Genomic DNA, 57,671 nt, shown 5'->3' with positions numbered 1-57,671 from the left:
TAATTTAACTATAACTAACCTTAAAAATGGTAAATATCCTGTAAATGCTGTATTTAACGGAGACAATATTTATTCAAGTGCTTATGTTAATATTACATTTACTATAAATGTCCCTGATGATGGTAATAAATCTGATAATAATAAATCTAATATAGTACCATTTAATAATAATTCTAATATAGATAATAATTCTATTATTATGAATGATAATATGCCAAAAACAGGAAATCCTATTACATTATTATTTGCAGTTTTATGTATATTAGGACTTATTTGTAAAAGAAAACATTAAATTTAAAATTTTATAAAATATAGGATATTTATCCTATATTATTCTTTTTTTTAAACTAATTTTCATTATTTTTAAAATTAGAAAATTTATTATTTTTATATTAATTATAAAAATTCGTTTTTTTATTAATTAATAGATTTTTTTAAAATATACTATTATAATTTAGATATTTAATGTTTTAAATTCTTCAGTATTACTTTATTTTATTTTAGTAATATTAATACTTTTATTATAAATTTTATTAATTAATATTTTATCCGTTTTTTGTAATAATAATACTTTTTTATTGTTTATTATTAATTATTACAAATATCTTAAATTTTATTAATTATTACTATTATATCAAATTTTATTATTTTTTAGATTTTTTAAAAAATATTTTTTATTTACCTAAATTTTTTCTTTTTTATAGATTTTATTTGTTAATTTTTAATTTTTATTTTAAAATAATGAATTTTTTAATTGATTTTTCCTATTTTTTATAATATTTTTTTATTTTTTTATAAAATCATATTTTTCCAGTGGTACATATATATCTACTTATTGATTTTTTATGATTTATTCAATTTTTAGATTTTTCTATATTTTTTTAATTTTATTTTTCATTTTCTCATTTAGTTCGTTAAACTATACTATAACGAACTAAAATTTTAGGCCAAATCTAAAACTTTCAAAACTATGATAAATAGGTAGTTTGATGTATATGTAATAGTACTATTTTACCTATTTTAGTTGATTTTTAAATTTCATTAAATTTTCTAAAATTTTACACTTGAAATTGTACTTTATTACTTTTTTTGAATTTTTAGCTAAATAGTAATACTTTTTTTTATTATCAAAAATTTTTAAGATCAAATATTATAATTTTTTTCAAAGTGATATTGGAAATTTTAAAAATGATTTTTAGAGCTTTATTTAATTAACTACTAAAATTTTTATTATTTTTTTCTTATTTTAATATAATTTATTCTTTATTTTTATAATTTCTAATTTTATTATATTATTTATCTAAAATATATAATAATTTTAATTATTTATAAATTTTAAGGATTTTCACTAATTTTCTTAAATTTAATAAAAATCAGAAAAAGTAATAATTTTTATAAAAAAAGTATTATTAATTTTAAGTATTACTTACTATTAAAAAATTATTACTAAAAATTAAATTATTACTAATTATAAAAAAAGTAATAAAAATTATAAGTATTACTTATGATATAAAAATGTAATAATAATTTTAAGTATTACTTAATATAAAAAAAGTATTAAAAAATATAGTATTACTAATAAAAAAATAAGTATTAATTTATTAAAATTTATAATAACAAAATTTTATATTGTAAATTTTATTAATAAATTTCTTTAATGATTTTTTAAGTATTTATTATAAAAAAATAAAAATATATAAAATATTAATTTAGCTTTTAAAATCAATCTATTTAATAAAAAATATATTAGGGGTTATATTAAAAATTATTCATCAATATCTAATTTCTTTTTAAATAATTCTTTAATATCTTTTTTTTCATCATCAGTATAATAAGTATTATATTCGTCAGTATTAACAGTAAACATAGCTAAATCATATATAATATTGTTTAATGATTTACCTTTTTGGGTTAAATGATATTTTACATCATTAGCATTATTGGGGTTTTCTGTTCTTGTAATAATACCTGCATCTTCCATTTCTTTTAATCTTTTACTTAAAATTTTATTAGTAATATCTTTATTCTTTTTAAATTCTTTAAATCTTGTTTTACCAAAGAACATATCTCTTATTAATAAAATTGTCCATTTCTTATTAATTAAATTTAAGGATAATTCTACAGGACAATTCTTAATTGCAGATTCGATTTTTGTCATATAAAACAACACCCTTTTGTCATCATTTTTTATTTATTGTAGTTAATTTAATTATGTTTAACTTATAATATTTATATTTTGGTTTCCATTTGGATATCAAAAGCTTTATATATTCTATAATTTTAATATTTTGTTTTATATTGTTTTATTTTGTTTTTAGGTTATTTAGTTTCTGTTTAGATACATTAGCTTTATATTATTTTAGATACAATCTATTAATAACAAGAGTTGAAAGTTATTCTTGTATTTGTAAAAATTTATAAAAGGTGAAATGAAATGAAAGTTAAAGCATATTTACAAGTTATTATGACAGTTGATGAAGAAAATAGGGCTGCAGCAGCTAAAGTTTATAATGATTATCGCCAACCTTTCTTAGATAATATTGAAGGTGCATTAACTAAAGAATTATTAGTTAGGATGGAGGATGTTCAAGTAATTCATGGTTTTGATAGTATGGAGCATGCTAAAGCATATCTTGAATCTGATTTATTTACAACTAAAGTTGCGCCTGGTCTTAAACCTACTTGGTCTGCAGATCCTGATATAAGATTCTACAATGTAGCATAATCTTAAATTGTCATCCTTTTTGTTGGAAATTAATAAACAAGTATTTAAAAAAATTTACTGATAAAATATTTAAATGGTCATTTATTAAAATACACGATTAAAAATCTACATATACTTATCTTAAAAAATTATACTTAAATTATATTCTTCTGTTAAATTAGATAAGTCTATATCTTGTGATATTAATTTCCTAACAAATATAAAATCTTTTCTTTTTTTAATAAATAAAACAAAATTTAATGTTCTATTTACTTTTAATAATATTATTAGTTAATTTATTTAAATATTATTAGTACTATTTGCTCCAAACACTTAATAAGGTATTCATAGTTTTATCTACACTTGAAATATTTGTAACTTCTTTTTGTGCTATTTTTCTAATATTTAACAATTCTTTATATGATAATGAGGATATCTCTTCAATTTTTTCTGCTAAAAGTTTTGGATTATCTGGAGAGATTATAAAACCATTATGATGATCTTTAATAACTTCTGGAATTGCAGAAACATTTGTAGTTAAAACTGGTAGGCCATATGCCATTGCTTCAAATATGATAGTTGGTATACCATCTCTATCTCCATTTTTAGCTATCCTACATGGTGATACTAATAAATCAGATTTTTTAAATACTTCATGAACTTCTTCAGGAGAATTTAAATATCCTTTTATAGATATATTATCAAGTCCTAAATCATTGATTTGTTTTTCTAGGTCTTCTTTTAATGATCCATATCCATAAATAGTAAATACATAATCTTTATCTTTAAGTAAATTAGCTGCCTCTATTAAAGTATCAATACCTTTTTTCTCAACAAATCTAGAAATTGAAACAATATTTTTAATATTATTTCTTTTATTATCATCATGAATTTCAGAAATTTCATAATCTGTAGCTTGTTTAGTAATTACTATTTTATCTTCTGGAACTTTTCTTTCTATTAAATAGTTTTTATGATAATTACTTAAGGTAAATACTGCTTTACAAAATTCTGACTGTGAAATTTCAGATATATGATTATTTTTATCGTTTTTATATTCAAAAATATCTACAGCATGTGCAAATACTGTATATGGTATATGTAATTTTTCACATACTGGAACAATGATATTAGTAAATGTATATGAAACAAAGTGTGAATGAACTAAATCAATATTATACTCTAATAATAAATTTAAAAGATTTCCTTTTAAATCATTAGTTTTATCAAAATGTATAACTTCTAGATCAAAGTCTAAATCAACAGGTTTTTGAGGTTTTTTACAAGTAAATACTCTAACATTATATCCTTTATCTTTTAACCATCTTAATTCGTTACGAACAAATGTTTCTGAAAGTGTTGGGAAACCTTGTAAAACATAGGCAATTCTTACATCTTTTATATTTTTATTAATATGAATTAAATTATTAGATTTACTATCTAATATTTTTTTAAGAATATTATACTCTTTTTCTTTTTTGGATAATTCTGTATTTAAATTGTCTATTTCCTTATTTTTATTATTTAAGAGAGTATCTTTATTTTTTATAATATTTTTATTATTGTTTAATTCTTTATTAAGCTTTTGATTACTATTTTTTAATTTTTTAATCTCAATATTCTGTTTTTCAAAAGATTGTTTATAATAATTGTAACTATCACTCTTATTTAGAATCATGTTTTTTAATGAAAAGCTTTTAATATTATTATTAAAATCTCTTAATGGTCTTGTTATTTTCCAACTATTAGAGGATAATATCTCATTATTTAATTTTTTATAATTATCAATTTCTCTTTTTAGCTTTTCATTATTTTTAGAAAGTTGTTCATGTTTTACTTTTTTATCATATAACCTTATTGCTAGGATACAGTATTCATATGAATCAGAGTTTATAACAGTATCAAATATGATTTTATTTCTTTTATTTAAATCAGAATAATTATAATATTTGTTATTTTTTATTTTTAAGAATTCATTTTTCATTTTATTGAAAAAAACTACTTTAGAGTCATCATCAATTTCAATAAATCTTTGGTAGATATCTTTAATTTTAATGTTAAAAAATTCTTTATTTAAAATGTTTATAGAACCATATTTAATAAGAATTTCTTCTTCTGAATCATAAAATTTGAATATATTCTCTTGTTTAAAAGAATTAGGTATTCTTTGAATATATAAATATTCATTATAAAAGTATATTTTATTAGCATTATGAATAGTTTCTAAAAAGAAAAGTTTATCTTCCATATAATTAATTTCTAAATTATTAATAAAACCTTTATTATAAAATTTATTTATAGATGAATTATTAATTGAAAAGATTAAATCTTTAATATCTTCAAAAGAAAATACATTACCTTTAACTCTATTTAATAATTTAGACATTTCATAAGAATTATTGGTAATATATTCTTTAGTATTCTCATTGTAGTTACTGACTTTAAATAATAGTAAATCTAATGATTTTTCTATGGATATATTATAAGATATTTTTAAAGCATTTGGTTTTAAAATATCATTAGAATCCATAAAATAGATGTATTCTCCATTAGCAAAATCAAGACAAAAACTTCTATTAAAATAATCTTCCATATTTTCCTGAGAATATATGTGAATACGATTATCTTTTATAGCATAATCTTCTAAAATTTTTGGAGATTTAATAGTTTTGTCCTTAATATATATAATTTCAATTTCTTTTAGTGTTTGGTTAATAATACTATCTAAACATTCTTTAAGATATTTATCTGTATTATGAACTGGTATGATAACAGAAACTTTAATCATAAAACCACTTTTCTTAAAATATTAAATGTTAAATATATTATTATAAGTTTTATTTAGTATTTAAATAATTATTATATTATCTTATTTTGGCTTTTAATTGGATTATTTTTAGAAATTTGATATTTGTGTTTATTTTGAATTTTTTTATTTAGATATAATTTAAAATAAGTATTTTTAGAGCTTTTTCTAGATAATTTGTTTATTTTTAAATTTAATTGGATATTTTTATTATTAAATATAATCTTAAATTTTTGTAATTAATTTAAAATTTTATAAATATTTTAAATAAGTGTAAAAAAAGTATTTTAATAGGTTTTTCTTGTTTTTAATATGTATTTTAATATAAAAAGTTTTAGTTAAAGATTTTAATAGGTTTTTCTTGTTTTTAATATGTATTTTAATATAAAAAGTTGTAGTTAAAGATTTTAATAATCTTTAACTTTTGCTGGAATTTTATATAGTATAATTGGTACAATAAATAGTACTGCAAGCAATATGAATTGTATTAATACTTGTATATGGTCTGGACTTGTAAATGAAGTATAGTTACCTTGTAACCACATGATTCCAACAATTATTGGTATAAAATATCTAATCATAAATTTCCATGTTCTACCTAATTTATGTTTGGATCCTTTGTTTATGGATTCTAAAAGTCCATCAAGACCATAAATCCAACCAAATATTATACATTCTATGATTACAGTTAAAAGTAAACCAAATTGGTTTAAGAATCCGTCAAAGTATGTAAGAAGCGCTGAACCATAGGTTGTTGTATATAGTATTGATATTAAAAATCCAATAGAACATATTATTGTAACTGATTTTTTACGTGATAAATTGAATTTTTCACTGATTGATGAATTCAATGGTTCTACAAGTGCAATAGCTGATGTAAAACCTGCAAAGAATAAACATAAGAAGAATATTGGTCCGATTACATATCCAACAAGTCCCATTGTATTGAATACACGTGGTAATACAACAAATGCAAGACCTGCTCCTTGTGTTACTACTTGATCTATTGGGATATTACTTACAAGACTCATGAATCCAAGGATACTAAACATTCCAATTGCAGTAAACACTTCAAAACCACTGTTTGTAAATGCTACTGTAAGACCATTCTTTACAAGATCAATATCCTCTGGCAAGTAACTAGCATATGTAAACATAATACACAATCCAAGACTTAAGGAAAATACAATCTGACCAAATGCAGCTAGCCATATGTTAATATTGCTTATTTGAGACCAATTTGGAGTAAATAATACACTAACTCCTTTAAATGCTCCAGGTAATGTAAGTGAGTATATTACAATTCCGGCCATTAATATGAAAAGTAGTGGAATTACAATTTTACACACCGCTTCGATGCCATCATTTAAGTTCCTATGTGAAACAAACCATATTATAAACCATGCTATTGCCACAGCAATAAATATTGGTAAAACAATATGTAAAAGTCCTATAGGGTTTGTTGAACTTTGAAGTAATGTTGTTGTAAAGTAAGTATTTGTATCAGTACCCCATCCTTTAAAGAAACTTAAAAATAAGTATATAATGTTCCATCCAATGATACATGTATAATAAGTTAATATTAAAAATGGAACCATTTGTATTGCCCATGCAATATATTCATATTTTTTATTAATAGTTCTTAGAGTTTTACTTAGTCCTGCTTTAAATTTATATCCTGCACCATATTCAATAAATACAAATGGAGCACCAACACATAAAATAGCAATAATATATGGTATTAAAAAGGTACCTCCACCATTAGTATATGCAATATATGGGAAACGCCAGATATTACCTAAGCCAACAGCAGAACCAATCATTGCAAGTAGAAACCCTAATGTACTATTCCATTGATTAGAATTTTCTGTCATTATTTAACCTTTAATGTTATTTTTTACTTAAAATATCTAAATTGTTTTTAATTTAAGAAAATAGATAATTAAACTTTTTACTTAGAATATCTAAATTATTTTTTAACTTATTTAAGAAAATAAAATTAAATAATTTTTAATTTAATTGGTTTTTAAAAAAATATTTTTAGTCATTTTTTAATTATATTTTAAAATAAGTAGTAATTATAATTTTTAGAAGTCAGATTCAATGGCTTTTATCATATTGTATAATACTTTATTTACTGTAACATCTATTCCATATTCTTCACCAAGACGAATGACTTTACCATTTAATGAGTCAATTTCTGTTTTTATTTTCTTTTGTATATCTTGTGATGTAGATGAAACATGTTCATATGTGTCAGGAACTAATTTTGAATAGAATAAATCTTTATATTCTGAAGATGTATCCCAATCTATATTATAACCTGATGCTTTAATTACATTAAAAATTTCATCAATTATTTGATTCATAATATTAATTGTATACTTATTTTCAGTTAATTTACCATAATTAACTCCTAAAATAGCTCCAAGAGGATTTAAAGCACAATTATAAAGCATTTTAGCCCATAAAAATTTAGCAACATTATCAGTTACATTACATGGTATACCTGATTTTGTAATAAGTTCTGCAATTGGTTTTAAAAGATTTATATCACCATTTTGTAAAGTACCTAATTCAATAGGTTCAGTATAAACTGTGATTTCACTTATATTTCTTTTTGGTCTTTTAAAACCAGTAATTACACGTGCACAAAATACTTTATCACTTGGAAAATATCTTAAATATGGTTCATCATTTCCAAACCCATTTTGGAAAATAAGTATAATGCCATTATCTTTAAATATCTCTCTATTCTCATTAAGTTTAGAACTAATATCGTCATTAGAGGTTGTTTTACTTGTTATAAAAACATAATCTATAGAATTTCTTGGAATATCTTTATAGTCAGTGTATACATTAAATTCATCTGGTGAAAAGCTTAAATGATTAAAAAGTCCAATTCTTTTAATTCCATTTTCCATAGCCTTTTTGGTTTTTTTACTTGCATAGAATGATACATTTGCGCCTTGTGATATCATTGATGCACCTAATGCAATTCCGATTGATCCAGAACCATCTATTAATATATTCATTTTTTCCCTCTATTTTTTATAGTTCTAATTTAATTTTTAATTACCATTATACTATTTGTTTTATGACTTAATAATACTTTTTTAATTTTATTTATTTTATTTAGTTTATTTGATTATTTTTTGAACCTTTATTATTTAATTATTTTTTTAATTGAATATTTTCTTTTAGTTAATAGCTTATTATCTTAGTATCTTAAATTAAGTATATGATTAAAGTAATATTTTTTTTTAAAAATTAAATAAAGTACTTTATTTTATTAAAGTACTTTATATATTTAAAAATTATATTTTTTTAAAATTAAGTAAAGTACTTTATTTTAATAAAATAAGAATTAGTTATTATAGTAATTTGAGTATTTGTTAATGTTTAATTAGAATTAATTATTATGGGGATTAGTGTATTGGTTTTTATTTATTTTAAAATTAGTTTTGTAGTAATTAAAGTATGTGTTAATGTTTAATGATTTAAAATTAGTTTTGTAGTAATTAAAGTATGTGTTAATGTTTAATGATTTAAAATTAGTTAATATAAATTTAAAATTATAATTAAAGGAATATAAATCTTTAAAGATTATATTCTTTTAGATTATTAATTAAGAACTGTAATTTACATTCTGTTTAAGGAATAGTGTTAATATAAATATTATAGCCATCATTATTGCACCAATTAAAAATGAGAAATTAACACCTTTAATTAATGCTATACTATGTTGTAATGCTGTTGGATTAGCTATTGTACTTAAATAATTATTTTGACCAATAGTCATGAAACTTGTAAATAATGATGATCCAATAGCTCCACCCATTTGTTGGGTTGATGTCATAATTGCTGAACCTGAAGCATATTCTTCAGATTTTAAGTTACCTAATGTATTTGTTTGGTTTGGTGATAATGATAAACCTGAACCTATATAGAAACCACATATAATTAATCCAATTATAAGGAAGCTAGTATTTAAGTTAATCATTGTTAAACTATATGCTGATAATGCCATTATTCCAATACCTGTACATATAACTATTCTAGGACCATGTTCATCATAGATATGTCCAGATATTATAGGTAATATACTTCCAAGTATTGTTCCAGGTAGCATTATGAGACTTGCTGTAAGTGAACTTGTGTGGAGTGAAGTTTCAAGATACATTGGTATAAGTATAACAATACCAAAAATAAGCATTACATTTGCAAGATTTGCAAGAATACCAATTGTAAATAATTTATCTTTAAATACACCTATACCAAGAAGTGGATGTTCTACATGTAATTGGCGGTATGCAAATAATCCAATTATGATAACACATATAATTAATGTGATAATTACATTAGTTAAACTTGTTTCACCAAGATTACTGAATCCATATATGATTAAACAGCATCCAATAGCTGCAAGTATTAATGATATTATATCTAATTTTGCAGGACTTGTTTTTGTAATATTTTCTAATTTTTTATATGCAATAATTGCAGATATTATAAATAAAACTAACATTATTGTAAAGTATAAATGCCAATCTGTAAACTCCATTATCAATCCCATAATCACTGGGGCAAATATCGGTGCTGACAAAACAACAAGTGATACAATACCCATCATCAATCCTCTTTTTTGAGGAATTGTAATATACATTACACTATTAAATACAAGTGGTACTATAATACCTGTACCAAGAGCCTGTATAATCCTTCCAGCTAATAAAACTGGGAAGTTTGTTGAAAAGATAGAAACAATTGATCCAACTATTAATAGACTCATTGCTGTTAAAAATAGTTTTCTTGTTGAATACTTTTTCATTAGAAATGCTGTTGTTAAAAATACAATTCCAGATACAAGAACATATGCTGTAGTTAACCATTGTACTGTTGTTGCAGTAATTGCATATTCCACCATGATATGTGGAAATGCAACATTTAATGCTGTTTCATTAAGCATTGAAAAGAATCCGCCAAGGATTAATATAGTAATTATTTGTTTTCCTTTTTCTAGTTTAAACATATTCTCCATTAGGGTCACCGTAAATTTTGAAAAAAGTAGTTAATTAAGGTTCTAATAAGAAGATTTTTTTTAATTTATAAGATTTATTTACTTTAAAATTTATTTTTAATTGTAAAATAGATAGTTATAGAAAATTAATTGTTTTTAACTGTGTTGATATTTTAGGTGTACTATTTTTTAAAAGGGCTAATTTTGTTAAAAGTCAACTGTCTTTAAGCATTTAATAAATTTATTAGGTCTATAATTTACTATTTATTTATAGATTTCTTATTTTAAATTAATTAATAAATTGTTGGGGGCTTTTGTAAATCTAATATTTACTTAAATTGGAGTATTCAATTATCTAATTTAAACCTAAATCTAGAGTATTTATTTAAAAAATACTTATTTAAATTGTTTATAGTTTATAAAAAGGTGTCAACGATTAAACAATTAATTATCAATTAATTTAGGTATTAATTCCGCTACTTCTAATATGTATTTATCATCCTTATTGGTGGTAGACATAAGTATTGCTCCCTCAATTAATGTTTCGATAGTTTTTGATAGCTTTTTTGCTTTCGTTTTTTCTATGTCACTTTCCACTAGTTTATCATAGTATACTTTCTCCCAGCTGTGGTATGCATCCTCACATGCACACCTTATGTTCTCATTAGTCTTGGATGTTTCTAGTGCAATCAAGTTTATTGAGATTTTTTTATTACTTTGAAAGGAGTCTATTTCATTTTTATCCTTATAGATATTTTCCGCCATTTCCTTAACAAAAGTTTTTATAGATTCTCTAGGATCATCTATCTGTCTAAGACTATCTCTGATTTTTCTTTCTACAAAATTTTTTGTTATTTCAATACTTTCAAGGGCCAATTGTTCCTTACCATCTGGGAAATAGTAATATAATGAGCCTTTAGGACAATCACTTTTTCTTAAAATTTCATTAAGACCAGTTCCATAATATCCTTTTTCTTGAAATAGTATTGTCGCTGCATTTAATATCTTTTCTTTTTTCCTATTCATATTAAAACCTTAAAATTATAATGACTGGTCTATATAATAATCTATTTTTTTAATTATATAAAACTTTTTAATATATTTTGGAAATTCTTTTAATAATGTTTGGATATAATGGAATTTGTTCTATACTATAATGTGGACTACAATTCTATATTTAAATGACATAGAACATTATAATTATTAAAATAGCTTTAAAGTGTTATTTTCTATTATATTCAAAGATTTAATATGTTTCATGAAAAAATAGAGACCCACAAAGAAGGAATAAAAAATTTATAGACATTTTCTACAAAAATGGTTAAGAGGATGGTGATTGTTAGGGATAAAGAAGAATTCATTTAAACAATTTTAGGATACAAAAAAGGGGAGATGTAATAAAGTAAGAAGGCATTAATTTATGGTTTATATAAAATTTTATCAGTCCTTTACCTATTTAATCTTTAGGAATATTATATTTCTCCCTTACCTTATCATCCTTAGTGACATCCTGACCTTCAATCAAATCTAAAAAATCATTAAAAGGAACTTTAGTAATAAATTTAATATTATCACTATCAGAATCATCTTTATAATACACATATGTTATTAGACATTTATATTGAGGATATTGTAATACAAAATCAACTGCATCCTGTAATAATGCGTCTTGTCCTATTTTATCAAATAGTTTATCGTATTTTGCACGGCGCATATAAATCCTTGAAAGTAAGGTCCAACTACCATTCTCTTTATCTGATCTTAATTTTCTAAACTCTGGATTAAATTTACTTAAACCCATTTTAAGTTCATCAGATATTGCACCATTATAATTTAGTAATTCATTGAATAAATCCTCTGGTAAATTTTTAATTAATTCAATATTTTTTATAGCAAATTTAAATACCATAAAAATATGCTCCCCTCTTTTTTTAAAGTTTAATTGTGTTATGTTATGTTGTTTATAATAATGTAAACTATCTTCATAATATTCTTAATATAGTAATTCTAGAACATGGACAGGACAAGACCTTAAAAGGTAATCCCAAAAAACCCTCTCAGGAGGATCTAATTTAGTATGATCATAATCATAACAATCCTGTAAATATCCTGCATAAATAAAATCAGGTTCTTCTTTTAATAAATCATCAAGAAATTTAAGTCTACCTTTTTTATCGGAAGGATCATTTTTTAGAAATAATTCTATAACTTTATCTTCATATTCCTGATAGGTCATAGGATACTTACTCTCATCAACATTCCTGTAATTATCAGTCATTTTTATTCCCAACTCCATATCTCTTTTATCCATAGCAGTTTACTATTACAGCTATTATGGAAATCTTATTTTTTTCTATAACCAATATTATAATGGATATTATGTAGTTTATATAAAGCTACAGAACTACTTGATGGGAAAGCATATATCATATAATCAAGCTCTTCTAAACTTATCTTCTTATTTATAATAAATGCGAATATATTTACAAGGTTTTCAGCTTCAGAACTGTATATTTCAGCACCAAGAATATTTTTGTCTTTGTCAGTGATAACAGTACATTCTGCAGTATTCTCATTTTTAAGTTCAATGGAATAAGCTTTACCATATTCTATTCTATGTGCCTCATATTCATCGGGATGTTCCAATGCATAGTCAGCAGAGACTCCAACAGTAGCTATTCTTGGTAGTGTGAACACAACTGCAGGAACAACAGGGTATGTAATATCCTCATTTGTTTTACCTAATAAGTATTTTGCTAGGTATTTGGATTGGTGGATAGCTACAGTAACTAGTTTTGCTTGATTTGTATCTGCGACATCACCTGTTGCATAAATATTTTCAACATTTGTCTGCATATGGCCATTAACTGGAATGCCTTTTTCGGATGCTTTTACTCCTGCCCTTTCAAGTCCAATACCTTCCACATTGGCTATTCTTCCAAGAGCACCAAGCACATAGTCTCCAGTTAAACTTAGATTGTTGTTGGTTTTTACTTCATATCTGTCATCTTTTTTATTAACTTCAACAGCCTCTGTATAGTAATGGAATTTAACCCCTTTACCTTCAAGTACCTTGATGGTTTCTTTAACATATGGTTGATAGAAATTCCTTAATGCCTTGTTAGACCTAATTAGGACATCAACAATTTTACCAGCCTCTGCAAGTATTGAGGCAAATTCCAGGGATACGAATCCAGCACCTAATATTATTGTTTCCTCTGGAAGTTCTTCTATGTCCAAAAAGTCAGTACTGTCATGTATATATTCTTTACCTGGAATATCAGGTATAAATGGATGGAGACCTGTAGCTATTACTATTTTGTCACCATAGTAGATTTTATCTTCCACTTGGACTCTATGTTTATCAAGAAGGACACCTTTGCCGTTAGCAGTATCAAGATTATATTCTTTGAACTTTCCTTCTAGAAATTTGGATAATCCAGCTATTCTTTTTTTCTTATACTCCATTAAACTTGGCCAGTCAACACTAAAGTCTCCTTTTTTACCAATTCCTTCATACCTTTTAATTGCTGCAGATAGTTCATATGGTGCATCAAGTAATATTTTGGAGTTACAACCATAATTAGCACAGGCCCCACCATATAGTCCTTCTTCAACAATTAAAACTTTCCATCCTGCATCGGCAAGGAATCTTCCCCCTTGCCATGCAGCATTCCCACTACCAATATAAATTATATCATATTCTTCCATTAGATTACCTTTTAAATTTTTATATGAAAACTTTTAATTAATATTATATTAAGTTCTATTTCAAATATAAAGATAATGTATCTAAATAGAAACTAAATAACTTAGAATATTATATAGAATAAAACTAATTGTTGTTAATCTATTTATTAAAAATGATATAAATATGATATCATTTGTTTTAATAAAAAAAGGGTAAATTTAGTTTTAAATTATATAATTTAGGTTAAAATTAGTTGTTTATATTAATAAAATCAGATGTTAACATTAGGTTTTTTTATGGTTATGGGTTTGGTAAAAGTAGATGTTTTTTATTTGTTTACGGGTTTTGTAAATTTGGTTTGTATCTTATTTAAATTATAAAAAATAGTAAAATAATTAGAATAAAGAATTAAATCTTTATTCTTCATCTTTAAAGTAGTTTTTAGCAATTTTTTCAGTAATTGAATTAAACTCTTTAGAGATTGGACTTTTTGGATCTTGTTCTGTATTTATAGTATCTTCATTTACAGCATCTGCAACTTTCTCAGTAAGTGGAAGTTGTCCTAGGAAGTCAATATCCATTAAGTCAGCAAAGTTTGAACCTTCACTTTTACCAAATACATTTAGTTTTTCACCACAATGTGGGCATGTCAAGTATGCCATGTTCTCAACAAGACCAATTTGTTTAATATTCATTTTTTTAGCCATTTTTACACATTTGAGAACATCTTCTTGTGATAGGGAGTTAGGGGTGGTTACCATAACAACAGCGTCTGCTTCAGGTATGGTTTGAAGTACAGTTAAAGGCTCATCTCCAGTTCCTGGTGGGTTATCAATAATTAATACATCAAGGTTACCCCATTTAACATCAGATATGAATTGTCTAATTACACCTGTTTTTTGTGGTCCTCTCCATATAACTGGTGTATCTTGGGTACCAAGTAAAAAGCCCATAGAGATGATTTCTACACCATCTTTTGATTTTACAGGTAAAATCTTATTGTCTTCAGAAATACCTAATTGGGAACCTTCTCTACCAAATAATTTTGGTATGTTTGGTCCATGAATATCTACATCAAGGATTCCAGTTTTATATCCTTTTTTAGCAAAAGATTCTGCAATATTTGCAGCAACAGTGGATTTACCTACTCCACCTTTTCCACTCATAACAACAATTTTATGTTTAATTTGAGTCATATTTTTAGCTATATTCATTTCTTGCTGAATTCTAGCTTTTTGCTCTTCAGGATCCATATTTGGATTACCATGATGTTGGTTATTATGTGGCATATTATCCTCCTTTATACTAATTTTAAATTAGCTATTTGATTAATTTTATTGTATTACTATTTATTTAAATTAAAATTTAAATGAATAAGTAAGTTTTTATATTAAATACTTTGTTTTTCTTTTATATAAAGCTAATTATTTTTAAGTTACATTTTGTAATTTTAATATTTAAAATTATTTTTTAGTAAAAATATTTTTTCTTTTAAAATAAGTGTTGATTTATTTGTATTTTAAAGCTAATTATAAAAAAAGTGATAATAATTAATTTTTAATAATTGTATCAATATTATCAAATAAAAATCCAATAGTACAGATTATAATAGGATACAATAAATAGATAAATCCAACATTTAACATATACTCAATAATACCCATTGGTAAACCAACTATATTATAGTAAATCTGATCAAGACATATATTAATTAAAAATATTATTACACTTAAAACTGTTCCTTCATTAAAGTAATTAGTACTAAATCCTTTAAGATAATTAATACCAATAATAAGGGCAAGGACAGTTAAAACTAAATCAAGTAGTATATTAAAGATATATGGGTTTGAATTATGTGACATCAATATTAATGTAATTGTAACAATCCAAGATATAAATCCATATATTATAGCTATTTTCTTCATATTATCATTTATTAAATTTTTATAATTTCTTATGTAAGCTAGTGTTTTTTATAATTGTGTTTTAAGATTTTTATGTAAGTTATTTTTATATTGTGTTTTTATGTAATTGTGGTTTGAAGTTTCTTTTATAATTGTGTTTAAAGCTCATGTAGATTATATTATAATTGTACTTCAAAACTTGCCATATAACCTAATGCAGTAGTTATTAATGGATAGAATATATAGATATAAGCTATTTTATTAATATAATCTGTAAAAGGAACATGGCTTATTAATGCAGTTGTAAAGACATCAAGTATAATAGAGATTATTATAAAATAAACACCAAGAACTAAACCTTCTGCAAGTTCATTATCTGGTAATTGTCTAATGTATATGATTCCAAATATAATGGTCCAAAATATTATCCACACTGGCATATATGTTCTAAACACTGGCAAGTCTGTATCAAGAGCACCATTGGTTATATTTGAACAGACATATACTAGAAAATATAAGATTACACCCATAATAGTCGCTGTTTTCCACTTCATTATATCACATTTTTATTATTAAACTTTAAAATATATTATCTTTTAGAAACTTAATTGTTTTCTAGATAAACTTTAAGACATATTGTATTAAATAGGTTTTTTTAATTGTTTTTGTGTTTTGTTTTTGTATTTAAATAGGTTTTTTTTAATTATTTTTGTGTTTATGTAAGTTTTTGCTTATTTCTTCTATTTAATAGGTTTTAAAACATATTTCATATCAAACTTTGTTTGTTTATCATCTTTAGAAATTATTGGACTTTCACTTAGAACTTTACGTTTATCTACATAGACTCCATCAATCTTAAGTAAAATAGCTTTAGATTCAATTCCTGCTTGAAAACCATTAAATCCACCAATAATATTATCTGATTTTACAGTTCTATGACATGGGATAATAATTGGAAAAGGATTTTTAGCAAGTACATTACCTACAGCTCTGTATGCTCTAGGGCTTCCTGCAGCTTTAGCAAGTTCTTTATATGTATTGACCTCATTTTTATGGGTATGATACTCTGCCATTAATACTTTATATTGAAAAGGAGTTAAATTATTTAAATCTAGATTATCTAGTTTAAATTTAATATCTTCACCATTAAGATATGCTTTAATATTTGAAACTAAAGTTTTAAGGTAATCTGTTAAATCATCAATAGATGCAATTTTAAGTTCATCATAGGCATTAAGTGCTAAGACTTCTGAATTATTATTTGGATTAGATAAGAATATTCTTTTAATATAATCCTTTTCTTCATTAGTAAATACAATACTTATATCATCAATAATTGTGTCTTTAATTGTATAAACCTTGTATTCAATGTCCATTTTAATACCCTCTAATTTTATTAAATACATGATTATTTATATATTTAATAAGTTAAATAATTTAATTATTAATAATTTATTGTTTTGTTGAAATTCATAATTTTCAACAGTTATTTATTTAATATAATATTTAAGTTGATAAGATGTCAGATTATAAAAGTAGAGTATTAGAGGAATTCTTTCAAAATTCATTAAGTAGCCAGTCACCATCAAAAGAAACATATAATAGAAATTATCTAAACTCAAGTACATATTATAAGAATCTTGAAAAAGAATTATTAGAAAGATATGAAGGATACGATTTTTCTGACTTTAAAGGAGTTAAGGAAATAAACACTGATTATGGAAATAGTTTAGAAATTACAAATAAATATGATATTAATTTTAAATTAAAAAGAAATAATATAGATAATCAATTAATTAATAATCTAAAATTAGTATCTGGTATAGGTCCTGTAAAAGAAGAAAAACTTAAAAACAAAGGTATAAATAACTTAAAAGATCTAAGAAAAATAGATAAATATGAAAAAGAAGCAGATAAAATTCTTAAAACAATAAATGATGGTGAATTTAAAGAATTATATAACTATTTAGAAAATAATGGTAAATTTAAAGATTCAAATCCTATGATGTGTGCAGCATATACAGATATTGAAAACTATAAATTTATGGATATAGAAACATTAGGTCTTTCAAATGTTCCAATTATATTAATTGGTATAGCAAGTATTAAAAACAATAAAATCACAGTAAAACAATATCTTCAAAGAGATGGACTTGAAGAAGCTGCAATAATATCTGGATACTTATCAAATCTTGATGATGATTCAATACATGTAAGTTATAATGGTAAAAGTTTTGATATACCATATATTAAAAATAGAGCAAATTACTTTGGTATAAAATATAATAAACATATAAACTATGATTTATTATATTATACACGACAGATGTATAAAGATATACTTGAAAATTGTAAACTTCCAACTGTTGAATCATATATATGTGGATTTGAAAGATTTAATGATGTTCCAGGACAATATATACCAGGATACTATAAAGATTATGTTTCAACAAAGAATATTGGTCCATTAATACCTATTGTAAGACATAATCGTTTAGATGTAAAATCTCTTGCTGACTTCTTTATGAGAATTTATAATGATATTAACTTTTAGAATATTTAATTAGAGATATTAATTTCTATAAGGATATTTATTAGTAAAAATAGTTGGTGATTTTAACTTTTAAATATGATATTTATTAGTAAAGATGGTTAATGATTTTAATTTTAGTAAGTAAGATATTTATTAATAAAGATAATTAGAATATATAATATAAAATAATTTAAGTGAAAATATGAAATCTGCAATACTTTTTTCAGGTGGTAAAGACAGTACAATGGCATTATATAGTGCAATAAAAAATGGTGATAATGTAGAATATCTTCTTTCAATGAAAAGTAAAAACTCATCATCATATATGTTTCATGTACCTAATATTGACTTAACAAGTTTAATTGCTGAAGCTGTAGATATACCATTAATAACAGCTGAAACTGAAGGAGTCAAAGAAGAAGAACTTAAAGATTTAAAAATTCAATTTGAAAAACTTAAAAATAGAGGAATTGAAGCTATTTATACAGGTGCATTATACTCTACCTATCAGAAATCTAGAATTGAAAAATTAGGTAATGAAGTAGGACTTAAAATTATATCACCATATTGGCATGTAAATGAAGAAGAATATATGAACCATATTATAGATTGTGGATTTGATGTTATAATATGTGGTGTATTTGCATATGGTCTTACTAAAGATTATCTTGGAAGACATATTAGTAAAGATCTTATTTCTGATTTAAAAAAAATAAATGAAAAAGTACCAATAAACCTTGCATTTGAAGGTGGAGAAGCTGAAACATTTGTACTTGATGGTCCAATTTTTAATAAAAAAATTGAAATTTTAGATGCAGATATAGATTGGCATGTAGACAATGGTACATATATTATTAAAGATGCAAAATTAGTAGATAAGGATTAAATTAAATTAATTTATTTTCTATATTTTTAATTATTTTATGCTTATTTTAAAATATTTCCTAGCTATTTTTTTATTTAATAATTCCAATTAAGAATTTAAAATAAGTATTAATATAGCTAATAAGAGTATTTACGGTGTATATTTTAGCTATTTAAAAAAAGATTGTTTAAGATAATAAAAATAGTTCAATTTTTATAAACAAGTTTTATACTTATTCAAATTATTTATAAAAAGTTTAAAATAAGAAATTTAATAATTGAATAAAAAATTAGGTCCAATATTTAAGAAATATAAGTAATTGGGTGGTGGTTAGGTGGTAATTACTTATAATCTTTAATATAAGACCTATTTTAATATATAATATAATATAATATTTAAATATATCTATTTTAACTCATAAAGTTTATTTTAAATAAAAGATTATTTTTTTAATAAAGAGCTAATTTTAATTTAAAAATATTATTATGTTTAAATATTAAAATTACGTTATTATATCAAATTAGAAATATTTATCTAAAAGTTCATCAATTTGTGATTCATAAGATTCTAGACTACCTTCATTAATAATCATTTTATCAGATTCTGCAATAACATCTCCAATCCCAAAACCTAATTCATCTTGATCTCTTTTTTTAAAAGATTCAAATTCTTGTGAATCATCAGCACGATTCCTTTTTTTTAATCTTTCAAATCTAAGTGAAGGCGGAGCAAATATTGCAATTATCTTAAAATCATTAAAATTTTCCTTAAATAAATTAACTTCATATGGACTTCTAATTCCTTCAATTACAATAAGTTTATTATTAAGACTATCTTCTGCTTCAATTAAAGATCTAACCTTATTAATAGTTAAATTAGCAACAGCATATTTTCCATGTTCTTTTCTAAGAGCTATTGCTGTAATCCTTGTATCTTCATTTCTTTTTTTAGCTTCTTCTCTAACCATATCCCCCATTTTAACTACAATAGCTCCTCTTTCTTTTGCTTTTGTAGATATTAATGTTTTTCCAGATCCTGGAAGACCAGATACTCCAATAACATTCGCCATTATAACACCATTTAAACAATTTTTTAGAATTAAAAATCAAATTTAAGAAATTTTATTTAAAAAATTAAGATAATTTTTATAAAAATTAAGTTATTTTATTAATTTAAAAAATATTTATTTTTAAGTTAAATAATTAAAAATAATTTGAAAGCTTAGTTTTTAAATAAATCTTTTAATAATTTCTTAAAAATAATTAAGATTTATTAATATTATTAATACTTTTTTATGCTTTGATTTTCATTGAATTTAAAGAATCTTCTAAATTTTTCTCATTGTCGTACTCATCAATGATTTTTTGAAGGAATTCTTTATCTTTATTTTTATATTCTTTAGCAATCTTACTCATTAAAGGAATTGCACGTACAACATTATCAACAATAGAAATATCAGACATTTTAGACGTTCTTGATAATGGATTTAAATCAATACAAATTATTTTTTTGCCTGCTTCTTTTAATAATTCTGCTCTATCTCCATCTTCAAGAGGAACAAGAATTACATCAGCAATATATATTCCTTTTTTACTAGCAGTTGCTCTTGGATTTTTTATTTTATCAAAGTAGTATAAATCATCATAATTTGTACCTAAAATATCTTCATATCCATGTTCTTTAAATAATTTTGTGATTTTATCTACACGTTCTTCTGTTCTGTAAAACAAGTTAATTTCAATATTACTATCTGTAATATTTGCAAGTTCAATTACTTCATCAATAGCTAAAGCTGTTGTATTACCATTTACAGATAAGACTGGATGATCTGCAAGAAGGATACTTGCTACTGCAGCTTTAATAGCATTTTCTGCTGCAGGTACTGTTTTTTCCCCAATTAAATAATCAAATGTTTCTCCTCTACCATGTGCAATCATTCCAGAATCAGCTAAATAGCCGTCTAAGAATGCATCTTTTACTTTCTGTCTTAATAATAAAGACTCATATCTTGGATGATTTTTAGGTATCATAATAATATTTTTAATTATAGAGCATATATAATTTTTTATTATTAATCATTATAAATTATTAATTTTAATATAATTACTAAATTAAGTTTCATTAATATTTTATAAGAAATTAGTATTAATAATAAATTAGATTTCATTTATGTTTAATTAAGAAATTAATAGCAGTAATAAATTAAATTTCATTAATACTTTATTAAGGATTAATAGAAGTACTAAATTAAAATTTACTAATATTATTTAAAAAAAGAAGAATAATTATGTATTATTAATACATAATTATTAAAAAAATTTAATGTTTTTTAAATGGAATAATTCCTAAACATAAAATACTAATTAATAAAATTATTAATGGATTACCTGTTTTAGGAGTGTTATCTAAGACTTTAATTGTACTATTGTTATGATTAGATGTTTTATTAATAGGATTAAATGTTTTATTTGTGTGATTTTTTGGGTTTTCAGTTTTGTTTGTGTTATTTTGAGGAGTGGTATTATTAACAACTTTAGTTGAATTATTAGCTGTAATATTTGGTGTTTCTTCAGAATTTGCAGTTACATAATTTGTAAAGTTTCCTACTTTAGTAGTATTAAAGTATACTGTAAAGTTTGCAGATTCACCAGGAGCTAAATCATAATTATATGTCCATGTAGGTTTATTATTAATAAAGGAATAGTTCCAATTATTATTAATATCCCATGAATCATAGATTAAACCGTCGTCCCATTTATCTTCACTAACAAAAACTTTATGTAAGGTATAATTACAATCATTTTTTACAGAAATAGTGAAAATAGTTTTATTTCCTATTTTAACTACTGGAGTAATTGTGATTTTTTCAACTTTCATATGAGTATCTAATTTATCTAAATAACTTACATTAAACATTATACAATTTTGATAAGAATTGGAAGTTAAGAAAGTTTTAAAGTTAAATACCATATATGAACCATTATCTAGTTTTTTAACAGCATTATGTGTAGGTACTCTAAATCCACTATCATATAGTTCAATTACCTTTATTATAGGTGGATATTTGCTTGAGTAAAAGTTTCTTTGTGTGAATTCGGATAAATATTGTTGAGGTAAATATCCATCTAATCCTGGTGTAGCATTAGTATTATTATAATAATACCAGATAAATATTTTAAGATATTCAGAAACATCATCACCAGAATTTATGTTTGTAAGAAAACTTAAATCATCTATCGCAAAACCACTACCACCTGTATTAGCATATGGTTCAATACAATATCCATAATAACCATTACTGAATTTTATTAAGTCACTATATTTTGCATAAGTAATTTCAGTTAAATTTAATGATAAGATATTATCATTATTATTTGAATTTTTAATAGTATAATTACTTAATGTAGCTATTGAGACATAATCTTGTCCATAGTTATCAGTAAAATTAGAATTATTAATACTAGCATTTACAACGAAAACTGCACCACCATATTTCCATGATGTGTTGTTAATAAATTTACTATTATTAATATTCACATTATTACCACTTATTGCACCACCAGCTTTTGAGCACTGTTTTCTATGAAAGTACAATTATCAATATTTGCAAGACCATTAGCTAGTATTGCACCACCACGATAATTTACAGTATTTCCATAAAATAGGGAGTTAGATACATTTAATTCGTTATCTGAAAAAATTCCAGATCCTAAATTATTTGTTGTAGAATGACCTGTATTATTAATGAATCTAGAATTATTTACTGTAACATAATCTCCATAAATACCTGCTCCACGATTAGCCTCATTATTTATGAAATCACAATTATTTACTTTTATATTAGTACCAACAAGAGTTCCAGATTTTTCATTTAAATTATTTATAAATACACAATTTTTTGCACTAATATTTTCTCCAAGAACAGCACCTACAAGATTTGTATCAAAAGTACAATTATCTAAAGTTAAATCACGTTTTACATTAATTACTCCAATACAATCCATATTTGCACCATTAACTTCAAAATTAGTGTTATTTACAATAAGTAAACCATCTGCATATATTGCTCCACCATCATGTGGATAATTATTAGTATCTATATCATTATAATTAAAGTTTGAATTATTAATAATTGTTAATTTAGATTTTGTAAATATTGCTCCACCAGTTGTATATGCAACATTACTAGTAAAATTACAATTATTTATAATTAATTCATCTCCTGTTGATGTAATACCTCCACTAATTACAAAATCAGTGGATTTTCCATTTTCAAGAGTTAAATCATTTATTGTAACAGTTGAATTTGTAATATTAAATAAGGTAGCTTCATTATTTCCATCTATAAAGTGGTTGTTACCATTAATAGTGAGATTTTTGGTAATTTTAATTCCATTTTTATCATCAATTGAAGAATCGAATTTATAATCATCATTAATATTAATTATACCATTTGTATTTGTATCAATAAGATTCTGTAAATCCTTAAATGATTTTGGATTTCCAGTATCTCCAAGAGTATTATCTGGAGCATTAACATTATTGGTTGCTAATTCAATATTTGTTGTATTGTGACTATTTAAAACTTCAGAATCTACATTTGTTGAATTATCAGTTGCATATATTGTACCAATACTTATAAATAAAACAATGAAGATTAATAAACTCATTCTCACTTTTTTCACTATTTTCACCTCCTTTTTGTTTGATTATTTATATTAAAAAATTAAAGGGAAATCAAATAATCTATTTAATATAGTAATCTAATTTCCTATCTTCAACTAATTAACAGTAAACTGTTAATTATATATTATTATTCATTTTGTATTATATAAATATATATATATATATATAAATATAAAATTAGTTTTTATATATAAAAAATGTATTTATAAATTAAATTAAGTATTATTAAGCTTATTTAAATTTAAAATAGAAATTTTAAAAGGGGATAAATGAATTTTAAAGGTTTATATTTTTAAAAACAGTTAAATTTTCTATAAAATAAAAATTATTAAAAAATCTAGATTTCTTATAAAATTTAATTAAAAGTTATTAAAAAAAGAATTAAAAGTTTAGGGGCCTGAATTTTTTTTACATTTGTGAGAGCTTTTGTAGGTCTGTTTTTGATGTATCTGAGTTCTGTACAAGTAGTGTTCCTAATAATACATATAAATATAAGGTTTTTTTCACTAATTTTGGTGTAAATTTGTGTATTTTTCTCATTTCTAATGAATTTTTAAGTACTTTGAAATAATCTTCGATTTTACCTCTTATTGGTTTGTAATGTTTCCAATTCATGAGTTTACTGATTAATTCTTTTTTTAATCGTTTAAATAATCTTTTATTTTTGTTTAAATCTTTTTTTATTTTTAAATATGTTTAATGAGTAGCTTAAAATATCATCTAGGTGTTTTATGTTTAGAAATTTTTTAGGGAAAATGAGAGGAACGATTTGGTATTTGCTGATTCCAATTTGGTAATTTGTGAGACTGTAATATCCTTTATCAAAGATTAATGTGTCTTGTTTTCTTATTATTCGTCTTCTGTGCAATTCTTTCATTATTTCTTCAAAAAGTTTTGCATCGTTGGGTGCACCAGAATGGAATAAAATTGCAACAGGAGTCATAGAATCGTAATCAAGTACAAATGTTGCTTTAAATCCAATATAAAATCCTTTGGAAGAAGAATAGCTCTATTTAAGATCCATTTTTGCGAGTTTTTCTTTGGATTGTTTTTTACGGTTAAAATTGAAATCTAAGTCTATTGGTGTTGCATCAACAATAAAAGTCCTTTTTCCTCTTCTTTTATAGTTACTAAAAGCTTTTAATGCACTGTTTACTGAATCTGTATAATTTTCTACTGAATTTTTTTGGAAGTAGTCATATATTTCTTGAGCTTCTAAAACTTGATTGATTTTAAAATATTTTCTTAATTCTTCTTTGTTTTTAAGATTTTTTACAACAAAATCAAATGGTAAATCGAAAAATATGCTTATAAATTCTGTTTTGATTATTGTATCTAATTTTTTATGGTTTTTAAAATCATTGGAAGAAAATATTTGTTTTGATTTTCTAGAACCAATAATTTTAAATATTTTGTCTAATATAATATAATTTGGGTCGTTTTTATCAAGATTTAAGTTATGCAACATTTTTATTACCAAATATATATTTGTTGCACTTATTATTTAAATTTATTGGTTTAAACGACCTTTTTTTATTAAATTACTAATTTTTCAATTGTATTATTACAAAACAAGAATATACAATAATTAAAACTATGAAAATAAGAAAAATGAGGGCTTAAAAATAAGTCAAAAATTCAGGCCCCTAAAAAGTTATCAATTTAATTAAATAGTTTTAATGAGATAATATTTTCTATTTAAAGTTGTAAATAATAATTTTTTATTAAAAAAATAAGATAGAAATGATTTTTACATTTAAAGATAGTTAATAAAATTTATTTTGGATTTAAAGTATTATTCATTGTAAATATCAATACTTCTTAATTTTATTATATACTATTAAATAAAATTTTTATTTCTTGTAGAAATAATTAGTAATATTTTTAGTAGTTTTTAGTATTATTAAATTATTAGCTTAGTTGTGAAGTTGTTATTAAGTGTTTTTAATAATTTTTAGTATAGTTAATTTATTCGTTTAGTTGTTAAATTAATTATAATTTTTTTGGTAATTTTTAGTATTATTAAATTATTAAGTTAGTTGTGAAAATAATTATAAACATTTTCAGCAGCTTTTTTATTCATTCCTTCAATATCACTAAGTTCATCAACACTTGCTTTAGATATACCCTCAATATCTCCAAAATCACGCAGAAGAGATAATTTACGTTTTTTACCAATTCCTTGTATATGATCAAGTTCAGATTCAGTAAGTTTTCTTGAACGTAATTTTCTATGATAAGTAACACCAAATCTATGTGCTTCGTCTCTTACTCTTTGAAGAATATGTAATGATTCTTTATTATGTGGGATAATAATAGGTTTATTAGATTGTGGAACAAAGACTTCTTCGAATTCTTTAGCAAGGCCAATTACTGGTATATCATCTAAACCTAATTCATTTAATACTTCAACTGCAATATGTAATTGTCCTTTACCACCATCAATAAGTACTAAATCAGGTTTTTTATAATCTTCTTCACCAACTAATGACTCAAATCTTCTTGTAAGTAATTCTCTCATCATACCATAATCATTAGGTCCAGGAGTTTCTAATTTAAACCTTCTATATTGTTTTTTATTTGGTTTTCCATCAAAGAAACTAACTTTAGAACCTACTTGTAATGTACCAGAAATATTACTTACATCATATCCTTCAATAACATGTGGAACATTTTTAAGTTTAAGGTAATTTTGAAGTTCTATAAGTGAATTATTAACTTTTTCTTTTTGTTTTTTAATAATTTCAGCATTTCCTCTAGCCATACGAATAAGACGTAATTTTCTACCTTTTTGAGGATTTGTAATTTTAACCTTATTTCCTCTTAAATCACTTAACCATTCAATAATTAATTCTTTGTCTTTAATATTATCTTCAATTATTAACTCTTTAGGTATATGGCGATTAATACCATAGTATTGTTGTATAAAACTATATAATACTTCAGAAATATCTTGATTTTTAGTATTATCCATTAAATAATCATCTTTAGATATAATTTTTCCTTTTCTAATTGATAAAACAACAATTATTGTTGTGTCTTTATTTTCTGATGAAGCAATTACATCTTGATCAAGATCATCATCTAATTCATCAACAAATTGTTTAACCATAACCTCTTCAATTGATTTGATTTGATCTCTTAGTACGGCTGCTTTTTCAAATTCCATATTTTGGCTTGCTTCTTTCATCTCATTTTTAAGATTCTTTAATATATCATTATATCTTCCTTGAAAAAATAAATCAATTTTTTCAATAATTTCATGATATTCTTCTTTACTTATTCTACCATCACAGGGTGCATAACATAAATCAATTTGGTAATTTAAGCAAGGTCCATCCATATGTTTACAAGTTCTAATTTTAAATAATTGTTTTAAGAATTTTACAGTAGAACGTACAGATTTAACATCTGTAAAAGGTCCATAATATGTTCCATTTTTAGATATATTACGTGTTAATATTAATCTTGGAAAATCTTCATTTGTTATTTTAACATATGGATATTTTTTATCATCTTTAAGGCGAATATTATATTTTGGCATATATTTTTTAATTAAATTTGCCTCTAAGATTAAAGCTTCTTTTTCAGAATTAGTTACAATATATTCTAAGGAATTAAAGTGTTGCATTAAAACATAAGTTTTTGGTCTATCTTTTTTATCTTTAAAATAAGATTTTACTCTTTTTCTTAAAGATTTAGATTTACCTACATATATTACATTATCGTTTACATCTTTCATAATGTAAACACCTGGTTTAAGAGGTAAATTATCTGGAGATTTTACTTTTGTTGCCATTGTAATATTTTCCTTAATTTTATTATAATAAATATATAAAATATTTTTTTTTATTTATTAATATTGTTTTTTCTAATTTATATTAAGTTTTTAAATGTTTTATTTATTAGTTTTTTAAATTTTTTTTTTAAAAATATCTTTAGTAAATTAAATTTCATTTAATAAATCTTATTTTTATTTATTAATTATTAGTTTATTGTTAAAAATTTTATTAATTTAATTAAAAATCTTATTCTTTCTTTTGTTTTTGTATAATTTATATAAAAAATTTTATACATTTTCATTGATTTTAATTAAACTTTTATGTATTTATGAAAAATTATCAAAAGCTTTATATGTTATAAAATATTTATAAATTATTAGGTATGAGATTTATTCTTATACCTAATAGGATGATTATAGAAAATCATACATATTCACCCCCTTAAACGTATGTTTTTTTTTAAAAAGTATATTAAACCTTTTTTTTATTTCTATAATCATTCTTATTTATTTTATTAAACCTTTTTTTATAAATATTAACTTAATTTTAAATAAATTCCTATTTTTGTATTAATTTTCTTATATTTTTTATTATTAAGAAAATTTTAATATAATTTTAAATTATTTAATTAATTAAAAGTATTAATTTTAAATATAACTAAATATATTAAGCTCTAAATTGATTTATTAACATTATAAACTATTAGAAAATACTTCTTATAAAAATCTAGACTTCATTTTATAATTGAAAATTAAATTTAAGACTTTTTTAAAAAAGGTTTATTAAAACAAATTCTATATACTTATTAATTAATTTAGTTTTTAATATTCCTTAAACTAATTAAATTTTATTATATATTAAAAATTAAAAAAAAGTTAAATATTAAAACTTTGGAGATTATTTAAGTTGTATTTCTCCTTGTACAAGTTCTAATATTTCTTTTGCTAACATTAAGTCAATTACTGAATTAATTTTCTTAGCAGTTTTTTTAGATGTTGATTTAAAACCAAAATTACGAGCAACTGCTCTTGTTAATTTTTCATCAGTTAAATGTTCTTTAAATATAAGAACTAATTTAATATTAGCTCCTATTTCATCATCAGAAATTAAATCAATATTTGGTTTAGAACGTTTTCTAACTTGTATTTCTTGATTTTTATTAGAATATAAAAAATCATCAACAATATATATTAAACCTTCATTTTCTGCTGATTTTATACCATCATTAACTGTAGATTTAAGTTTAGATCCTGCTCTTTTAATTCCAGAACTTTCTTTAATTCTTTTAATAATTATATCCTTATGAACTGGACCTTCAACATCAACTATTTGTGATATTACTTCAGCAATAAATGATATTGGTTTATCATATACATCATCTTGTGTTTTTAATGGTAAATCTTTAAATTCATTATATTTTTTAATATAATCTTTCATTGATTTATCTTTATTTGGTAATGTTCTATTATCATATGCTTTAAGACTATTTGATTCTTTTTTTCTTTCATTTTCAATCTTTTTATAATCTTTATCTGCATCTTCAATGATTTCTTCTAATTTTTCTGATTCTAATTTATTATTATGGTTGTTTACTTTGTTTATTGAATTTTCTTGAAGTTTGTGGTTGTTTGTATTATTTATTGAATTTTCTTGAAGTTTTTCATTATTGTGATTATTTACATTATTTATTAGATTTTCTGGAATATCATTAGTAATAACAGTATCATCAGTTATATATTCATTAGAATATGTTGTATAATCATCATAGTCATTATGATTATCTACATATTCTTCATTATCTTCTAATGGAATAAATTCATCATTTGAATTATCATAGTCATCATAGTTAAATTCAGTAGTTCTATCAATTACATGTGTTTTTTTAGGTTGTGTATTATTTTCAATTTCTTTTAATGAATCATTAATATATTCAAGTTCTTTTTTAAATTTAGATATTTTGTCTATTATTGATTCATCATCTTTATCTTCAATATCATATTGAACATTGTTTTTTCTTAAAGGATTATTAAAATCAGTATCTGTATAATAATCATCATAAGTATTTGATTCATAATCTTCAGTAATTACATTAGGGTTATTTTTAGAATCATCATAAGTATTTGATTCATAATCTTTAGTAACTACATTAGTAGAATCATTTGAATTCATTATTTCATTAATGATTTCTTGATCTTCATCTATTTCTTTATCATCAAATAAGTTATCAATTTCATCTTCTGATTTATATTCTAAGTTTATGTTATCTTTTTTATCGTTAGTTTTAAGATTTATATCATTATCATTTATAATGTTTAAATCTGAATCTTTACTAATTGCTGGTTTATTTTCTGATATTTCACTGTAAGTATTTAAAGGACTGTCATCTTTATTATTAACAATAATGTTAATCATTTCCTCTAATTTTTGATCATCACTATCCACTTTATCATTGATTTTATTGAATCTTTTTCTAAAGTGGACTTTAGGTATTTTTCCGTTTTCAATAGTATCTTCTTTCATTTTTCCGTTATCATAAATTATTGTTTCGTCATTATTTGTATTTTCTTCTTCTATTTCTTCAATATGTTTCATTTCATCATTTGAGATTTCTTTTTCTCCATCTTTAAGTTTCCTATTACTTGGAACTTCAACATATTCATATTCATCATCAGAAAATAGAATTTTCTCTTCAGGATTAATATTATCTTTTTCTGTATTATGTATATCTCTTGTTTTTTTGTCTGTATTAGGTATATTTCTTGTATTTTCTATATTTTTATCTGTATTAAGTATATTTCTTGAATTTTTGCCAATATTTTTGTCTGTATTAGATGTATTTTCATCTGTTTCTTGATTTGTTTCGTTAGTAGTTTTGAAATCTTCATCAATTAAATCATTTTCTTTTTCATTAATATCTTTTATTGTATTATAATCTGTTTCTTGATTATAATTATTTATATCTTCAAATGATTCATTATCATTTTTTCTATTTATATTAGAAATCTTTGAACCAATAAATTCAGAAATTGAATTTCTATGTTTATTTTCTGCTTCACCAAGTTTATTAAAAGATTTTTCAAGTTTACTATTTAATTTATTGATTCTGTCATATTGACTATTATCATTATTTTTAATAAAGCTATCATTATTTTGACTACTAGTTAATATTTCTTCTTCAGATTCTTTCTTAAGTTGAGATATTAAATCATTATTAACAATTAATGGTTCTTCAAGTTCATCATATACATCATTTGATTCATTTTCATTAATGTATTCATTTTTTGAATCTTCATTATTTGAAAATTGATTTATTAATTCTCTAGATCTTGCTTCTTCACGAGCAATATCTTCTTTAGTTTCATAATTAGATTTTGTATTTCTGTAATTACTATTATTTTCTTTTGGTTTTGTGGTATATTTGTTTTCAAAATGATTATCTGCAGTAATATTATTTGTATCATTATTTTCTGCTAAGTTACTTATTTTATTTTCAGTATCACTTGGTATATTACTTATTTCAATTTCTGTATTGTTTCTTATATTTTGATTATCATCATTATCATTAATTTCTTTAAAGTCATCTGTAGTTTCTTTAACTTCATTTTCTTCTTGTTCTTTAAGTCTACGTGCTTCTTCAAGTCTTCTTTCTTTTTCGGCTTTCATTCTTTCTTGGAATTTACGTTCTTCTTCAGCACGTTTTTTATCATCTTCAATAATATCAAGTTTTGCTTGTTGAACTCTATCTAAAAGACGTTTTTTAGAAGCTTCTTCATTTCTATACCAATCAGTAGACCATAAATGGTATAATTTCCAACCTAAACCATCAAGAACTTGTTCTCTAAGTCTATCTCTATCACGTGCAACCTTACTTGAAGCATACATTTTACCATCAGTAGTAATACCTAAGATATATCTTCCAGGATTGTTCTCATCTACAATAGCAAGATCTACTCTGAAACCTGCACAACCAACATGTTTATCAACAGTATATCCATTATCAACTAAGAAAGTATATATTCCTTCTTCAAATGGTTCTACAGTATCATCTTCATTTGGAATATTTCCAATAGTTAAGCTTTCTGCATATTCTAAGAATTCTTTAAGTGCACGTACACCAAATGGTGGGTTAGCAGTTAAATGCATATCATGTGATCTGAAGTTAGAAAATACTACACATTTTTCTTTTGCACGAGTAACAAGTACATTTAAACGTCTTTCTCCTCCATCTTGATTTAAAGGACCGAAGTTCAAAGACATTTTTCTATTTTGATCAAAACCATAACCTACACTAATAAGAATAACATCTCTTTCATCACCTTGAATTGTTTCAAGGTTTTTAACAAAGAATCTATCTGGTCTGTTTTCAGAGAATAATGGTTCAAGTTCAGGATGGTTTTTACGTTCAACTTCAAGTTCTTCTAAGATTGCATTCCTTTGAGCAACTGAGAATGTACCTACTCCTAAACTTTTACTGTCCCCATATTTTTCAAAGTGTTTAAATATTTCTTTAACAACTTCTTTAGCTTCTCCACGATTATATGAACCTTCACCTCTTTCATATATTGTATCTGGACAATATCTAAATTTAAGACCTAATTCTGGATCATCATGTGAAGGAGATGGATAAACAAGTAATTGGTTATCATAAAATTCTCTATTTGATACAGCAATAAGTGATTCGTGACGACTTCTGTAATGCCATTTTAACATTTTAACAGGAAAAGATAATTTACAAAGATGTAAAATACTTTCCATATCATTAGCACTAGCTACTTCTTCATGTGAGTCTCCATCAGCAATTTGATCAAAGAAACTTGTAGGTGGTAATTGTTGAGTATCTCCCATAACAACTGCTGTTTTACCACGCATAAATGCACCAAGAGCATCTTCAGGTTTTACTTGACTTGCTTCATCAAAGATAACAACATCAAATTGTAATTTTGGATTAGTTGGATCAAGATACTGAGCAATAGATAATGGACTCATCATAAATATAGGTTTGATTTTTTTAATGATATCTCCTGTTTTTTCAAGAAGTGATCTAACTGGTAGATGCCCACTTTTTCTTGTAAATTCTCCAGCAAGGATTTTAGCCTCAGGATTACTTGCTCCTCCATAGATTTTAGGAATATTTTTATTAAGTTTATTAAATACTCTTTTTTGATTTAATTTTAAAATTTTTCTATCTAAATCTTGGAATTCTTTAATACGGTTTTCATGTAATTCTCCAACAAAGGAACTTAATTCAGGATTATCTATAAATACTTTATTAAGTAAACTATCTGCAAAATTTCCTGAAACTAATGCATTAACTTCATCCTTTTTAATATTCCTTTTTTCAATAGTATTAATAAATAATTTAGCTTCAGAATTCATACATTTATTTTTAGTATTTAAATATTGACTCCATAAATGTAAGCTTGAGAAATGGCCATTCCATTTACTAAATTGGTTTACCCATTCAGTGAATAATACATCTTCAGCATCTTTTTTAAATATTACTTTTGTATTTGGTTTTAAAGTTGTTTGAAGTTTATGTAATTCATGTCTAAAATTATTTCCTTCTTTAATATAATCTTTCAATGATTCTTTAATAGATGTTGTTTTAAAATCATTTGTAAGGTAATCAAATACTTTATCTGTAAAAATATCTTCATTGAGATATTGTTTTAATTCAAACATCCAATTATAAATTTTTTTAAGTTCTTTAATATCTGCATTTAAAGACCAATAATTTGAGAAATATGATTTTCCAATGGTATCTTCACTTTCAATTTCAGTTTTCTCTTCTTTAAACTTTTTAATTGCATTTAAATCAGATATAACCGCTGAATCTCCAGGAACTTTCCCTTTATAAAATTCTTCAACAACTTTAGTATTAGATTTAGAAAATAGTCTAAATTTCTTATGGGATCCTTCTTTTATTGTATTTATTAAACTATTAATATCTACATTAAGTATTGTAGGATTAAACTTATCTAATATTTTTGCAGATTTTTGATAGTGTTCTAAGTCATTAATTAACTTTTCAGCAATTTTAGGATTATCCCATGCAGATGAACTTAACAAATCTTTATCTATTATTGGTACTTCTTTATCTAAGAAATCTAAAGATTTAATTGTTTTATCAAGATTTCTTAAATTTTTAGCCTTTTTAATACCAAAATTTTCTTCAGCAATATCTGCTTCAATATTAAATCTATCAAGAGCTTCTGATGAGTCTGCAATTAATATTTGTATTTCTCTTAAATCACTTGGAAGTAAACTTTTTGGTGAACAATAACTCCAAGGATTATCTTTATTAATAGTACCATGTAATTCTGCAAGATTTTCAAGAGATAAAACAATATCATCAAGGTCTTTCATTGTTAAATCTTCAGGGTGTTCAAATCTAACAAGAGGTAATATTTTACCTTCTGTTTTAAAATATTCTTCTGCAAATTCTTTTCTTCCATATAAATCATAAGCAGATAAACTAATAGAATATAATGGTTTATGTATTATTTCTGCATAATCATCTAATTGAACTTTAAGTGTTTCAAGTTTACGTATAGTTCTATCAATATTTTTATCACTAGTAGAACGTACTGTTGCAGATTTTTTAAGTTCTTTAATAAATTTTTTACGTCTTGTTTTATGTGAATGTAATTCTAAAATATATTTTCCAAGTCCAACTGCAGTTAATCTATCTTTTACTACTTCTAATGCAGCCATCTTTTCAGATACAAATAAAACAGTTTTACCATCTGCAATTAATTCTGCTATTAAATTAACAATAGTTTGAGATTTACCTGTTCCTGGTGGTCCTTCAACAACAAGATTACGACCAGCTTTAACATCTTCAATAACAGCAATCTGTGATGAATCTGCATCTAAAACTTGATACATATCTTTATAATTTATTTTATCTACATCATTTTCATCAAAACTTTCTGTATCATTAACTGATGGATCAAATATTGCTTGTATAAGTGGATGATTAGTTAAATCTACATCATCACCCCAACTTTCAGGATTTAAATCATTATACATTATAAATTTAGTAAATGAAAAGAAACCTAATGCAACTTTGTCTGTAACTTTCCAATTACCTTTGAATCTAATAGCTTTTTTAATTTCATCCATATATTGGCTTGGAGCTTCTACATAGTTTTTAGCTTCAAAATCTGGGATTTTTATTCCATCTTCTGCAAGTTTAGTTTTAAGTGAAATATTTGTTTGAATATCTTCACCAGTCCATCTAATTACAAAAGAATTTCCTGCTTGTTTTCTTTCCATAGCTACAGGTATTAAAATTAAAGGTGCAAGATTAGCTTTTTTAGGTTTATGTTTATCAAACCATCTTAAAAAACCAATTGCAATATATAAAATATTATAACCTTGCTCTTGAAGCATTGTTTTAGATTGGTTATTAATATAAAATAATTTTTTTTGTAATTCATTAGGAGTGAGATTAGTTTCTAAGGATTTATCATCTGAAAAAATCTCTGGTTTATGTAGACTCCATTTAGATGAGTTCTCTTTATCCTTACCTTTTGGAACAAAATTCATTTTCTTGTTTTGTAAGACAAGTCTTTTATAAACATTTGTTGGTTTTTGATTAGGGAATGAAAGAGTTTGATTACGATCTTTAAAGTTCAATAATTGATTCCTTAATGTTAAATCAAGAAGATTTTTTCTTAAATCTTTAAACTCTTTTTTTATTTTTTTTGAAGATGATTTACCCATTGTTACCCCTAGTTATTATAAATTAAATAAAAATAAGTATATAATTTTTTTATATACAAGAAATATAGATAAAATAATAGTGTAATTTATTATGTATTATATATTTAATATATTTTACTAAATAGTTTTTAATATTATATTTTTTTACTATAATATTAAAAATAAATAGAAAATAATGAATTTAATATGGTTATTTTATTAGAAACTAGTTTATTGCTTTTTAATTTCTAATTTTTAATTGTTATTTTAGGAAAATAGTTTGTTTTATTATTTGTGTATATTTTTTTTAATTTGTTATTAAAATCTAGTTTATTGTTTTTAATTGTAATATACTGATGATAAATAGGATATTTTTAATTTATATTTTTATAAAAAAAGTAGTTATATAAATAGTGTTTTTTCTAAATTTAAAAGATTTAAGTATTTTTATTAATTAAAATAAGTATCTTTAAATAATTAATAAGAGTATAAATTTGATAAAACAAATTTATACCTATTTATGTGTTTATAATGATTCAATAGCTTTAACTATTAATTCAATAGTGTTTTCAATATCTTCAGCACTTGCAACACTGCAAGGTGTATGAATATATCTAGTAGGAACTGAAAATACTCCAGTTGGAATACCTTCTCTTGTAAGATGTATTACACTACCATCAGTAGTTCCTCCATCACCAACTTCAAGTTGGTATGGAATATCATATTTATCACCAGTATTAATAAGTAAATCTCTTACTTTTTTAGGAGTGATAATTCCTCTTCCACCTGCATCAATTAATACTATAACAGGTCCTTCACCCATTTTTCCAGGAGCTTCATCAGGTTTTACACCAGGGTGATCTCCAGATAATGTAGTATCTAAAGCAAATGCCCAATCTGGGTTTAATTTAAATGCAGAAGTTCTAGCACCTTTAAGACCTACTTCTTCTTGAACAGTACCTACACCATAAACAGTAGCATCTGTTTTAACTCTTTTAAGTACTTCCATAACTACATAACAACCTGCACGGTTATCAATTGCTTTTCCCATAAAACAATTATGTGGATATTCAGCAAAGATTGTATTAATAGTAATAGGATCTCCAACTGAAACCATAGTTTCAGCTTCTTCTTTATCTTTAGCACCAATATCAATAAACATTTTATCAAATGGTACTACTTTTTTCCTTTCTTCTGCAGTTGTAATATGAGGTGGTTTAGAACCAATTACACCAGTTACATCACCATCAGCTGTGTGAATAGTAACAGTTTGGTTTTGTAACATTTGATCATTAATTCCTCCAATTTTAGTAAATCTTAAGAATCCATCATCATCAATGTAACGAACCATTAATCCAATTTCATCCATATGTGCTGCTAACATTACTGTTGGTTTACCTTTTTTACCTTTTTTAGTACAGATAATATTTCCCATATTATCTCTTTCAATTGTATCTGCAACATCTTTTAATTCTCTTTCAAATATAGCTGCAATATTATCTTCATAACCAGAGATACCATTAGTTACACATAATTCTTTCATTAAATCCATGTTGAAATATTTATCAGCTTTGGATTCTGATTCTTTTTTATCACTCATATAATACACCTCGATTTTTTTCATGATAAAAGTATTATAATATTATATAATATTTCTTTAATTAAATAATTTTTGATATTAATTAAAATTCTTAAATATTTTAATTATACAATGATTTAACATGATTAAATTTTTAAATAAATTAAAATATTATTACTGTTTTAAAAAATATTATTTCAAATTTCTTGATTGGCATGGATATTTGAATTATTTCTAACAATTAATATTTTAAATATTTTAACGGTTATTTTTTTTATAAATGTTGAAATCAGAAATTATATCTTCTATTTTTGAGTAAAAATCTTCAATATAAATCTCCATTTCACAATGTATTCCCTTTGTTTTAAATGAATGTTTGTTTGAAATCTTTTATTAAAATTTTACTATATAATTATTAAATGATTTATTCTATTTAAGTAAAATCATTGTAGCTTATTATTATTCTTTTTTCTCAGTTAATGCTTTGAATCCAATAGGTACAGTACTATATTTAGTTCCAGCAGCATGAATTACATCTTCGATTTTATCTGAAACAAAAGATCTAGGTTTCCATGGTTCGTTCTCATCTTGACCTACAAGGAATACTTCATCAACAATATTCTCTTCAAGTAAATGTATTAAAATACTACTAACTATTCCACCGTCTTGACCTGTTACAGTATCTGATTTTGCAGAGAAGATTTCAATATATTCTCCAACTGGTTTTTCATCAATATCCTCAGGTAAAATATCAGTACTTATATATGTCCTAGGACAAGCGAAGTAACATGCATGACAATCTTTTCTACATTCACCATATACTTGTGGTTTTCTATCATTAATTTCAATTATTTTTTCAGGACATACATATTCACATGCACCACAAAGTACACATCCACCAACACTAATAACATCTGCTTCAAGATTACTAAATTGACAGTTTTTGGATTCTTCTCTTGAGATTTCATCACTTAAATGTCTTTGTGATAAAACTTGTCTTCCAACAGATTCTCTAGTATGAATGTTTTCAAGATTAGATTTAATTTTTTTATTTGCAATTCTTTCTAAAAGTTTAAGTCCTTTGTCACTAATTGGTTCTGTTGTAAAAAGTCCTTTTTTAACACAATCTTCAATGATTTTTTTACCTTTTTTAGACCTAACAATAATTGTGGAGTAACCTTTTGGTGAACCAACAGATCCTACAGATATATCAGATAAATCTGCAGTATAATCGGTACATATATTACAATTTTTACGACTGAATATTTTAGTTTCAGCAACTGGAATTGAAAAAGTAGTACCATCATTTTTATAAACTATGAATCTACCTTTTTCAATACGGAATTCTTTTACATCATACATTTCTATATTGTTTTCTTTTAAAAATTCTTTAAGATATTTATATGAATAATTTTCCATACAAAATAATCCAATTTTTAAATCTATTGGTGATCCTCCAGTTATATCTGAATATTTATTAATTTTAGTAGCAGCTAAAATTTGACATGGAGTTCCAACCATTGCAGTTTTAATATCACTCATTTACTCACCTTTTTAATATTGTTAAAAAATTTAATCAAATTATAAATCATTCATAAATAACAATTTTATTTATATTTTTTAATAAATTTAAACTTTATTAAAATTATTAGATTTTTATAAAAAATTTAGTAAAAAATTAATCTTTATTTTAAATTTTAAATATAGGAAGATTATATTTTTTGAGTAAAAAAATTTATATTAAATTATTTCATGTTTTTATCTAAATAAAACAAATTAAATATGATGTTTAAAAAATATTTTTTAATAATAAAATTTTTCATAAAATTTATATTAATAAATTTAAATTATGGAAATAAGTTGTTTATTATTAAAATTGTAAAATTAGTAAAAAAGTTAAAAAAAGAAAATAGTTTAAAACTATTCTTTTTTATTTTTAAAGTCATCTAATGTTTTTTCTAGTTCTGTAGAATCTTTTTTATATTCTTTGGAATTATCGGCTGAATCTTCAACTTTAGACTCTTTTTTAAGTGCGTTAATTACTTTTTTCTCTTTATCCTCTTTGAGGTTGTCTATTTTATTTTGTTTCTCCTCAACCTCTTTAGGTATGTCTTCAACTGTATGAAGATTACCATCTTCAACTATTTCTGAAGTTTTAGAATCAGATTCTTTATCATTAGAATCCTTATTATCAGAATCTTTTTTCTTATATTTTTCTGTATCAAATCCTTTTGTAAATTTAGCATAAGAATCAAGATCTGCTTTTTTAGTTTTACTTGGATTTTTCCTAGACTTTACAGTATTTTTCCAACCATAATAAATTTTATCAGCAAACATACCAAGAACTGCAAATATTATACCTATGATTCCTGAAATGATGTAAGCTACCCATAATGGAGGTAATGTATTTTTACTTTCCTCAACAAATGTTTCAACAGGCCCTTCTACTGATGAAAATGCAATACCTTCTTTTTTCATATTCGCTTCAACAGTATCAACATCATTAACATTTACATGAGCTTGGAGTCTAAATGTAGTTGATGTTGCATATAAAGCATATGATTCAGATAAATATTCTTCTAAGTCATTTTTCATGTCTATTGGGTTAGTATCGTTTTTAACAGTTACATTTATAATGCCTTGTGTACTATTAACTTTAACATCTTTAACATGTGAAGATTGGTTAATATTATGCATTATACCATTTTTAAGGGAATCAGAATAATTCGAAGAGAAATTACTCGTTACTATAAGTACCCCTGAAGTAGTAACACCTTTTACACCAGGAACATTTTTAATCTTATTTTCCATATCTGTTACATTATTATCTGCTTGTGAACTTACATCTACATCAATATATTCATTTTGACCAGTAACCATTGCATCAACAGTACCAATTAATGCAGGAAAATCATCATATATTGGGCTTATGAAGAATATACCTCCAATTGCACCTAATATAAAACCTACTGCAAGGATTCCAACTAAATCTTTTCTATCTAAATAAGGACTTAGTACAGCTACAGAGAAGATGAATATCATTAAGAGTAAAAACAGTATAACATATAATAATATCATAAATACATCCATATATTCACTCTCATAAAATTATTAATTTTTAATTAGGTATTGTTTTTTAAAGTACTTGTTAATTTATTTTTAACATTAAAATTTAATTAAAAATTATATTAATTTATAGAATTCATTAAATATAATGTTTATTAATTTTATAAATATATAACTATTTTTAATGAATTTAGTTAAAATTCACTGATTTTTAAAATAAACCTTATTAAATTAGATTTTTAAGTATTCAATATTGTTTAAATATAGCTTCAATTAAAAATAATTATTAAATTAAATAAATCTTAATATCTGATGTATCCTCTGGCCATTCAATACATAATTTATTATATCCTTTTTTTAATTGTATTGGGGGATTATTTAAATTATCATATTCTGTATTTAATTTTATATTTTTTATTGTATTATCAGATAATTTTAAATTAGTATTAATATTATTAGATGAAAAACTTAAAATACAATCTTCAGGCATTGTTAAAAATATTGTTCTTTTTGAACCAGATCCAGAAGCATAAACATCATTAATTCCATTAACAATTTCAGATAATTCTGCCTTTGTATTATATGTCTGTGTAACATCAATTGTATAATCTAGAGAATCTGAAATTAGTGGAATAAAAATTAAAGTAATTAATGTTATTGATATTATAAAAATAAATAAGTATTCAATAGATAATTGGCCTTTATCTGATTTTATAAATTTCATATAATCACGTATTTAAATTAAGTTAAATTTTTACTTAAATATTATTTTATTAATCAAATTATGCTAATTATTAAATTACCATAAAATAAGGTTATAATATATCCAATACATATTATTGGAGCAAATGGAATTCCAATTTTTATAAAAACATTAGGTTTAATTAAATCTTTATTTTTAAGTTCTTTTAAGAGTTTAATATCTTTATAATTTAAACCTGCAGAACTTTGAGATTTGATAATGTATTCTTCATTAAATTTTTTTAGGTATAAATTATTTAAATCATCTAAATTATTTAAAATAAAATCATATGCTTCTTTACTATTAAAATTAGTTTTATCTAAAATCATACCTTTTTTTAAATTATTTATTGGAACAAGGTAAGTTGAAAATCTATTTGTTGAATTAAATATATTAAAACTTAATATTTCATATTTTATTTTATTAAATAAATTATCATTATTAGATCTTAATTTAAAAATTGAAATATATATAAAAATAAAAGGAAAAGCAATTAAAAGGCTATTTATTATTAAATCTAGTGTAAATGGCCAAAAATTTGATAATTTATAATAATTTGATGGAATCATAAATGCTATACCAGTAAGTAGTTTAACATCACCACCTGCCCATAAACCTAATATCCATAAAATATATGATATTATGAATATTGATATACCTGATATTAATGAGGAACTTATAAAATATGGATTTCTATAAAATATTGTAAAAAATAAACTGAGAACTATACCTAATATAATTAGAATTAAATTTAGTTTATTACTAATAATATTATATTGTATATCTGTATATGAAGCAATAATAGTAGCAATTAAAACTACAATTACTGGAATAATGAATAAATCCATGTATAAAACTTATAATGTGATTCAAAAATAACTTAATTATATAGTCTTAAATTAAAATATTAATTTAAAGTTTTTTAGTGTTTTAAAAATTTTTTTATTAATTTATTATAAGTAGTAGATTTAATTTTAATTTTATTGATAGTAAAATTAATTAGTTTAAATTATTTATTTGTAGTATAACTAATTTTATTTTAATTAATTGTATTAATATATAGTTAATTTTATTTTTAATTGATTTTATAATCTTATAATTATTTTTTAATTATTATATTAATTAAATTTAGTTTAAAATTAATATTATTTCTTTATTAAAATTAATTCTTTTTAAATTTATAATATGTACTTAAAATTATTAAAATATTAAAAATCAGTTTATTAAATATAGATAAAAGGAATATTAAAAATTAGTTTATAAAATCAGAAAGAATATAAAGAGTGAGAGGATGTACTCTTTATTTTATTCTTTTGAGTATTTATATGCAGCATCAACAAATGAAGTAAAGAGTGGATGTGGTCTATTTGGTCTGGATTTAAATTCTGGATGGAATTGACAACCAATAAACCATGGATGATTTGGAAGTTCAATAATTTCAACTAAAAAGTCATCAGGTGAAATACCAGATAAAACTAAACCTTTTTCTTGTAAAATAGCCCTATAATCATTGTTAAATTCAAATCTATGTCTATGACGTTCTTCAATTAAATCTTCACCTTTGAAGTAATCACTGAATTTTGAATATGCATCATAAGTTTTAGTACCTTTGACTAATTTACAATCATATCCTCCAAGACGCATAGTTCCACCCATTTGTTTAATTTCTTTTTGTTTTTCCATCATATCAATTACAGGGAACTTATTACCTTTATCAAATTCAGTACTGTTAGCACCTTCAAATCCATTACGTCTTGCAAATTGGGTAACCATGGATTGCATACCTAAACATATACCAAATATAGGTACTTCATTATCAATTGCATAATCTACAGCTTCAAGTTTACCTTCAAATCCACGACCACCAAATCCTCCTGGAATTAATATACCATCAAGTTGTGAAAGTACGTCCTTATCAAGATGATCAACATCTGCATTAATATATTCAATATCCATATTAACTCCAACATGTGCTGCAGCATGTTGTAATGATTCGCGAATACTTATGTATGCATCTTCAAGTTCAACATATTTACCAACAATACCTATTGTTACTTTTGGGGATTTAATTTCAAGTTTTTTAACAACTTCTCTCCATGAATCAAGTTTTGAAGAATCAGGTTCTATATTAAGACTTAATCTATTTACAATAAATTCTCCAACATTATTATTATCAAGTACAAGTGGAACTTCATAGATACTACTAGCATCAGGAGTATTAACTACTGCTTTTTCATCTACATCACAGAAATTAGAGATTTTTTTCTGAAGATCTTCATCAATTGGTGATTCTGATCTACATACAATCATATCAGGTACAATACCAGTACTTCTTAATTCTTTTGTAGAATGTTGAGTTGGTTTTGTTTTAAATTCTTTAGCTGCATTAAGATAAGGTACATAAGTTACATGTACAAACATAACATTTTCATGACCTTCTTCATTTCTTAATTGTCTTAAAGCTTCTAAAAATGGTTGAGATTCAATATCTCCAACTGTACCACCAAGTTCTACAAGAACAACATCATAATCTTTTTTACTAGCTGCAGAACGAATCATTCTTTTAATTTCATCAGTAATATGTGGAATAATTTGTACACATGCACCTAAATAATCTCCTCTTCTTTCTTTAGTAATAACTGATTTATAAACTTTACCAGTAGTAATATTTGCCATACCTGGAAGTTCAACATCTAAAAATCTTTCATAATGTCCTAAATCTAAATCAGTTTCCATACCATCATATGTTACAAATACTTCACCGTGTTGATATGGATTTAAAGTTCCAGAATCCCAATTAAGATATGGATCTATTTTTATAGCAGATACTTTAACTCCATAAGATCTAAGTAATCTACCAATTGAAGCAGAAGTTATTCCTTTTCCAATTGAACTTACTACTCCTCCAGTGATAATAATATATTTTGTCAGATTAATCCTCTCCAAAGTAATTATAAATTTTATATATAAATTATTATTTTAAAAATTTAACCTATTAAGGCCATTAATAATATTTATATTTCTGTTTATTTTAGTATATAAATTTAAAAAATTTATATAAAATATAAATAGGTATATAATATTATAAATTATATATAAATTCAAAATCATAGATTTTTATATTTTAAAGGTAATAATCTTGTATAATATGGATTTAGTAAATTATTAAAAATTTTGATTATTTGACTTTATTGAAATTTCTAAAAATTAAATATATCTTTTGTAATTTAATAATATGGGATTTTATATGATTAAATTTTTAAATAAGATATATTTTCAAATTATGGAAAGTATCATACTTCCATAAGAAGTTAAATTTTTAAATATGATATATTTTTAAACTATAGAAAATATCATACTTCTATAAAAAGTTAAATTATTAAATAAGATATATTTTCAAATTATAGAAAATATCATACTTCTATAAAAAGTTAAAATTTTAAATAAGTTAATTTCAATGAATCAATTTAAAATAATTAAATAAAAGGTAATATTATGGGATTGTTTGATTTTCTAAAAAAAGATAAAAGTAAAGATGAAGATAACCAATCAAATAATAATATAAATAATTTAAATAATGATTCTAATAATGAAGAAAAATATGATGTAGATGAACTTTTAGAATCAGATAAATTATCAGTTAAACAAAAACAGCAGATTATGTATAAAGAATTTGCTGAAAATTCAGAAAATAGAAATGAAAGACTTACAGCTGTAAATGAAATTATGGATGTTAATATGCTAAAAGATATAGCAATTAACTTTAAAGATAGATATTCCAGACTTCTTGCAGTTGCTAAAATACAAGATGAAGATATATTAACAGATATTGCAAAAAATTCAAAATATACTGATACTCGTGCTGCAGCATATCAACATTTAGGTAAAACAGATAAAGCTGCTGAAGAACTTTTAATTAGTAATAATAACAATAAACAATTTATCAATGATGCATTAAAAGATATTGATGATGAAGATATATTAACAAATATTGCAATAAAATCTATTGATAAAAAAGCAAGAAATTCTGCATTTAATAAGATTAAAAATAAAGATAATATTAAAAAAATTGCATTTAATTCTAATGATGAACACCTACGTAATTTAGCAATTAAAAATGCAGATATTGATAATGAAGAGGAATTAGAAGAACTCTTTACTAAAGAAGATTTAATAGATACTAAATTATATCTACTTAAAAAAATCAAAAATGAAAAATTTTTATTAAAAATTGCATCAGAAGATAAATCTGAGAAAATAAGACAAATAATAATATCTGAAATTAAAGATAATGATGCATTAATTAAACTTGGATTAAATACTAATCATTCTGATGTTAAGATTAAAGTTATGGAAAAAACACATGATGAAGATTTTATTAAAAACTTAGCATTAAATGATAAAGATAATTTTGTTAAAGATAAAGCAATAAAACTTCTTAATGATTTAAGTGTACTTGAAGATATTGCACTTAATGATGAAAATCCAATTATACGTAAAAATGCATCTCTTAAAATAGATAATGAAAATATACTTAAAAAGATTATTTTAAATGATAAAGATATTAGTGTTATTAAGGCAGTACTTGAAAATCCAAATCTTAAAGATGAAAAGGTTTTAAGTGAAATTGCAATTGAAAGTGAATTTTCAGAGATACGTAAAATCTGTACAAATAAAATAAACAATAAAGAATATCTTAAAGAGATTGCTATTAATACAGAATATGAAGATACAGCTAGATTTGCAGTAAATAAACTTGATGATGAGAAATTACTTACAGAGGTTATTGCAAAAACTAAAAATCAAAATATTGGAATTTCAGCAGTTAGTAAAATAGATACAGAAAGTATACTTGAAGTAATATTAAATAATTCACAATATGAAGAAGTACGTATTAAAGCATTAAATAAAATTAATAATATGAAATTAATTGAAAAGATTGCTAAAAAAGATAAGGATATTAATGTACGTGGAGTTGCTATTGACCGTTTACATAATACAAAATTATTAAAAGAAATTGCAAATTCTGATCCTAATGAGTTTATACGTGATAAAGCAAAAAGGAGATTATAATTATATTAGTTAATTACTATAATGAAAATTAAGTATATATAATTTATTAGTTAGTTTAAACAATTGTTATAATAAAAATTAAGTATATATAAGAACATATTAAATATTATTAGAAAATGTGGAGGTACTAATAATGGCAGAATATGATATTAGTAAAAATGCAGAATATGCATCAGTTATTAAAGAAAAATTAGGTTTAGATTCGGAAGTTGTTGCTATTAAATTCTTTGATGATGAAAATGAGATTCCAGCAAATATTGAAAAACTTGCTGAACCAACAAGACATTGTCAAATGGTTAAATATGCTGCAGATGGAAAAGCTTTCTATGCAACTAAAGATGAAGAAGCATGTAAAGGTGGATCTAGTGCAATTGGATTAGAAGATGCACCTAAAAAAGTTTCAAGTGGGGAAAAATACTTTGAACTTGGAAGATTCAAATCAATAGAAGAAAGTAAAGAATTGTATGAAGCTTTACCAAAACTTGATGTAAGACATAAAGGAGTTATTTATTGCCCTCTTAAAGATTCTGAATTTGAACCAGATGTAATTATATACTTTGCAAAACCATTAGCAGGTATGAGAACAGCACAAGCATTAGTATATAATAATGCAGAAAGATTTAATCCTAACTTCTCTGGTATTCAATCAGTATGTGGAGATGTATGTGCAGGACCTATTATTAATAAGAAACCTAATATGAGTTTAGGTTGTGATGGTTCTAGAAAAGCAGCAAAAGTTAAACCTGAAGAATTAGTTGTTGGTATTAATAAAGAAGAAATTGAACCAACAGTTGTTGCATTAAATAAAATTTTATAATTTCTCTTTTTTTTATTTTCTATTTTTTTAAATTTATTACATTCTTAGTTTTAGAATAAGTATTTATCTAATTTAAATAAAATTAAACTTAAAATCTTAGTTTTAGAATAAGTATTTATTGATTTAAATAATCTTAGATTTAAATTCTTAATTTTAGAATAAGTATTTATCTAATTTAAATAAATTTAAATTATTATATAACTTGTTTTACTATTTAAAAATCTCTTTTTAATTAATTTAATTAGTATTAAATGCTCTTTAAATTTTAATAAAAAAGTAAAAAAATAACTTTTATAAAGTTATTTAAATATTTTAATTTTTAAATATTAATTATTTAGATAAATTTTTATTAATAAGTTCTTTAGCAAGTGGAGTAATATTTTCTGAAAGGATTTCTTTTAAAAATTCACCAGTATAAGTTCCACTTTCTGCAACTTCTTCTGGAGTTCCTTCTGCAATTACTTCTCCTCCACCATCTCCACCTTCAGGTCCTAAATCAATAATATAATCTGCAGTTTTAATAACATCAAGGTTATGTTCAATAACAATTACAGTATTTCCTTTATCTGTAAGTCTTGATAAGACACTAAGTAAACGTTTAATATCTGCAAAATGAAGACCAGTTGTAGGTTCATCAAGAATATATAATGTATTACCTGTTGATTGTTTAGATAATTCTTTAGCTAATTTTACTCTTTGTGCTTCTCCACCAGATAAGGTAGTAGCTGGTTGACCAAGTTTAATGTAACCTAAACCAACATCATATAATGTTTGTAATTTTCTATGGATTTTAGGAATGTTTTCAAAGAATTCTAAAGCTTCTTCAACAGTCATTTCAAGAACTTCATAGATATTTTTACCTTTATAACGAATATCTAATGTTTCTTCATTGTAACGTTTACCTTTACATTCTTCACATGGTACATATACATCTGCTAAGAAATGCATTTCAATCTGTATAATACCATCACCATGACATGCTTCACATCTTCCACCTTTTACATTAAAACTAAATCTTCCAGGTTTATATCCTCTTGCTTTAGCTTCTGGTGTTTGTGAAAATAATTCACGAATTGGTGTAAATACACCAATATATGTTGCAGGATTACTTCTTGGAGTTCTACCAATAGGAGTTTGATCTATAACAATTAATTTATCAATGTTTTCTGCTCCTTCAATAGAATCATGTTCTCCAGCAAATGCATATTTATGATTTAAAATACCATTTAAACCTTTATTTAATATTTCATTTACTAAACTACTTTTTCCAGAACCACTTACACCAGTAACACAAGTAAATAATCCAAGTGGGAATTTAACATCAATGTTTTTAAGGTTATTTTGACGTGCACCTTTAACTGTAATAAATTTACCATTACCTTTTCGTCTTTTTTCTGGAATTGGAATAGTTTCTTTACGTGAAATATATCTTCCAGTTATTGATTCATCTGATTCCATTATTTCTGCAGGGGTACCTTGAGCAATAACTTTACCACCATGTTCTCCTGCTCCTGGACCAATATCTACAACATAATCTGCTGAAAGAATTGTTTCTTCGTCATGTTCTACAACAATTAAAGTATTTCCAAGATTACATAGATGATCTAAAGTATTTATTAATTTTCTATTATCTCTTTGATGAAGACCAATACTTGGTTCATCAAGAATATATAAAACACCTACAAGTCCAGAACCTATTTGGGTTGCAAGTCTAATTCTTTGAGCTTCTCCACCAGATAATGTACCTGATGATCTTGCTAGGCTAATATAATCTAAACCTACATCAACAAGGAATTTTAATCTTGCTTTAATTTCTTTTAATATTTCACTACCAATAAATTGTTCTCTTTTAGTAAGTTCAAGTTCATTAAAGAATTTAAATGAATTTTTAATAGACATTTCACAGACTTCAGCAATGTTTTTACCACCAACAGTAACTGCAAGAATCTCTGGACGTAATCGTCTACCACCACAAACATAACATTTTCTATCACTCATATATTTTGAAATATTTTTTCTATTCCAATTAGATTTAGTTTCAAAATATAATCTTTGAAGTCTTATAACTACACCTTCAAAACGTCTATTAACCATATATGAACGATTTCTTCTTTTAAAATTAAATGCTACTCTTTCATCAGTACCAAAAAGAATTATATCTTGGTATTTTTTATCCAAATCTTTAAATGGTGTATCCATTGAAAAACCAAAATGATTTGCAACTGCAGTTAACATTTGATGATAATAATTATCTTGATTTTTAGATTTACTCCATGGTACTACAGCACCTTCATTTAAAGATAAATTTTTATCTGGAACAACTAAATCAGGATCTATTTCCATTTTAGAACCAATACCTTTACATTCAGGACATGCTCCTTGTGGAGAGTTAAATGAAAACATACGTGGAGTTAATTCTTCAAAACTTAATCCACAGTCTACACATGCAAAATCTTCAGAATATAATTTTTCATATTCTTCACTATCTTTTGGTGAATATAGGACTTTTACAACACCTTCTCCAAATTTAAGTGCAGTTTCAAGAGAATCAGTTAATCTTCTTTTAAAATCAACAGTATTCCTTATTTTAAGCCTATCAATAACAATATCAATAGTATGTTTATTATTCTTTTTAAGTTTAATATCTTCTTCTAAATCTCTTATTTCACCATCTACTCTAGCACGTACAAAACCTTTTTCTCTAAACTCTTCAAAAACTTGATTATGTTCTCCTTTACGGTCTTTAATAATTGGAGATAAAACTTGTAATTTAAGATTTTCTCCTTCTTCCATTATAGATTCTGCAATTTGCCCTACAGTTTGATGTGATATTTCTCTACCACAATTTGGACAATGGGGAATACCAATACGAGCATATAATAATCTTAAATAATCATATATTTCAGTAATAGTACCTACAGTACTTCTTGGATTAACTTTAGTTGATTTTTGGTCTATTGAAATAGCAGGTGATAAACCTTCAATATAATCAAGTTCTGGTTTATCCATTTGACCTAAAAATTGTCTTGCATAAGAAGATAATGATTCTACATATCTACGTTGTCCTTCAGCATAGATAGTATCAAAAGCAAGTGATGATTTTCCTGAACCACTTAAACCTGTAATTACTATAAATTCATCTCTTGGAAGAGTTAAATCTATATTCTGAAGGTTATGTTCTCTTGCTCCTTTAATAACAATTTCTTTTTTATTTGACCTTCTTACCATATTTTCACCATTATTATAAAAATATAGACTTTGTTAAAAAGATATTTTTAAAAATTTAATTTTCTAAAGTCTATTTGTTTTCTAAATTTAAAAATAAAATATATTTTAAATTATAATGATTTTAACAAAGCTAAAATATAATATACCTAAAATAATAATTTAAAAATCTAAACTTCAAATTATAGAACACATCCAAAGTATAATATACTTAAGTAGTAATTTAAAAATCTAAACTTCAAATTATAGAACACATCCAAAGTATAATATACTTAAGTAGTAATTTAAAAATCTAAACTTCAAATTATAGAATACTAATTAGTATTTAATTCGTACATTATAAAACTATTCTTTTTATTATATTAAATTATAACATACTTTTAAGTTCAACTATTTGATCTCTTAATTTAGCTGCTCTTTCAAAATCTAAATCCTCTGCAGCATCAGCCATATCTTTTTGTAAATCTTTAATAAGAAGCCTAAGTTCATCTTTTGGCATTTTCTTAATTTCAGCAACTCTTTTAGAATCTTTTTCTTCTTTTTTATCTTTAAGTGTTCTTTCAGTAGATTTAGGTGTAATACCATATTTTTTATTATATGCCATTTGTATATGACGTCTTTTATCTGTAATATGTTTAGCATTTTTAACTGAATCAGTCATATTATCTGCATACATTATTACTCTACCATGAACATTACGAGCAGCTCTACCAATAGTTTGTATTAATGAAGTTTCACTTCTTAAAAAACCTTCTTTATCAGCATCAAGAATACCAACTAAAGCAACTTCTGGTAAATCTAAACCTTCTCTTAAAAGGTTTACACCAACAATACAGTCATATGTTCCACGTCTTAAATCATCAATAATTTCAATACGTTCAAGAGTATCAATTTCTGAATGAAGATAATGTACTTTAATACCTATTTTAGCATAATAATCAGTTAAGTCTTCAGCCATACGTTTAGTTAATGTTGTAATTAAAACACGTTCATTATTTTTAATACAATTTCTAACTTCACCAAGTAAATCTTCAACTTGATTTTCAATAGGACGAATAATAACTTCAGGATCAACTAATCCAGTAGGACGAATAATTTGTTCTACAACATTTGTACTTCTTGAAAGTTCATATTCACCTGGAGTTGCAGATACATATATAACTTGATCTACTGATTTTTCAAATTCATCAAAACGTAATGGTCTATTTTCCTTTGCTGAAGGTAATCTAAAACCATAATCAACAAGTGTCTGTTTACGTGCTCTATCACCATTATACATTCCACGAATCTGTGGTACTGTAACATGAGATTCATCAATAATAGTTAAGAAATTATCTGGGAAATATTTAAGTAATGAATATGGCATATCTCCCCATTTACGTCCAGATAAATGCATAGAATAATTTTCAATACCTGAACAATATCCTACTTCTTGAAGCATTTCCATATCATACTTTGTTCTTTGTTCTAATCTTTGAGCTTCAACATATTTACCTAAAGAATTAAGTTCTTTTAAACGGTCATCAAGTTCTTCATTAATATCTTGAAGTGCTTGTTCAAGTCTATCTTGTCCTACAATGAAGTGTTTTGCTGGGTAAAACATGTATCTATCAAGTGATTCCATTTTTTTACCAGTTACAGGATTGATAATTGAAATAGCATCAATTTCATCACCAAATAATTCAATTCTTACAGGTGGTGTACCATGAACAGGATTTACTTCAATAACATCTCCACGAACTCTAAATTGTCCTCTTTCAAATGCAATGTCGTTTCTTTCATACTGGAGGAAAATTAATCTTGATAAAATATATGCTCTATCAAATTCATCTCCTACTTCAATACCAAATGCAAATTCTCCATAATCTTGTGGTGAACCAATACCATAAATACAACTTACACTACTTACTACAATAACATCATCACGTGAAAGTAAAGATTGAGTAGCAGAATGTCTCATTATATCAATATCTTCATTAATTGATGATTCTTTATCAATAAATGTATCACTACTTGGGACATATGCTTCAGGTTGATAAAAATCATAGTAACTTACAAAGTATTCAACTGCATTTTCTGGGAAGAAAGCTTTAAACTCTTCATATAATTGAGCAGCTAAAGTTTTGTTATGTGAAATAATTAAAGTAGGCTTTTGAACCTCTTCAATAATATTTGCCATTGTAAATGTTTTTCCAGAACCAGTTACACCAAGTAATGTTTGTTCATGCATTCCTTTATTTACACCATCTACTAATGATTTAATTGCTTTAGGTTGATCACCTAATGGTTTAAATGGTGAATGTAATTTAAATTCTTTCATAATATCATAAATATATAAAATTATTGTTTAAACAGTCTTTCTATTATATACATATAAACTTAATGTGTTTAATATTAATTCTCTTTAATTAATAAAAATACATAATATATTATTCTCTTTAATAAAATTATATGGAATAATACTGTATAAATTTAATAAATCATATGGAATTAAAATTAAATTCTAAAAAATAAAAGTTTATTTTTGTTTTAATAATAAAATTATTTAATAAGTATTTAATAATTTTTCTATATTTACTATAATATATATTATATATTAAAAATTGCTTTTCCTAAGAGCATATGAAAACTAATATTTTTGGGTCTTGTTATTTTATATAAAAATTTAAAAAATACTTTAAAAAAGAAGTTTATAAATTAAATTTTAATGTATGGTTGCTTTTATAAATAAAATAAAATAAAATTATATAAATTAAAAATTAATCATCATTTTGAATTTTGAAATTAAAACTAACTGCATGATATGGTAAATCACAACAAGGAACAACACGTTGACATTTATATGATAATTCACCATATTGTGATAATATATCTTCAGCTTTATTATTAATTTCATTTACTACATCAGGTTTATGGATTCTAAAATTACCCATAAATGTAGTAGCATTAGCTAAATTTAAAACTGTTAATTTATCCATTACAAATGGAAGATCATATTCTGCTAAAAGTGTATTAATCTTTGATACAACTTCATCATTAATCTTGTTTTTTTCATCTTTTGATAACATATTATCCCTACACATAATTAATATCTATTATAAATATTTAAGAAAATAATATAAAGATTTTATTATTTAAGTTTTTAAATTATTAATTTATTTTATTTATAATAATATTTATAATCATTTTTATACTAAATATAGGTCTTTTGAAAGATTTATTTAAGTTTAACTAAGATTTATATCATTTTAAAGTGTTTTTAAGGTAAAATAATAAAAAAAGCTTTTATATACTAGTTTAATGTATTATACTAAAAAATTGTAGAAAAAAAGTTTTAATATAAAACTATTCTCTACCTTTTTTAAGTGATTGAACCATATCAATATTCCTAATTTTACTTGAAAGAATGATGTTTACAATTACTGATACTCCAACAACTATTATAAAAGATAATATGATAGTATTAGTAGAATAAAATATAGGATAATAATAATTTTCACCAGAACTATCTAATATTAATCTTAAAACATAGTAAGAGATAGGTAAACCTATAATAAAACCTATTATTGATAAAAATATACTTTTACTAAGATATAATTTTGATATATATTTAGATTTAAATCCAATAACTTTTAAGGTTGCAAGATCTCTTTTGGACTCTGTAAATGAAAGTATAGCTAAACTATATAATACAACTATTGTTAATAATACTGCAAATATAATTAATATTCTAATCATATCATCCATTGTTTTTACAATTTCTTGCCAACTATTCTGTAAATCAGATACAGAACTTACACTATTTATTCCTGAAAGATTACTATCAATATTTTTATCATAAGTTACAATTGTTGTTGGAGTGTAATTGATTCCTAATTCTTTAAGTTTATCTGGACTTATTATAAGACCTTGATTTGATGAGTCTGCATAAATTCCTGTTATTGTTGAATTTACCCATGTGTTATTTGTATAAATATGCCATTTTACAGTATCACCTACTTTAAGATTTAATAATTCAGCAGTCTTTTCAGAGATAAGTATACTGTTATTATCATATTTTATTTTTTCCATATACCTATTATTTGGCGTAATAATTCCAGTACTGTTATAAGAATTCAGATTAGTAGTTTTACTTATAGTATTATATTTAATCTCAATTTCTTTACTCATCACTTGTGTTCCATTATATCTTTCGCTTATTAAATTTATTTGATAATCAGTAATATTATCTTTAAGATTTATTTGATTATTATAATGATTTATACTACCATATTCCCATGATTCTACACTATTCATTGCATCTTCCATTCCTAATGAAGCAATAACAAGTATTGTACAAGTAATTATTACTACAATAGTAACCAATGTTCTTAGTTTACTTCGACTCATATCTTTAATATTCCATTTAATATTAAAGTTAAACCTCTTCCATAGTTTAGTATTATTAATAAATCTTAATTTAGATATTTTAGGAGCTTTGGGCATTAATGTTGATGATGGAGATTCACGAGCAATATTTTTAACAGTAAGATATGTGAATAATATAGCTAATATTAACATGATTAAAGGAACAATTACAAAACTCCAACTAAATCCTGGAGACCATACAGGTAAAGTATATGTTGTAGCCATTGAACTTTCAAATATTTTTGGCAATGTTAAAGGACCTAGAATACAAGCTAAAATTGAGGCAAATATTATTATAAATATACCATATGAAAGATAATGATTAATTATTGTCTTATTTTTAAATCCTAATGATTTTAATATTCCAATTTGTGTTCTTTGATTAGAAACAATTCTTGTCATTGTTGTAAGAAGTGTTAATAATGAAACTATAACAAAAATTATAGGAATCATAACACCCATCATTTTATGTTGATCTATCTCAGAACTTATTGTTTTATGACTTAGCTGGCTGTCTCTTGTTAAATAAATAGAATAATTACTACTTATAGTATTTAAGTCCTCTTGATACTTACTTGTATTTTCATTAGTTCTAATTAAAAGAGTATTATAATTTATATTTTCTTTAGGAAATGCTTTATATGACATATACCCAAATCCTTGAAGATGAAAATCAGGTATAAATGTTTTTTTAGGTTCTTCAAATACATATTCTGGTGAGTATCCAAGTCCACGTACTGTTTTTTCAATTATTATATTATTATATTTAAGTTTAATTTTATCTCCAATATGGATATTAGATGTATCTGCAAATCTTTTATCAAGCCAAATACCATTTTTATCATTAATATCAATATTTGGTCCTTTAATAGGATAATATTTGGAAATTGTATTATTTTCAATAAAATGCAGTTTAATATCTGGATTATTCTTCATATCACCTACTGTATTAATTACTAATTGTCTTTCTACTTGAATAGTAGAATCTAGATTATTAATTTTATTTATTGTAGAATTAGTAAATGTGTCATTATACACCCATACATTTGCCATATTAGTATCATTATAATACTTATTTAAATTAGTTTCAATCCCATATGCTTCTGAACCTACACCTACAAAGATATAAATTGCAAAAAAACACATTAAAAAAATTGCAATAAATTGTAATTTATGTTTAGAAATATCTCTAAGCATCTTTTTAAATAATAACATAATATAACCTTTAATTAATTTTAAATTCTTTATACCTACCAATCAATCTCTTCAGGAGTTTTTGGATTAGTATTAATTTTAATATTATCAATTTTTCCATCATTTAAATAAATAACTTTATTTGCAATTTCTGCAATCTTTTCATTATGTGTTACTACAACAACAGTTGTATTATCTTTAAAAGATAAATCATGAATAATTTTAATAATTTTAAAACCAGTTTTTGAATCTAAAGCACCTGTTGGTTCATCACAAAGTAATAAACTTGGTTTTTTAATAATTGCCCTTGCAATGGATACTCTTTGTTGTTCACCACCTGATAATTCTGATGGAAATTGATCTGAATGATCAAGTAAATCTACTTGATTAAGAGCATAATCAACATCAATATCTTTATCTATAAGTTCAGAAATTAAATCAATATTTTCATAAACAGTTAAACTTGGAATTAAATTATAAAATTGAAATATAAACCCAATTTTCTCTGCTCTAAACTTTGTAAGTTCATTATCATTATAATGGGTTATATTATTATCATCAATTATTATATCACCATAACTTACACTATCTAATCCTCCAAGAAGATTTAATAATGTTGATTTTCCTGAGCCTGAAGGTCCAAGAATTACTACAAATTCACCTTTATCAATTGTGAAATTTAATTTATTTACTGCATTTAAAACATGTTCTCCATTAACATACTCTTTTGTTACATTTTTGAATTCAATTACTTTATTCAATATTTCACCTCAATAAAATCTATATTATTTACAATCTTGCTAGAAAATCATTTAATTTAAATTTTTGATAGTTTTATAATAAGACATTTATAAAGAGATTTTAAATAATAAAAAAATCCACTTTAAGAAAAACATTTTATACAAAATCCATAAACAGATTTTAAATAATAAAAAATCCACTTTTAGAAAAACATTTTATACAAAATATAATAATTAAAAATAATTGTTTTATAAAACACAAATAAAACTAATCAATATTCTAATAAATAAAGTATTTTCTAAATTTTGTATAGACTTATTATATCATTAATAATATATAAATTTAGGTATACCTAAAAATTATATATAATATAAAAATAAAGAAAAAGTAATTTAAAAAAAAGACTCATCGAAATATAATTCATTTTAGAGTAAATTCTCTTAAATTTAATTTATAAGATTGAATAATATTTAAATACTAATTTTTAGAGCAAATTTAATAAAATTGATTTTTAAATATTAAATGCCCTTTAAATACTAATTTTTAGAGTAAACTATCTTAAAACTAATCTAAAGTAAAATATTATTTAAATTGATAAAACTTCAACAGACACAGTAAAAAATTAAATTAAAAATAGATGATTTAGACATTTATATCTTAAATAAAAAAAAGTTCTATAAAAAATATTAAATTTAATAATCTAAATTTTCTATAGAACCTAAAAATATAAATCTTTAGTAATTATTTTAAAAACAATTACTTTATCATAAATCTAATAAATTAAAGATAATATAAATCTTTTAGGGGCCTGAATTTTTCACATTTGTGATAGCTTTTGTAGGCCTGTTTTTGATGTATCGGAGTTCTGTATGAGTATTGTTCCTAATAATACATATAAATATAGGGTTTTTTCTACTGATTTTGGTGTAAATTTGTGTATTTTTCTCATTTCTAATGAATTTTTAAGTACTTTGAAATAATCTTCGATTTTACCTCTTATTGGTTTGTAATGTTTCCAATTCATGAGTTTACTGATTAATTCTTTTTTTAATCGTTTAAATAATCTTTTATTTTTATTTAATTGATTTTTATTTTTAAATATGTTTAATGAGTAGCTTAAAACATCATC

At 23.5% G+C, this 57,671-nt stretch carries 36 protein-coding genes and 2 pseudogenes (1 of these 38 running past the window's edge); 6 read left to right on the top strand and 32 right to left on the bottom strand.

The features are described from left to right. A protein-coding gene (locus T523_RS02200) for a beta strand repeat-containing protein (RefSeq protein ID WP_042707284.1) crosses the window boundary here: on the top strand, window positions 1-292 show its final stretch. The gene continues 3,608 nt to the left of window position 1, outside the view; the window shows 292 of its 3,900 coding nt (coding positions 3,609-3,900); its start codon lies off the left edge, out of view; it ends in the stop codon at window positions 290-292. A 1,473-nt stretch (window positions 293-1,765) separates the two neighbouring features. Here T523_RS02200 and T523_RS02195 read toward each other — a convergent pair. Next, window positions 1,766-2,158 carry a winged helix-turn-helix transcriptional regulator gene (locus T523_RS02195; RefSeq protein ID WP_084486366.1) on the bottom strand — a complete coding sequence of 131 codons (393 nt, stop codon included), beginning with the start codon at window positions 2,156-2,158 and terminating at the stop codon, window positions 1,766-1,768. A 276-nt stretch (window positions 2,159-2,434) separates the two neighbouring features. Between T523_RS02195 and T523_RS02190 the strand changes: the two genes are divergently transcribed. Next, on the top strand, window positions 2,435-2,725 hold the full coding sequence (locus T523_RS02190) for a hypothetical protein (RefSeq protein ID WP_042707283.1): 291 nt from the start codon (window positions 2,435-2,437) through the stop codon (window positions 2,723-2,725). A gap of 295 nt (window positions 2,726-3,020) precedes the next feature. Here T523_RS02190 and T523_RS02185 read toward each other — a convergent pair whose 3' ends face one another. From T523_RS02185 to T523_RS02130, 12 genes are all read right to left on the bottom strand, one after another. Next, window positions 3,021-5,492, bottom strand: a complete 2,472-nt coding sequence (locus T523_RS02185) for a glycosyltransferase (protein ID WP_042707282.1) — start codon at window positions 5,490-5,492, stop codon at window positions 3,021-3,023. A 425-nt stretch (window positions 5,493-5,917) separates the two neighbouring features. Next, on the bottom strand, window positions 5,918-7,384 hold the full coding sequence (locus T523_RS02180; protein WP_042707281.1) for a sodium-dependent transporter: 1,467 nt from the start codon (window positions 7,382-7,384) through the stop codon (window positions 5,918-5,920). Window positions 7,385-7,597: 213 nt separating this feature from the next. After that, window positions 7,598-8,545, bottom strand: a complete 948-nt coding sequence (locus T523_RS02175; protein WP_042707280.1) for a ketopantoate reductase family protein — start codon at window positions 8,543-8,545, stop codon at window positions 7,598-7,600. A gap of 593 nt (window positions 8,546-9,138) precedes the next feature. Next, entirely contained in the window at window positions 9,139-10,551 is a 1,413-nt protein-coding gene (locus T523_RS02170; RefSeq protein ID WP_042707279.1) for a DHA2 family efflux MFS transporter permease subunit, read from the bottom strand. Window positions 10,552-10,974: 423 nt separating this feature from the next. Then, window positions 10,975-11,556 carry a TetR/AcrR family transcriptional regulator gene (locus T523_RS02165; RefSeq protein WP_042707278.1) on the bottom strand — a complete coding sequence of 194 codons (582 nt, stop codon included), beginning with the start codon at window positions 11,554-11,556 and terminating at the stop codon, window positions 10,975-10,977. A 430-nt stretch (window positions 11,557-11,986) separates the two neighbouring features. After that, entirely contained in the window at window positions 11,987-12,439 is a 453-nt protein-coding gene (locus T523_RS02160) for a hypothetical protein (RefSeq protein ID WP_042707277.1), read from the bottom strand. A gap of 84 nt (window positions 12,440-12,523) precedes the next feature. Next, entirely contained in the window at window positions 12,524-12,808 is a 285-nt protein-coding gene (locus T523_RS02155) for a hypothetical protein (protein WP_042707276.1), read from the bottom strand. A 65-nt stretch (window positions 12,809-12,873) separates the two neighbouring features. Beyond that, entirely contained in the window at window positions 12,874-14,241 is a 1,368-nt protein-coding gene (locus tag T523_RS02150; RefSeq protein WP_042707275.1) for a dihydrolipoyl dehydrogenase family protein, read from the bottom strand. A 396-nt stretch (window positions 14,242-14,637) separates the two neighbouring features. Then, complete coding sequence (locus tag T523_RS02145) at window positions 14,638-15,510, bottom strand: Mrp/NBP35 family ATP-binding protein (RefSeq protein ID WP_042707274.1); 873 nt, start codon at window positions 15,508-15,510, stop codon at window positions 14,638-14,640. A 261-nt stretch (window positions 15,511-15,771) separates the two neighbouring features. Further along, the gene (locus T523_RS02140; protein WP_042707273.1) at window positions 15,772-16,146 is read right to left on the bottom strand and encodes a hypothetical protein; all 375 of its coding nucleotides are present in this window, start codon (window positions 16,144-16,146) and stop codon (window positions 15,772-15,774) included. A gap of 158 nt (window positions 16,147-16,304) precedes the next feature. Further along, window positions 16,305-16,679, bottom strand: coding sequence for a hypothetical protein (locus T523_RS02135; protein WP_042707272.1), 375 nt, complete (start codon window positions 16,677-16,679; stop codon window positions 16,305-16,307). A gap of 186 nt (window positions 16,680-16,865) precedes the next feature. Next, complete coding sequence (locus T523_RS02130) at window positions 16,866-17,501, bottom strand: methylated-DNA--[protein]-cysteine S-methyltransferase (protein ID WP_042707271.1); 636 nt, start codon at window positions 17,499-17,501, stop codon at window positions 16,866-16,868. Window positions 17,502-17,644: 143 nt separating this feature from the next. Here T523_RS02130 and T523_RS02125 point away from each other — a divergent pair, with 143 nt between their 5' ends. Both T523_RS02125 and T523_RS02120 read left to right on the top strand, forming a co-directional pair. Then, window positions 17,645-18,679 (top strand): ribonuclease H-like domain-containing protein, encoded by a 1,035-nt coding sequence (locus tag T523_RS02125; RefSeq protein WP_042707270.1) that lies wholly within the window; start codon window positions 17,645-17,647, stop codon window positions 18,677-18,679. Window positions 18,680-18,860: 181 nt separating this feature from the next. Next, the gene (locus T523_RS02120) at window positions 18,861-19,544 is read left to right on the top strand and encodes a diphthine--ammonia ligase (protein ID WP_042707269.1); all 684 of its coding nucleotides are present in this window, start codon (window positions 18,861-18,863) and stop codon (window positions 19,542-19,544) included. A 499-nt stretch (window positions 19,545-20,043) separates the two neighbouring features. On the opposite strand, the gene T523_RS02115 is transcribed toward T523_RS02120, so the two are convergent. The 13 genes and pseudogenes from T523_RS02115 to T523_RS02045 form a co-directional block, all read right to left on the bottom strand. Then, window positions 20,044-20,592, bottom strand: a complete 549-nt coding sequence (locus T523_RS02115) for an AAA family ATPase (protein WP_042707268.1) — start codon at window positions 20,590-20,592, stop codon at window positions 20,044-20,046. Window positions 20,593-20,815: 223 nt separating this feature from the next. After that, window positions 20,816-21,553 (bottom strand): 4-phosphopantoate--beta-alanine ligase, encoded by a 738-nt coding sequence (locus tag T523_RS02110; protein WP_042707267.1) that lies wholly within the window; start codon window positions 21,551-21,553, stop codon window positions 20,816-20,818. Window positions 21,554-21,842: 289 nt separating this feature from the next. Continuing rightward, window positions 21,843-23,117: a hypothetical protein gene (locus tag T523_RS02105; RefSeq protein ID WP_156929579.1), complete on the bottom strand. Its 1,275-nt coding sequence runs from the start codon at window positions 23,115-23,117 to the stop codon at window positions 21,843-21,845. Next, window positions 23,072-24,208, bottom strand: a complete 1,137-nt coding sequence (locus T523_RS02100; RefSeq protein WP_156929578.1) for a right-handed parallel beta-helix repeat-containing protein — start codon at window positions 24,206-24,208, stop codon at window positions 23,072-23,074. Before T523_RS02100 ends, T523_RS02105 begins: the two co-directional genes overlap by 46 nt. Before the next feature lie 409 nt (window positions 24,209-24,617). After that, a pseudogene (locus T523_RS08820) lies at window positions 24,618-25,677 on the bottom strand (transposase). 567 nt (window positions 25,678-26,244) lie between these two features. Next, window positions 26,245-28,008: an excinuclease ABC subunit UvrC gene (gene uvrC / locus T523_RS02080; RefSeq protein WP_042707262.1), complete on the bottom strand. Its 1,764-nt coding sequence runs from the start codon at window positions 28,006-28,008 to the stop codon at window positions 26,245-26,247. Between the two features lie 880 nt (window positions 28,009-28,888). Then, on the bottom strand, window positions 28,889-35,719 hold the full coding sequence (locus tag T523_RS02075; RefSeq protein WP_042707261.1) for a DUF3320 domain-containing protein: 6,831 nt from the start codon (window positions 35,717-35,719) through the stop codon (window positions 28,889-28,891). Between the two features lie 505 nt (window positions 35,720-36,224). Then, the gene (locus T523_RS02070) at window positions 36,225-37,298 is read right to left on the bottom strand and encodes a M42 family metallopeptidase (RefSeq protein WP_232229008.1); all 1,074 of its coding nucleotides are present in this window, start codon (window positions 37,296-37,298) and stop codon (window positions 36,225-36,227) included. A 438-nt stretch (window positions 37,299-37,736) separates the two neighbouring features. After that, on the bottom strand, window positions 37,737-38,819 hold the full coding sequence (locus T523_RS02065; protein WP_042707260.1) for a Coenzyme F420 hydrogenase/dehydrogenase, beta subunit C-terminal domain: 1,083 nt from the start codon (window positions 38,817-38,819) through the stop codon (window positions 37,737-37,739). Between the two features lie 378 nt (window positions 38,820-39,197). Further along, window positions 39,198-40,367: a hypothetical protein gene (locus T523_RS02060; protein WP_042707259.1), complete on the bottom strand. Its 1,170-nt coding sequence runs from the start codon at window positions 40,365-40,367 to the stop codon at window positions 39,198-39,200. Window positions 40,368-40,629: 262 nt separating this feature from the next. Then, window positions 40,630-41,067 carry a hypothetical protein gene (locus tag T523_RS08730; protein WP_052334604.1) on the bottom strand — a complete coding sequence of 146 codons (438 nt, stop codon included), beginning with the start codon at window positions 41,065-41,067 and terminating at the stop codon, window positions 40,630-40,632. Between the two features lie 53 nt (window positions 41,068-41,120). Beyond that, the gene (locus T523_RS02050; RefSeq protein ID WP_042707258.1) at window positions 41,121-41,933 is read right to left on the bottom strand and encodes a prepilin peptidase; all 813 of its coding nucleotides are present in this window, start codon (window positions 41,931-41,933) and stop codon (window positions 41,121-41,123) included. A gap of 457 nt (window positions 41,934-42,390) precedes the next feature. Further along, complete coding sequence (locus T523_RS02045; protein ID WP_042707257.1) at window positions 42,391-44,031, bottom strand: CTP synthase; 1,641 nt, start codon at window positions 44,029-44,031, stop codon at window positions 42,391-42,393. 549 nt (window positions 44,032-44,580) lie between these two features. Here T523_RS02045 and T523_RS02040 point away from each other — a divergent pair. Together T523_RS02040 and T523_RS02035 are read left to right on the top strand one after the other, a co-directional pair. Further along, the gene (locus T523_RS02040) at window positions 44,581-46,158 is read left to right on the top strand and encodes a hypothetical protein (RefSeq protein ID WP_042707256.1); all 1,578 of its coding nucleotides are present in this window, start codon (window positions 44,581-44,583) and stop codon (window positions 46,156-46,158) included. A 133-nt stretch (window positions 46,159-46,291) separates the two neighbouring features. Beyond that, window positions 46,292-46,975, top strand: a complete 684-nt coding sequence (locus T523_RS02035) for a DUF169 domain-containing protein (RefSeq protein ID WP_042707255.1) — start codon at window positions 46,292-46,294, stop codon at window positions 46,973-46,975. 330 nt (window positions 46,976-47,305) lie between these two features. On the opposite strand, the gene uvrA is transcribed toward T523_RS02035, so the two are convergent. The 6 genes and pseudogenes from uvrA to T523_RS02005 all read right to left on the bottom strand — a co-directional run. Then, window positions 47,306-50,203: an excinuclease ABC subunit UvrA gene (gene uvrA, locus T523_RS02030; RefSeq protein ID WP_042707254.1), complete on the bottom strand. Its 2,898-nt coding sequence runs from the start codon at window positions 50,201-50,203 to the stop codon at window positions 47,306-47,308. Between the two features lie 364 nt (window positions 50,204-50,567). Further along, window positions 50,568-52,520, bottom strand: coding sequence for an excinuclease ABC subunit UvrB (gene uvrB / locus T523_RS02025; protein WP_042707253.1), 1,953 nt, complete (start codon window positions 52,518-52,520; stop codon window positions 50,568-50,570). A 439-nt stretch (window positions 52,521-52,959) separates the two neighbouring features. Beyond that, window positions 52,960-53,268 (bottom strand): hypothetical protein, encoded by a 309-nt coding sequence (locus T523_RS02020; protein WP_042707252.1) that lies wholly within the window; start codon window positions 53,266-53,268, stop codon window positions 52,960-52,962. A 277-nt stretch (window positions 53,269-53,545) separates the two neighbouring features. Continuing rightward, complete coding sequence (locus T523_RS02015; RefSeq protein ID WP_052334603.1) at window positions 53,546-55,864, bottom strand: ABC transporter permease; 2,319 nt, start codon at window positions 55,862-55,864, stop codon at window positions 53,546-53,548. Further along, window positions 55,858-56,562 (bottom strand): ABC transporter ATP-binding protein, encoded by a 705-nt coding sequence (locus T523_RS02010; RefSeq protein WP_042707251.1) that lies wholly within the window; start codon window positions 56,560-56,562, stop codon window positions 55,858-55,860. Before T523_RS02010 ends, T523_RS02015 begins: the two co-directional genes overlap by 7 nt. Before the next feature lie 797 nt (window positions 56,563-57,359). Next, window positions 57,360-57,671, bottom strand: a pseudogene (locus T523_RS02005) (hypothetical protein); the annotation flags it as partial.

The sequence above is a fragment of the Methanobrevibacter wolinii SH genome, from assembly GCF_000621965.1.
Classification (GTDB): domain Archaea; phylum Methanobacteriota; class Methanobacteria; order Methanobacteriales; family Methanobacteriaceae; genus Methanarmilla; species Methanarmilla wolinii.
The sequence above is the reverse complement of the archived record's forward strand: the minus strand, read 5'-3'. Positions and strand labels throughout refer to the sequence as shown.

Coding starts and splice junctions, on each gene's coding strand:
- T523_RS02195 (WP_084486366.1), bottom strand. CDS start 2,158: ATGACAAAAATCGAATCTGCAATTAAGAATTGTCCTGTAGAATTATCC.
- T523_RS02190 (WP_042707283.1), top strand. CDS start 2,435: ATGAAAGTTAAAGCATATTTACAAGTTATTATGACAGTTGATGAAGAA.
- T523_RS02185 (WP_042707282.1), bottom strand. CDS start 5,492: ATGATTAAAGTTTCTGTTATCATACCAGTTCATAATACAGATAAATAT.
- T523_RS02180 (WP_042707281.1), bottom strand. CDS start 7,384: ATGACAGAAAATTCTAATCAATGGAATAGTACATTAGGGTTTCTACTT.
- T523_RS02175 (WP_042707280.1), bottom strand. CDS start 8,545: ATGAATATATTAATAGATGGTTCTGGATCAATCGGAATTGCATTAGGT.
- T523_RS02170 (WP_042707279.1), bottom strand. CDS start 10,551: ATGGAGAATATGTTTAAACTAGAAAAAGGAAAACAAATAATTACTATA.
- T523_RS02165 (WP_042707278.1), bottom strand. CDS start 11,556: ATGAATAGGAAAAAAGAAAAGATATTAAATGCAGCGACAATACTATTT.
- T523_RS02160 (WP_042707277.1), bottom strand. CDS start 12,439: ATGGTATTTAAATTTGCTATAAAAAATATTGAATTAATTAAAAATTTA.
- T523_RS02155 (WP_042707276.1), bottom strand. CDS start 12,808: ATGACTGATAATTACAGGAATGTTGATGAGAGTAAGTATCCTATGACC.
- T523_RS02150 (WP_042707275.1), bottom strand. CDS start 14,241: ATGGAAGAATATGATATAATTTATATTGGTAGTGGGAATGCTGCATGG.
- T523_RS02145 (WP_042707274.1), bottom strand. CDS start 15,510: ATGCCACATAATAACCAACATCATGGTAATCCAAATATGGATCCTGAA.
- T523_RS02140 (WP_042707273.1), bottom strand. CDS start 16,146: ATGAAGAAAATAGCTATAATATATGGATTTATATCTTGGATTGTTACA.
- T523_RS02135 (WP_042707272.1), bottom strand. CDS start 16,679: ATGAAGTGGAAAACAGCGACTATTATGGGTGTAATCTTATATTTTCTA.
- T523_RS02130 (WP_042707271.1), bottom strand. CDS start 17,501: ATGGACATTGAATACAAGGTTTATACAATTAAAGACACAATTATTGAT.
- T523_RS02125 (WP_042707270.1), top strand. CDS start 17,645: ATGTCAGATTATAAAAGTAGAGTATTAGAGGAATTCTTTCAAAATTCA.
- T523_RS02120 (WP_042707269.1), top strand. CDS start 18,861: ATGAAATCTGCAATACTTTTTTCAGGTGGTAAAGACAGTACAATGGCA.
- T523_RS02115 (WP_042707268.1), bottom strand. CDS start 20,592: ATGGCGAATGTTATTGGAGTATCTGGTCTTCCAGGATCTGGAAAAACA.
- T523_RS02110 (WP_042707267.1), bottom strand. CDS start 21,553: ATGATACCTAAAAATCATCCAAGATATGAGTCTTTATTATTAAGACAG.
- uvrC (WP_042707262.1), bottom strand. CDS start 28,008: ATGGCAACAAAAGTAAAATCTCCAGATAATTTACCTCTTAAACCAGGT.
- T523_RS02075 (WP_042707261.1), bottom strand. CDS start 35,719: ATGGGTAAATCATCTTCAAAAAAAATAAAAAAAGAGTTTAAAGATTTA.
- T523_RS02070 (WP_232229008.1), bottom strand. CDS start 37,298: ATGAGTGATAAAAAAGAATCAGAATCCAAAGCTGATAAATATTTCAAC.
- T523_RS02065 (WP_042707260.1), bottom strand. CDS start 38,819: ATGAGTGATATTAAAACTGCAATGGTTGGAACTCCATGTCAAATTTTA.
- T523_RS02060 (WP_042707259.1), bottom strand. CDS start 40,367: ATGGATGTATTTATGATATTATTATATGTTATACTGTTTTTACTCTTA.
- T523_RS08730 (WP_052334604.1), bottom strand. CDS start 41,067: ATGAAATTTATAAAATCAGATAAAGGCCAATTATCTATTGAATACTTA.
- T523_RS02050 (WP_042707258.1), bottom strand. CDS start 41,933: ATGGATTTATTCATTATTCCAGTAATTGTAGTTTTAATTGCTACTATT.
- T523_RS02040 (WP_042707256.1), top strand. CDS start 44,581: ATGGGATTGTTTGATTTTCTAAAAAAAGATAAAAGTAAAGATGAAGAT.
- T523_RS02035 (WP_042707255.1), top strand. CDS start 46,292: ATGGCAGAATATGATATTAGTAAAAATGCAGAATATGCATCAGTTATT.
- uvrA (WP_042707254.1), bottom strand. CDS start 50,203: ATGGTAAGAAGGTCAAATAAAAAAGAAATTGTTATTAAAGGAGCAAGA.
- uvrB (WP_042707253.1), bottom strand. CDS start 52,520: ATGAAAGAATTTAAATTACATTCACCATTTAAACCATTAGGTGATCAA.
- T523_RS02020 (WP_042707252.1), bottom strand. CDS start 53,268: ATGTTATCAAAAGATGAAAAAAACAAGATTAATGATGAAGTTGTATCA.